The organism is bacterium, from assembly GCA_029210545.1.
Taxonomy (GTDB): Bacteria; BMS3Abin14; BMS3Abin14; order BMS3Abin14; family BMS3Abin14; genus JARGFV01.
Genome location: JARGFV010000001.1, coordinates 1 through 57671 on the forward strand (window position 1 = coordinate 1; position 57671 = coordinate 57671).

The following is a 57671-nucleotide window of genomic DNA, read 5'->3' on the forward strand; positions in this document are numbered from 1 at the left end:
CTTACAAATCAATGACTTACGGAGCGAGTCATTGATTTGGGCGCCCCGCGCGGGGCGCGTTGATGGACTTTTTGCGAAGTCATCAATGTTTCTGTTTCAAGTTCTTATTCTTCCTTCATCCTTCTTCATTCACTTTTCGGTTTTTGAAATCGTCCTGTTTTCAAAAAGCTTATCACCTGATCTGCCGTCTCTTCATCGAACAGGATAAGGGTGTGGGTGCTCCTGATGACGACCATGTCCGATGCTCCGGACAGTTTCGTCTCTTCAACCGAAACGGTGCCATCGTCGTCGCCGGGGATGAGGGGGTTGTAGCCGCCCTCTGTACCCAGCCCTCCCGCGATGATGCCGAAGGGGCACGGCGGTAAGGGCAGTTTTTCGAAAAACTGGATGTTCTGGGCAGGCAATTCCTGGCCGGCGGGACCGAAGACCCACCGATAGATGTCCAGGTCATGGAGGCGCTGGGCCGCGAAGGATCCCCGGCTGGGCGGGGCGATCATGACCATCTTCCCCAGGTGTGGCAGCCCCCCCTCGAGGGCCTTGCGCGCCACCAGGTTTCCCATGCTGTGGGCAACGAAATGCACCGTGTCCTGACCTGCCAGAGCGTCCACCTTTTGCCGGACCTCCCGGGCCGCATCCTCGATGGAGACGCGGGTACTCGGATACCCGAGGTTGTAGACAGTGTAACCGGCGCCCTTGAGACGGGACTCCAGGAACTTCATGGACAAGGGGATGTTGGCGATGCCATGCAGCAGAAAAACCGTTTCCCCTGCCCATACTCTCCTGGAACTCGTGAGGACAAGCAAAATGATGAGGAGAACGATAAGTCTGCGGAAGCTGATAGCGCTCATTTGCATGGCAGGGAAAACGGTTTTTCTGCTGCAGTGGAAAGGTTAAAGTGGAAAGGGGAAAGGGGAAAGGGGGATCACCGTAAGACCTTCATTCCACCTTCCACCTTCCACATTCTACCTTCTATCTCTTTTTAAGCTTCAAATACTCCGCCACCTCGACGGCCTTGCCTTCCAGGGAAACCGGGGCGTTCCTGAGCTCATCCAGGGTGTTGACGCCGTACTCCGGCGGGAACGCGTCTTCGAAGTACATCCGCTGGAATTCGGAGAACTTGAGCTGGTGGGAGGTGGAATCCACGACAAAGGTGTCTCCTTCCCTGACCAGCCCCTGGTTTACCGCCTTCTTGAGACCGGCGATGGACTCTCCACCCTGGGTACAGACGACATGTCCGTGGCGGTTGGCGGTGAGCATCCCCTCCATGATCTCCCGCTCTGTGACCCTGACGGTGTAAAAGCGGTTATCGAAGTGCTCTTCCACCAGCTGCCTGACCTTGGGGAAGGAGACCGGGTCGCCGATCATGGCAGCCTGGGCGACACTCGGGGTGACTGACACCGGAGCGTATTTACCGGTCACGTTCCAGCGGTAGACCGGGTCGGCATGGTGGCTTTGGACGCCGATGATAGTGGGAAGCTGGTCCACGATACCGAGCCTGTGCAGGTCCAGAAACCCCTCCATCACGGCGGTGATGTTGCCGGCGTTGCCGATGGGGACCACGATAACGAGATCCGAAACTTTCCAGTCGAGCTGCTGGGCTACCTCGTATGAGTAGCTCTTCTGACCGTTGATGCGTACCGGGTTCTTGCTGTTTAACAGGAATACGTCGTACTTTTCCGTCAGCTCTTCCACGATACGCATGCAGTCGTCGAACACGCCTGGAAGCTCAATGACCGTAGCGCCGGAACCGAGGGGCTGTGACAGCTGCTGCGGGGTAACCTTGCCCTTGGGCAGGAGCACCACCGACTTCACCTTTCCCTTGGGCAGGTAGGAAAGGTAAAGGGCCGCGGCGGCCGAGGTGTCCCCTGTGCTGGCGCAGATCCCCAGAACCTGGTCGAGATCCCTCTTCTTGATAACGTGATTCAGGTAGCTGATGGCGCTGGCCATGCCCCGGTCCTTGAAGCTTGCCGAAGGGTTCAGCCCGTCATTCTTGACGTAGAAGGGAGAGCCCAGCCACCTGGTGAGATCATCGTTGGCCTTGACCATTGCCGTGTGGCCCTCCCCCAGGTAGATGACATCCTCGGGGGGGACGAAGGGCATGATGAGTTCGTGGAAGAGGAAGATCCCCGACAGGGCCGGTTCGTTGGAACGGCGCCGGCCGTCGAAGATCTCCCGCCACCGGGAACCGGGAGTCTTGCGAAGAGTGTCGAAGGTCCGGTCTACCAGCTTGAGCAGGGCTCCGCAGGCAGGGCAGGTGTAGTGAAACTCCTCGATGGGGTACTGCCCGGCGCAGCTGATGCAGGTATAGGCGAGGTCGCCGCGGTAGTTCGGTTTGGATATACAGCTCGATGGAGTTGTTTTTTTAGATGGCATATTCTTTTTCCCCGTGATGTCTGTTTGACCGATGGTCGATAATTTATAATTGTATCAAGGAAAGAAAGTAGTTTCTATATTCCGTGCTAGTTTCTACGTCGTACCAAAAAAACCGTTTGACTTGCCGACGAAGCGACGGAGCGACTTGACGAAAAAACATCAAGATATCTATTCACAGGGTGCAATTACAAGTTGACAGGGTGTTGTTGGTTTGATCTTCTCCCTCAGTCCCTCAGTCCCTCAGTCCCTCAGTCGCTCAGTCTGCTGAATGACTTCGGCTGATAAAGGTAGCTGACCATGAAACTGCTGCTTTTCTACATGCCATCCTTCTACTACTCGACCCACGCCAAGTCCCTCCCTTCCGCTCCCGATGTGCAGGAGGAAAGGGAGATCACCGGGTGCGTCGTGGCCCTCGTCCAGGCCGAGGAGGACGACCCCGGAAAGGGAAAGAAGGTCCTGGACAAGCTGCTCAAGAACGCCAAGTGGCTGTGCGGGAAGTTCCAGACGAAGAAGGTGGTCCTTCATTTCTTCTCCCACCTTTCGGAAAGCCGGGCCGACCCTGAATACGCACGGGACATCCTGGTGCGGGCCGCCGAACGGCTCGAGAGCGCCGGCTACGAGGCGCACCTGACCCCCTTCGGGTACTTCTGCGAGATGAAGCTGCACATCGGGGGGGAATCCCTGGCGAAGGTGTACAAGGAGTTCTGAAAGAGGCAGTGCGGAGCACGGGGAAGGCAGTCCCAGTCACAGACTCAGAACACTTTCCAATTTCCAATATTCCTTCTCACTTTTCCGCCGCAACGGTTCACTGTGAACCGCGAACCGTATACTGTTCACTTCCCTCCCCCTTGACCCCTACCACGCCCGTTGCTACTCTTTCCGGGTAACCGCACAATCCATCTCCCCATTGGAGGATCGAAATGACAGAGAAAAAGAAGAGCGAAAAGGAAACGCGGAAGGGCATCAACGAGGACGTGGAAAATTTTTTCAGGGATGTCTGGGGCAAGGTGGTTGAGTATGCCTCCCTCGGGGCTGAAGAAGCTTCCAAGGTGTCGATGACCGCAAAGACCCGCGTCGACATCGAAACGCTGAAGTTCAAGAGGGGCAAGGTCGTCAAGATGCTCGGAGAGCGATACTGGGACCTGGTGGAAAAGGATCCGGCCCTTACCGTCGCCGGGACAGGAGAGCTCCTCCGCCAGATCAAGTCCATCGACCGGGAGATCGCCCAGCTGGAAAACGAACTGACCCAGAAGGCTGAAAAAAGCGCGGCCAAAAAGGCAGCCTCCAAAAAAACAGCCGCCAAAAAACCGGCGCCCAAAAAGCCGTCTGCCAAAAAGGCTCCGGCCAGGAAGCCCGCGGCCAGAAAAACCCCGGCGAAAAAATCCGCAGCCAAAACTGCTGGCGGCAAAGAAGTGGCGAAATAGGAAGGTTCCTCAAGCCGGGGATGATCTGCTATCCCCGAAAATGGCCACTGACAGAGGCATGTTCGCAGGTTGACACCGCAAGGCATCGGGAGTATAAAAAACGTTCTCTAAAAATGTGGGGCTGTAGCTCAGCTGGGAGAGCGCTTGACTGGCAGTCAAGAGGTCGTCGGTTCGATCCCGATCAGCTCCACCACTTTAAAATGAAAACGACGCCTCTGGGCGTCGTTTATCATTTTAAAGTGTCACGGCGAAGCTGGTCCGACAGGCGTTAGCGAAGACGGACGAAATCCATAAGTCTGGTCTTTTTTATTTTTTGCCGCAGCGTAGTTACGCTCCAGGCGTTAATGAAGACGGGCACAATCTTCGGGTCCCGATTTCCTCTTTTCCCTCCCTCGCTTTCCCGGCCGCACATGTAATATACTCACGCCCAGGCCGGTTACTCTGTATTTCAGGGAAAGGCACGATGAAGTCAGGAAAAAATGACCCGTATCTCACACCCCCATATTGAAACTTTGATAAGCAGGCTGATCCCGCTCGTCATTTTCCTGGTGTGCGGAGGCCTCTATTTAAACACCCTTTATCCGGGTATCGGAGGCAGGATAAATTTCGGCGATTCGGTCAAATTCCAGTTCCTCACTCTTGTGGACGGGCTGCCACATTCGCCGGGGTTTCCACTGTATCTCATGCTTTCAAGAGCGGCGGGAAATACCTTCACCTTTTCCCCGCATCCGGAAAGGGTCGCTCTCCTGTCCGTACTTTTCGGGCTTCTGACCATTCTCCTGGTCTACTGTATAATTCGGAACCTCACATCCAGCATTGTCGCTTCCCTGACAGTACCCCTGATCCTGGCTTTTTCCTTCACCTTCTGGACCCAGGCTACCGAGGCGGAAATTTATACGCTCAACACCTTTTTTATTGCCGTCGTATGCTGGCTGTTCATCAGATATGAAAGAACCAGGCGGGCCTGTTACCTTTACGGTGGCTTGCTGTTGTACGCTGTCAGCTTTGGGAATCATCTTTCCATGATCGGTCTTCTCCCTGCCCTGCTGTATCTGATATGTTCAACCGATAAGCGCGTCTTTTTCAGTCGGAATTTTCTTTTTGTCGCCGTATTTTCCATTCTCCTGGGAATGTCCCAGTACCTGTACATCTGGAACATTGCCAACAGCCCCATGGCCTATTCCGAGTTCATAGGGCAAAATCCCTCTTTCAGCCGGTTTCTTCTTTATATTTCGGGGGCGCAATTTTATCAAAAAACGCTACCTTACGTCGGAACAGCGCTGTTGCTAAAGGGGCCTGCCCGCTTCATTGTCCAGATATTTCTTGAATTTGGCTATTTGGTACTCCCAGGTATTTTTTCATTGGGCCTCAGCCTCCGGAGGCGTGCCGGTCATGAAAGGAAACCGGTGGAACGTTTCCTTCTGTTGGCCTTCGCGGGGATGACTTTAGTTACGATCTTTTACGATATTTACGATTACCAGGTATACTTTTTGCCGTCCTTTCTCATATTTACTTTATTTTTGGGTAACCTCATTAACGATATCCCCAGCCGTAGTGTGAAAAATTTATACCTGTCATTTCTGGTGATACTTTCCACAACCCTGGCGGTCCATAACTATACTGATGTCAAGGTAAAGGATAATCCTCTTCAGGCAGAGCTCACCTGGATCTTTGATCATTTACCCGATCAGGCCCGTATCTTACTGTCACAACGTGGCTCCTTCTTCTATCATGGTTATTTGGGCGCACAGTATTTCAAGTTCTCCAGATGGAGCAATGGAGAGGATTGCACGATCCTCAGGAATGTTAGCCGGCATGACAAGGAACCTTTCTATTCGACGGCCAGGGATCTGGACCTGTGGGCCGGTTTCCTGAAAAACGGCACCCACACAGGGTCACTGGTTAAAAACAGCTGGATATCACTGTCCGAACTTCTTCAAAGCCTTACTGACCGTCAGCTTGCCGTCATCACCTCTACGGAGTTTGCTGAGACGATCCCGACTGAAAGTCAATCCCTCTTCAGGGGGTTGAATACCGGACTCCTTCAGGGGAAAGGGAGGTATCTGGGTCTATATGCTGACGGTTTGATGATCCTGGAGCGAAAGGATATCGAAACACCGTTCCAGATCCATTTCGCAAGTGGTTCGGAACTGGAGGGATTCCGGTTTAGCAGGGACTTTTCCGTTAACAGCTTCTCAACAACCATCGGGGAAGGGATAACGGTCGAAATAGGGGGCAGAAAACTGGTGACTCAAAAGGGAGGTCTTAATGTGTTCCTTTTAGACGAAAAGATGGAAGTATTTAATACTTATCGATTAAGTCCATATCTTCCTGGTATGGGCTTTCCGCAGACCGAGCCACCAATATACAAGGTCGAAATTCTGCACTCGGTTGACAATGAAAACTGATAATCACCGGTTATCATTTTCGAAATAAGGACGGGATTCAACTTTTACCTTGGCGGCTGGCGAAAGATCTGTTAACCGCAAACCACCTGCCGCGGACCAGATCAAAAATGACATGGCCCTTTGGAATCAGCCTGCCACCTTCCATGGCAGCGTAAAGGTTACCGAAGTCCCCTCTCCCGCGGTACTCTTGATCTCGACGGTTCCCTGGTGGCTGCGGACGATCCGGTTGACGGAAGCCAGGCCCACCCCGGTACCGGGGATATCTTCGACGGATGGGCCCCGCGTAAAGGGACGGAAGATATTGGGGAGGTAGTCGGATGGGATCCCCATTCCGTTGTCCGCCACGATAAACCGGTGAACCATCCGGCCGGAGCTTTCAGTAGGCTCGTAATCCACGGTAACGCGGGGTTCGGCCTGGTTTCCCATGAACTTGAGGGCGTTGGAAAACAGGTTGGTAAAGATAAGCATAAGATGCCCGGGGTACCCGATGAAGTGGGGGACACCCTGGGGAAGGTCGACCCGGACCGGGGAGGTCCCCTCCACAAAGCCGGCCTCCACGAGAGCCTGCCCGATGACCTGTTCCGGGTTCACCTCGACGGCCTCATCCTTCTCCTGCCCGAGGGAGACCCTGAAAACGTCCAGCAGGTCGTCGAACCTCCGGGATGTCTCCTTCGTTTTCCGGAAAATAATCTCGGCGAAATTGATCTTCTCCTCGACACTCAGCTTCTCTGCCTTCTTCATGAGCAGTGACGCGTATCCGCCAATGGTGGCCAGAGGGCTGCGCAGGTCGTGGGAGATGACCGACAGGAGCTCCTCGAGGTCCTGGTTCTGCTGCTGGAGGCGGACGTTGCTGTCCCTGAGCGCTCCGATGAGCCTGGTGTTTTCAAGGGCTATCCCCAGCTGGGATCCCAGGGTGACGAGGAACTCCATGTCCTCCTGGTTAAGAGAGTGAGGCGCTTGAGTGGTGACTGAAAGGACTCCGATAGCCCTGTCGCGGGACAGAAGGGGGATGAGCCCCAGGGACCTGGACCCGACCTCGTAATGGACGGCCTGTGGATCAGCGGATACGTCCTCGATGAGGATCGCCCCTTTCTCACGGACCACTCTCCCCTCCAGGCAATCTTCCCAGGACGTCTCAATGTGATAGCGGTCCATCTCCTGGTAGGGAATATTGTAGCCCTCGAGAAGGGCAAGCTGTCCGGTGACGGAGTCGAGGAGGATCAGAAAGGCGTTTTTTACGGGCAGGAGGTCGGCTACGGCCTGCATGGCTTCCCGGGCCAGCTGGCGCGTGTCCCCGTAAACGCTGATGCGGGCGGCGATGCTGGCAAGGGCTCCGAGCCGGTCGTTGCGGGAGCGCAGGGTGTCAAGGGCTGACTGGTAGGGGGACAGGTCGGCGATCGTCCCCAGGACGATATCTGAACCGCCTCCAGGGTCGTGGAAGGTGGTTGTGGTCACCTGGCCGAGGAGTTCCTCTCCTTTGCCGGATCGAACATGGACGGTTCCCTGCCAGCTGCCCGGGTCGATCGTGCCGATGCCGGGTGCCGCATCGGACCAGAGTGTGGACGCGGGCTGCCCCATGCACTCTTCCAGCGAATATCCGATGAGGGATTCCATTGCCGGGTTAATGAAGGTGAGCTTTCCCTCCGTGTCGGCAAGATAGCATGGGACCGGGCTGCCTTTAAGCAGGGACAGGTTGATGTGGTAGCAGTATTCATCTGCTCTGTTCAATGTCATGACCTTACTCTGCGCCTTTCGGTTCGGAGGCCGGGTTCGGGTGCGACGGCCTTTAGCGATTATCGTTCCCGGTTCCTTGTCTGTAAAGACCCAAACCCGGGAACCTGTCGGAGACTCCCTGAAAGGTTCCCGGGTGTCGTATGCCGGAAAGTAATGAAAAATGGCCTATGGCCATCAACAATTCCGGTTTGCGGATCTGGAGTGGCAACAACCAGGTGCGCATTAACCGGAAGACCCACGAATACTTTCTCCCTCCTCCCTCCTCCCTTTTACCTGCTTTTTCACACCAGGGACACTGGACTTGTAAAGGGACCGATGGTACTTTTGTTAGACCGTATACCTTGCTGATTACCGGAGGGTCCCATGTCATTTTCAACGTATTTCAGAATGCTTCCCCTTTTATCCATATCCCTGCTGCTGGCTGCCGGGTGCGCCACTCCCATTCCCCCGAGCTACAGCATGTCCGGGCAGCAACCTGACCTTCCGGGTCCCATCGCCGCCCTCGCCGCCGGAGACGGCCAGGTGGCGGCCGCCAACCCCGACGGCGTCTTCCTCAAGGCGGAGGGCAAAGGGTGGGAGCGCCTGGAGATCCCCGGCCTGAAGGATCCAGGCAAGGTGACGTGTCTCGCTTTTCAGGAAAACAGTCTCTTCGTGGGGACCGACGGGGAGGGGCTGCACATCCTTTCAGACGGTCAGTGGGAGGTGGTCAGCCGCAAATACTCCGGACTCCCCGGTGACGGTGTGCTCTCCCTGGCCGTTGACGGCAAGGACGACGACTTTCCCGGGACCTCCCTGTGGGTGGGCACCCGGGACGGGTTTGCGGTCCTGAGGGAGGGCACGTGGATCATGTACAGTCCGGAGGAAAAATGGCTGGATTCGCTGTCCGGGGAAAACATGGCAGAGGATGAGGCGGAGGTCTATCTGGGCCTGGGTTACGACCTTGTCCGTGGGTCCAGGATGGCGGACCTTTTCACCCCCCCCGTCACCGCTGTCGCCGTGGGGCCCGACCGGGTGGTCTTCGCCAACAACAAATCCCGCCTGGCCGTGGTGGGCGGCGGTTCGGTGGCTGTTGTGCACTTCTACGATGACCGGGCAGTCCGGTCCATCGTTGTCGACGAGAATGTTATCTGGGCCGGCACCGACAGAGGGCTGTTATGGGGAGGGGTCTCCGGGAAAGCCGCCGGCAGGCCCTGGCCCACCAACTATCCACAGGCCCAGTGGGGCGGGAGCCTTTCGGGGACAAGGGACACGCGGCCCTTCGAATACCGCTGGTTCCAGGTGGGGTACAGCACCGCAAACGTCAGCGACCTGGTCCGGGACGGAACTGCCCTTTGGGTGGCCCACACCGGCGGGAGCGGGCCTGGTCTTGACACCGTTCCGGCGGGCGGTACCAGGAGAGGGGCCGACCTCACCGATCCCATTATCGATCTGAGGCGCTACCTCAATATCGGGGAGTACATCGTGCGCAGGGAAAAGCCTGTTTTCGAGAGTTACGGGATGGACGACGGACTTAAGGGAGACACTCTGGCCGTTGCGCCGGTCCCTGAAAGGCGGGAAGTCTGGGTGGGAACAGAGCGGGGCCTTTACCGTTTTCAACGCCCCGGTCAGCGGCCGTAATAAACCGAATGCGGATTTCGGGCTGACCATCACCCTTGACGGGATAACGCACTTGCTGGTTTAATACGAAATTGAACTGAATTGGAAAAACTCCTTCAAAGAAGGTATTTATGAAAGGCCCGGAAGTGCTCGAAAAAGTTCTCGCGGGGAACCGGCGGTTCGTGACGGGGAAAAACAGAGCCCTGGGCGACCCGGTGAACCTCGGGGAAATGGTCCAGACTCAAAGCCCCATAGCGGCGGTCCTCAGCTGTTCGGATGCCCGTGTCCCCCCCCATCACGTGCTCGACAAGAAGATCGGAGAGATCTTCGTGGTGAGGGTTGCCGGCAAGGTGCCGGGTCCAAGCGTCATCGGCAGCCTTGAATATGCTGTTGCCCAGCTGAAGGTGCCTCTCCTTCTCGTGCTCGGGCACGAGGGGTGCGGTGCCGTCAAGGCGGCCATGGAGGGCGGCGCCGAGGGCGTCCTGGGCGAACTCGTAAAGGAGATCGAACTGGCGGTAAGGTCTGTCCTCGAGGAATCGGAAAATCACGAGGATGCCTTTTCCGAGGCAGTCAAGGCCAACACCCGGCAAACCATGAGAAAACTGATGGAACGGTCACCGGTTATCTCCGATGCGGTCCGCAACGGGGATCTCATCCTGGCGGGGGCGATCTATTCCCTCGAGACGGGGGAAGTCACTGTCCTGCCTGAGAAAGGTCGGGTGCTGTGAGCCGTCTGAAGAGAGGGTCCCTGCAGTTCCTGCAGAACCTTGCGGCGTCCGTCTTTATCGGTATCGCCGTATATGGTGCCATCATCTACTGGGGCGGGGAGACGAACCAGAAGGTGCCAATGTGGGAATCGCTCTCTTTAGGAGCGCTGGCCGTGATCTGCGTCTGGGTCCTCGTTTACATCGGCGGGGTTCAGGACCGGATGGCTGCCCGTAAAGACAAAGAGTAAAAGCGGATCGTGAGTGATCTGAAGAAGCTTTTTCGCAAGGAGCACCCCTTCATCACAGAACCGGGCAGCTGGATCCTGGCTGGCCACAGCATGTCGGGAGATCCGCTGGATCGCGTGCCCGTACAGGGGCGTATCCAGATCACCCACGAGGAGGGGAAGATCGTCAATCTTGGCGAGATGGGTTTCGTGTCCCGGTCGAACCCCGTGAAGTTCCAGACGTCCTATGAGCTGACCCCTGCTGAGGACGAGCTGGCCCTGGATTTTTTCCAGGCCAACGACGCGGTCGGGGACCTGAAGGGCCGTTTGGTGGCATTCGACGACAGGCTTGTCAGCAGTTACACTTCCGGGGATGGAAGCCTGACCGGATTCGAGGTTTTTTTCAGGACCGGTGACAATCGGTACGCGGTCACCGGGACCCTGTTGAGTGGAGGTAAGATCATCAGCCTGTGGAAACTGGACATGGTCCGGCCCGCGGCTGAGGAGGCTCGGAAGGATAGCGAGCAGACCGGCGGGGAATGAGATGGAGGCCCTGGAGGTTCTCTCCCTGCCGGCGGGAAGAATAAACACGGAGGATCTGAGCATGATCGGTAAACGGATAGCAGTCTGGGTGCTGGCAGGAGCGGTCCTGGTCACCCTGGGGATGCCGGGGATAGTCAAAGCCGACCCCGTGGCGGAGGCCCAGCAGCTCCAGGAGGGCGGCGATATCACCGGCGCCTACGAACTCCTCAAAAAGGCCAGCGCCGACCTGAGTGACCAACTTAAAAAGAACAAGGCTGAGTTGAAAACACAGGTTTCAGCCCTGTCGGGTGTCAAGAGCCAGGAAAAGATGGACGAGATCAGGAAAAAGAACGATGTTCTTCTGGCCGAGCGCAAAGAGCTCAAAGCTCAGCAGGACAAGGTGGACGGGGCCATGAGCCAGATGACCTCCATCCTCGATTACGCGCCCTACCGGGAAAAGGATACCGCGGAAGCTTACGCCCAGTTCATCGAGAAGTTTCCGGAGAGTCCCAACGTTGAAGAGGCTGCAACAAGGATGTATGAACTCCAGTTCACACCCTACGAGGAGGCAGCCACCACGGAAGGTTACGAGGAGTTCATCTCAAGGTATCCTGATAACCCCAACGTTCCCAAGGCCCAGGAGCTTCTGGGGGCGGCCGTCTTCAACCAGTTCAAGGACCAGGGTACGGCCGAGGCCATGCAGGCGTTCATCAACGAATACCCCGGCAGTCCCCACGTGGCGGAGGCAGAGGTCCTGATGGTCCAGCTGCAGTATTCTCCCTACAAGGAGCTGGATACCGCTGAAGGGTACGCCGAGTTCATTGCGGCCTATCCGGAAAACCCCAGCGTTGCCGAGGCTCAGGCGAGGATGGAGGAACTCCAGTTCCTTCCCTACAAGGAGCAGGACAGCATCGACGGTTACACTGAATTCCTGGCTCTTTATCCGGACAACCCCGCCGCGGAGGAGGCTGCAACGAAGCTTGGCGACCTGCAGTACGCTCCCTACAAGGAGCAGAACACGGCTTCAGGTTACGCGGAATTCCTGGCCCGGTATCCGGAAAGCTCCTTTTCAGGGGAAGCGGCCGAGAGGATGAACTATCTCCAGTTCGTGGTCTACCAGGAGATGAACACTATCGACGGGTACGAAGAGTTCATCACCAGCTATCCTGAGAACAGCCACGTCGAGGAAGCCAGTTACCTTATCGAGGATCTCGAGTACGCTCCCTACCAGGAGGCCGGCACCATCGAGTCTCTCGAGGAGTTCATCGAGATGTTCCCCACGAACCGCCACGTCCAGGATGCCCGGACCGCCATAGAAGAAAAAGAAGCAGCCTCCCTTTCAGCTGAAGGTGCGGAGGACCAGCCCGCCGGGGAAGGTGAAGGGTCAGCTCCCGCCCAAGAGGCTCCGGCCGGGGGGGGAGAACCCCCGGCTGAAGAGGCGCCACCTGAAAGTTGATGACTTTTCGCGAGGTCATCAATCTTGAATTGCCGAGTTGAGTCTTTCCAGGAACTCGGCGATTATCCTCGCTGTCAAACCCCAGACCGGTTGATCATCCACCGGGTAGACAGGCGGAGGCAGGTTGAAGGGGTTGTGTCCGGGCATGACCTCCCTCTGCAGGTGGCCGATCGTCGTGATGTGGGTTCCCTGGACCTCCTTTGGGTCGGGAACAAGGGTGCAGGGCCAGGGAATGATCCCGACATAGGGTTTGACCACAAGCCCCGAAACGACGGTGGGCCTCAGGCTCAGTTCACCGATGATCCTGACCTCTCCGGGATCGAAGCCAAGTTCCTCCTCACTCTCCCGGAGTGCTGTCCGAAGCAGGTCCCCCCCATCTCCCGGGTTTGTCATTCCTCCCGGAAAACCCATCTGCCCGCTGTGCGGACCCCCGTCGCTTGATCTGTGGATCAGCAGCACTCCCGTGTCGCCGCGTCTTTCGAAAAGGGGAACCAGCACCGCTGAATTGGCCGCCAGACCGATGGGAAGGGGCTTGTCGAGGAAAGGGTCCGTACGGAGGGCCTTTTTGATAGCGTCAAGCATCCGAACATTGTACCGGGAGGCTGCCTGACCGTCACGGGAAAAGGCGACAGAAGCTTCTTAATGCCTGCCTGCATGGTGTCTACTTCAAGATTATATTATTTTTTCCGGCGGGAAGGGAGTTGACGGAAAGCGTGGAACAGTTTAGCTATCAGCTGTCAGCTGGCGGCTTTCCGTTCAACCTCATGCACAGGAAAAAATAATGAAAGTACTCATCACAGACACCATCGACCAGGAAGGGATCGACATCCTCACGGCCGAGGAGGGGATGGAAGTTGTCGAAGACTATTCCCTTAAGGGGAGCGGTCTGGCGGGGGCCATCGGTCCGTACCATGCCCTCATCACCAGGAGTGGGACCAATGTAACCGCCGACGTCATCGACAAGGCCGACAACCTCAAGGTCATCGGCCGGGCCGGCGTGGGTGTCGACAACGTGGATATCGAGGCGGCATCCAGGAGGGGGATCATTGTCATGAACGCCCCCACGGGCAACACCCTGGCGGCCACCGAACACACCCTCGCCATGATGCTTGCCGCTGTCCGAAAGCTGCCCTTTGCCCACAACTCCCTTGAAGGGGGCCAGTGGGACCGGAAGAAGTTCGTAGGGATCCAGCTCTACAAGAGAACACTGGGGATCGTGGGACTGGGACGTATCGGCAGCGAAGTGGCCAAGAGGGCGACTTCCTTCGGTATGAGGATCGTCGCTTACGACCCATACATCAAGCGGGAAAAAGCCGAAAAGATCGGTGTCGAGCTCGTGGACAATATTGAAGACCTCCTGGCTGTGTCCGACATCGTCACTTTCCACGTACCGCTCACCGACGAGACCACGAGCATGATCGGGACAAGGGAAGTGGCGCTCATGAAGGACCGTGTCGTCCTCGTCAACTGCGCCCGCGGCGGCATCATCGCCGAATCGGTCCTGGCGGACGCGTTAAAGAGCGGGAAGGTTTACATGGCCGCCGTGGACGTCTTTGCCGAAGAGCCCCTGCCGGCCGACTCACCGCTCCACGGCCTTCCAAACCTCATTGTCACACCGCACCTCGGCGCCAACACCGAGGAGGCCCAGAAGAACGTTTCCGTCATCATCGCCCAGCAGGTCGTCAATGTGCTGAAAGGGCGCTCCTATGAGAACGCCGTCAACCTGCCCTACGTCCGCGGAAAACTGGCCCCCGAACTTCAGGCCTATTTCGACCTGGCCGAGAAGATGGGGCGACTTTTGTCCCAGTTTACCATCGGGCGGATCGAGGAGGTCCAGGTCACCCTTGTGGGGCCCCTTTTCGCGGAGGACGTTACGGAAAAGGTCTTCGACTGCCCCTTCAGATACCAGCCTTATACATTCGCCATGCTCAAGGGCCTTATCGAGCTCAGGCAGCAGGAGGGGGCCACCTACATCAGCGCCCCGTACTATGCCCGTGAGCGGGGGATGTCCATCGTGGAGGCCAAGGCGGACAGGGTCAAGAACTACAGCGATCTCATCACCGTCAGGGTCATCACAGACCGGGGTGCCAACACGATGGAGGGAACCGTGTTCGCGGATCTCAAGGGACGGATCATCACCATCGACCAGTTCCGGGTGGACCTGGTAGCGGAAGGCACCTTCCTCTTCTTCTCCAACCAGGACAGGCCTGGCGTGATCGGCAAGGTGGGGACGATCCTGGGCGACAACCGGATCAACGTGGCGGGGTTCAACCTGGGCAGGGAGAGTTACCAGGGAAGCGCCCTGGGGTTCGTGTCGCTCGACAGCAGGATCCCGGAGGGGGTGTTGGAGGAGATCAGAGGGTTACCCGAAATATTAGAGGCTAGAGAAATTATCCTTTAAGGGGTTTTGGCATAAAGGTCCGATTAATCGATTGTACAACTGATAGACTAAACGACATTAAGAATGGGAGACGATACGACTGAGCGACTGAACGAGAAAAGCAAGGGAACTAGTGACAAAGCCCTTCTCGCTCCGTCGCTTCGGCGTACAGTCGTCAAGTCGAACGGTTTATGCTCAAAGCTGAAAGCTGCTATATTTCCCCAAAGGAGGTCAACCATGAAGATAAGACTCTTTGCCTTGTTTTTAATACTAGGACTTGGACTGGGTCCAGGCCTGATCTTCCCTTCCCCCGCTCACGCTATCGTGGAGATCGGGGCCGGGTTCGGGCTCGTCTCCTTCGACGATGACCTTGACTGGGTGGACACGGATATGGGGACCACCCTGGAGGGGACCTTCGGGTCCGGCGGCATCCGGCTCATGGTCGCCATCCAGAATAGCTCCCACGACCATGGGGACTACGAGGCTGTCATGGGCGGGCCCGCGTGGGTCATGGACCTGGGAGGGTTCTCCAGCCGGATCTACGCCCTCATCTCGGCACACGAGTTCGAGAATGTCGATGGCGCTGGGGTGACCCTGGGCGGCGGAATCGGCTGGCCCATCTTCCCGGCCGCGAGCCTGGGATTCGACGCCCACATAAGCCGGTGGGAGGGGGACGGCTACGATGTTGGGACAGGAACGCTTCAAATGCTTTTCAGAATAGGGTTCTGAAAAGCGATCCAAAAATTCAACATTCAACTTTGATGACTTCGCAAAAAGTCATCAACGCCCCCCGCGCGGGGCGCCCAAATCAATGACTCACTCCGTAAGTCATTGATTTGTAAGGAAAGGGAAAACGACGCTTTTCCCTTTCCCCAGGACATTAATGAGCCAGGAAAAGTCCCGGATTGGACTTTTTGCGACTCTATCAACCTTGATGGACCCGCAATTAGTCACGCTGCGGTTTTTTCTGGTAGTTGGTTACCAATGTACGATTGACGTATCATTTTTCTGAAATCGTCCATAGTTGACGACAACAGCTCTTTGACAGCATCAATAAGTCCCAAAACAAGCTGAGAATGGGGTAAATAAGGCCCGTTGTCTTGGATTTTCCTGTTTCTGAACGTAGCGGCGCGCAGGATGTTGACACCTGTGGCCTTCAGGAAAACCGAGCAGGTCTCCTTGTCGAAGGCGGCGCTGTGGCGCTCCTTCTTGTGTTTGGTTCTCAACGGCGCATGGCCTTGAGGACAGGAGGTGACCTTCCCTCTCTTGGCCAGGGTGAAATCGGTGAGGCTTACACTCTTGTCCTTGCCGGGCTCCGGCCCCTTGACGGGCGAGACGACCTCGACGCTCATCTCGCTCGCTGCCTTCTCGACGTTCTCGTCGCCCCCATAGAGGGTGTCGGCCAGAACCTCCTCGGGACCCAGGTCCCGGTTCTTCGTATCCTCGATGAAGGGGATCAGGGCCTTGGCGTCACTCTTGTTGGCGGGTTCGACCGATATGTGGGTTATCAGGGAAGGCTGGCTCTTCTCCTCGCTGTTCTCGTAGGTCTCGGCGACCTGTACCTGGTAGCCCTTGCCCTTGTGCCCACTGTAGCCGGCGTCAGGGTCGGAAGGGCTTTGCAGGGAGTCGGAGGGAACGTCACGGTTGGGTTTGACCGAGGCCTTCCTCTTACCGGTCTCCCCGTCATCCTCGACAATGCACTGTTCCTTGAGAAGCCTCACCAGAAGCTGGTAGCTGGTCATGGAGGATATGCCGGGAAGTTTGCGGAACCGATCCACCAGGTAAAACAGGTCATTGGCCAGAGTCTCAAGGGTCCTGGATGACTCGGACGGCTTGACCATGGAAAAAGCCGACTCGCCCTTTTTGGACATGTAACGGTCGGTCAGTTCCTTGTCCAGAACATCAAACAGACCCTTGTGGTGACGCTTCAGGTTGCGCAGGAACTTCTTGATAGTGGCGACAAACAGGCCGACGCGGCCCAGATGACGCATGTTCGACTGTATGTGTACCGAGTCGATGCGCTGCTTGCTGGTGTCGACATTGAACACCACGGCAAGCTTGGCGGTCACGGACTCGAACAGGGGAAGGTAGAGGTTGTGTTCGGTAAGGATCTTCCGTATGCTCCACAGTGTTTTGGGACTGACATAGGCCTCCTCATCCGACTCACCGGTGATATTCAAGGCGTAATGCCACTTTTTGTTGAAAGTAAACTGGTCAACCGCATCGTCATCGGTCAGATCGTGCATCTGCTGGAGGATCATCAGGCCCAGCATGGCGTATAGCTCCTTGGTGGGACGACCTTGAAGCTCGCTGTAGTGTAGGAGGAGCTTTTGAACCGGCAGTTCAGGAAGGACCTCCTCCCTGAACAGATGAGCCCAGGAGCTCTCCAGAAGCTTGCGGCGCCTGGGGCCTAAATGCTCGAAAGGATCGAACATGTCGAGGGTTTTGTAGTCTTTGGTATGGAACATGGCAACTCCTCGCAACTCATTGATTTCGTTGGCATATTCCACCATAAACCACGCCCCGTTAAAAGGAAAAACAACCTTTTATCCATGGTTTTCAAATAGTTGGAAGAATGATACTTTTTGCGATGCCGTCAATATTCAGCCTGTGCGGCTTTTGACGTAGTCGGCGATGAGGTCCTCAATATCCCCTGGAAGATCGACGAAGGCAATACCAGCACCCGTGAGCAGTGCCCGCTCAGCCGTGTTCGAGTTCCACCTGACCACTCCCCTGACCACCATACTGTCATCTACCGGAGGCACGGAGAAGGTGAGCTCGACATTCTTTCCTACTTCCGGGACCGGCTCAATGGCAACATACACACCCAGGACGGAGATGTTGAGGATCCTGCAGACATGGCCCTTCGATCCGATGTTCACGATACAGCCTATGTCCGTGGGTACCCTTGGCTGTTTTCGAGCGGTTATTCCGAGCACCTTGATTTTTCTCATTCTGATTTCCCCCAACCCCGGGATCGCGATCGAATTCGGGGTTTATGAAAAAACCTTGTTGACGATGCACGTTACGTTAACCGAGGGAACTTCCCGCAACAACCCAGCAAGGTGTGGGAATGATAACCAATAAGGAGATCATGAACCTTCTTCCGGAAATGCTGCTGGAGATCGTCGATACCGGATCCGAGCAGCTCATCGTCTGGGCCAACGACAAGGCACTGGGCCGATATGGTTCAGGAATCATCGACAGCCGCATAACTAACCTTGTCCCTCCCATGAAGTGGGCGGAAATTTACACCACGCTTTTCAGGAGCGGGAAGGTCGAGGATGTCAGGTTCCGAAACGATGAGGGTGTATTTGAATTCTCGGGTTTCTACATCAGGATGGACAAGGCCGGGATGCAGGGACGCATCCAGCTGATCATGCGGGACATCACGGAGGAGGTGATGCTCGCCACCACGGATTCGCTGACGGGCATCTACAACCGGAGGCACATCAACGAAAATTCGTGAACTGTGAGCCTGCCCTTTTACTTTCCACTCGACCTTCCTTTTCCCTTTTCCCCTTTTCCCCCCTTCCACGCCCATTGCAGGTGGGCCTTTTCCCGGCTCAACCCTTGCATACATCATTTTTCAGGAAAGGTGCGAAACCTGAAAGGAGGAGGCAATGAAATGGGTCCTGGTGATCGAGGCGTCTGAGATGGACAGGGAATACCTGGAGAGGGTGATCGGCAGGCTGGGGTATCAGATCTACTCCGCGATCAGCGGTGAGGAAGCCATCCACTTCATGAACCAGAGCCTGCCCCACGCCCTCGTCGTGGGAGAACGGATCCCGGATTGCGATCCCCTGGATCTGGGCCGGACGATCAGGAAGGACCGTATCCTTTCGGGCCCTCCCATGCTCCTCATGAGTTCCAGAAAGGACCACCTGTTTAATGAAAAAGCCCGGCAGGCGGGGTTCGCCGAGATCGTGCACCGGCCCATGTCCATCCGGAAGTTCTTTACCAGCCTTGAACTGTGCCTCTCCAACAACCGCAGGATCTATATCCGCGCTCCCATGGCCATTCCCGTCCTGTTGAGGAGCGCCGCCTCAAAGCTGTCCCTGACGACCCACAATTTTGGGGAAGGAGGCATGTATATCCAGACAGTGAACCCGCTGCCTTCCGGGACCGAGGTAGATCTTGATTTCAACCTTCCCGGACTTCGCAACAGTTTCAGTTTCCGGAGCCAGGTAATGCACACCCAGTCAAGGGGCACAGACGAACTGCCCGCCGGGATGGGGCTCAGGTTCCTGGATATCAAACCGGCTATCGAGACGATCTTCAGAATCTTCATGGAGAACTTCCTGGCCAAACGGATGGCAGCGTGATGTTACAGGGTCGCAAAAATGTCCAGGCGGGACTACTGTTAACCGCCAAAGTCCGTGCGGGCCTTCGGCTCAAGGGAAGGCGAAAAGCGTCGTTTCCGCCTTCCTCACCGAGACTGCTGATAATCACCGACATGTTTGCCGGTCACTGATCTATGCGCCCCGCGCGGGGCGCATAGATGGACTTTCTGCATGTCCATCAACTTTGCAGACCCGCCCGGTGTTGCGGACCGTGCCCGCACACGAAAGTGGGCAACTGTACACTTTTGTGTGCAGCGAACCAGGGGATCGGCCTGAGCAAAGTGAAAAGTGATGGAAGGACCGTTCCTGGTTCCCGGGTATAAGGCTCCAGGTCCAGGAACCAGTCACGACCTTCTCCTTTCTCCTTTCTCCTTTCTCCTTTCTGCCTTCTCTCACACCCTGGCCAACCCGACAGTCCTTTCAAACCGTAGGCTGGCTAAATAAGGTTATCGTGATTAACTGTTATCAAGTTCTTATTGCGGGGCCGCTCCATTTAGCACGGCCCCCCCCGGGCGAGAGGCTGTCATCATGAAAAAGTCCCTCCTTTTCTTCCTTGCTGTCTTCGCCCTGATCCAGATATCGGCCCGAGCTGCTGAACCTGTCCGGATCGGCCTGACCCTCGGGCTCACGGGAAAGTACACCGAGATGTCGGCCATGCAGATGAAAGGGTACCGGTTATGGAAAAAGCAGGTGAACGACCGGGGCGGGATTGCCGGCCGACCTGTAGAACTTATCATCCGGGACGACGGGAGCGACGGCCCGGCCGCGGCCGGCCTGTATGAGGAGATGATGGGGAGCCGCAAAGTAGACCTCGTCTTCGGGCCCTACGCCAGCGCCATCACCGCTGCCATCCTCCCCGCAGCCGAACGGCACGGCTACCCCGTCCTGGTAGGCGGCGCGTTCTCGGACCAGCCTTGGTCCCAGGGGCGCCGCAATGTTTTCGGGGTTTACACACCGGCGAGCCGGTACACCGTGGGGTTTCTGGAAATGCTGGTGGCCAGCGGCGTCGACCGCCTGGCTATCCTGGCCACTGATGATGTTTTCTCACAGAGCGCTGCCGATGGTGCCGCCAAATGGGCCGGGCGCTACGGACTTGAGGTCGTTTACCGGGAAACGTTCCCCAAGGACAAGCAGGAACTCGACGACGAGATCGGCCGGGCCCGGGAATCCGGCGCCAGCCTCCTGATCATGTGCGGTCATCTCCAGGAGGCCGTCTCGGGCAGGGAAGCCCTGTCCCGCGCCGGGTGGCAACCCGCCGCCTATTACGCCACCGTAGGACCGGTGCTGCAAGAATACGCGGACCGGCTCGGTCCGCTGGCCGAGGGGACATTCTCGTCCTCGCAGTGGGAACCCGACCCGGACCTGGATTTCCCGGGATCACGCCAGTTCCTGGAGGAGTTCACGGCCACCTACTCAACGGCGCCGTCCTACCACGCCGCCACCGCTTTCGCAACAGGGACCATCCTCGAACAGGCCGTCCACAGGGCAGGGGGTATCGACCGGGAAAAACTCACCGAAGCGCTGTTCACCCTGGATACCATGAGCATCATCGGCCGGTATGGCGTCGATCGCACGGGGATGCAGATCCGTCAGTTCCCCGTGATCACCCAGTGGCAGGAAGGACGCAAAGAGATCACCTGGCCCGAGGAGATCAAGACCGCAGACCCCGTATTCGGACGGACGGATCATGATTAACATGCGCCGTTTCACCAGCAGCCTGAACTTCCGGATCACCCTGCCGGTGGTCCTGCTGGTGTTCTTCATGTGGCTGGGACTCAACATGTCGGTGTTCAGAGCCGTGGATGAGTTCCAGACAAGCAGGATCGCGGAGGACATGGAGTGGGCATCCCGGTTCACCTACAACATTATCAACAAGGACTTTTACGACCTGACCCTCTCGGAGGGCCGTGGTAAAGAAAGGCACCTGAGGATCGTCCAGGGGAGGTCCTTTGGCGCCCTGGAGGAGTTCGCCAGGCAGAAGGGATTTGTCGCGGCCGTCTACTCCCATGAAAAGGAACGCCTCCTGCTTGACGGCAGCCTGCCCCTGAAGTTCATCCAGGCTATTCAGCGCAAGCACCAGGAAAATCACCTAGGGCTGGTTTCCAACGACGGTCGGGAATATTACCTTTATCATTTCGAGTTCGAACCGTGGGGCTGGCGCATCTTCCTGCTCAAGGAGGTGGCCTCCTACGCGGCCTTCGTAAGCAAGGAGCGCAGTATCCAGGTGGGCACGGGCGTGGTCGTCCTGCTGGCCGCTTTCCTTCTGTACTTTTCGCTACGGTGGAACATCCACCGGCCCATCCGGCAGATCATCGACTCCCTGGCATGGCAGACGCCCCCCCGGTACACGGGCGTGGGCGAGTTCGAGTACCTGAGTGCCCGCATCGGGTCCATGGTGTCGTCCCTGGAAGAGAGGGAGCAGTTCCTGGCAAGCGTGTTCGACAGCATCCAGGACGGGATCAGCATCCTGGATGCCGACCTGAACGTCGTGCGCGTCAACAGGACCATGGAGAAATGGTATTCACATATCCCTTCCCTGGTGGGGAAAAAGTGCTACGAGGTCTACCACGGCAGGGAGGCCGTGTGCGACAACTGCCCTTCAATAAGGACCATGGAAACGGGGAGCATGGCGGTGGAGCTGGTCCCCAGGATCGGCGCCGACGGGGAGATAACCGGGTGGCTGGAGCTGCACACCTTCCCACTCCTCGACCGGCAAACCGGGGTCCAGGAAGGAGTCATCGAGTATGTCCGGGACGTCACAAAGCAAAGAGCCACAGCAGGAGCCCTGGAGGAGACCAGGGAGCGGTTCCAGGTCGCCTTTCATGCCGGCCCGGACCCCATGGTCATCGTCAGGCTGTCGGACCGGACCGTGGTGGACGTGAACACGGGGTTTGTGGAGAGCACCGGATACGCCGCTGACCAGGTGGTTGGCAAACGTTCCGAGGAAACCCCCTACTGGAAGGACGACGAGAGCAGGGACCGCCTTTACGACGCGATACGGGACCATGGACTGGCGGACAACATGGAGATGGAGTTCAGGCTCGTCTCAGGCGAGCTCAGGCCCGGCCTGCTTTCGGCCAGGATCATGGCCCTGGCCGGCGAACCCCACCTGCTGGTCCTGGTCAAGGACATTTCCCAGCTCAAAAACGCTGAAGCGCGGCTGAAAAATTCCCTGAGCGAAAAAGAGGTCCTGCTCAAGGAGATCCATCACCGGGTCAAGAACAACCTCCAGGTCATCTCCGGGCTCCTCAACCTCCAGGCCCACCACATCAGCGATCCGGTGGGCCGATCGATCTACAAGGAAAGCCAGAACCGGGTCATCACCATGGCGCTGATCCATGAGGATCTTTACCGGTCGGCCGACCTGTCCAGCGTGAACCTCGAAGGCTATATCAAGAATCTGGCGGAGAACCTGTTCAGATCCTACCAGGTCGGCCATGGCCGGGTGAAGCTGGAGCTCGACGTGGAGCACACCGAGATGGTGGTGGATACGGCTATCCCGTGCGGGCTTATCATGAACGAGCTCATCTCCAACGCCCTCAAACACGCGTTCCCGGGTGACCGCGCCGGCACATTGACCGTCCGGTTCCGTTCAACAAGTGAAAGGCAATATTACCTCGAGGTATCCGACGATGGCGTCGGTCTGCCGCCGGGAATGGACTTTGCCGACACCACGACCCTGGGGATGCAGCTGGTGAAGGTGATCGTGGAGCAGCTCGCCGGCACAATGGAGATCGACGGGGATCATGGGACGACGTTCAGGATATCCTTTGCCGAATACCTGGAGGCGGGCACCGTCCTGTATTGAGGGATTTTAGTTCACGGTTCGCGGTTCACAGCCAAGGCTTTCGATCTCATCCGACCCGTCAACTAGGAATCTGTCGGAGAACCTCCCTGTTTTTAACAGGGAGGGCACAGACTCCTAGCTGGAGTTTGTCGGAACATATTTTTTTGAGTCTTTTTTTATATAATACCTTGTGTTAACAATGACTTGCAATCTTCACCCGCAACTTTGACAGGGTCGCAAAAAGTCCAATCCGGGACTTTTCGCTCCACGGAAAGGGAAAAGCGTCATTTTCCCTTTCCTCACGGATCGCTGACATGATTTCCGGTCATCGATCCGGGCGCCCTTCCCAAGCGCGGCTAGTCATTGATTTGGGCGCCCCGCGCGGGGCGCGTTGATGACTTTTTGCGGGTCCATCAACTTTATCACCTGTTGATCTGAAGGCAAAAAGCATTAGAAAAGTCGTTCCGACAAACTTTTACGCAGCGTGTCAGGGTTTTCCGACACGCTGCTAGCGTGACGAAGACGGACCTGTCACGCCATAGCTCGTAGAGCGACAGCGGAAGCCATTAGCGACGCCCCAAAGCTAAGACGGAAGACGCAGGCAATCTGGAGCCTTTCGAGGATCACAAGAGTGCACCAGATACGAGGCTCGACTGAGGAGCCAACTGGAGGCGTATATGGAACATACTTCGAGGTTGCCGACGATGGAGTACGAAGCCCATTAGGGTCCCGAGCGAAGTCGAGGGATAGATGGCGTGCTATTGGGAGCCGTTATTACCCCCCCCTCACCTCCGCCTTTTATATCCGGCGATGATCCCAAACCCCAGCCACGTGACGACCAGGCTCGACCCCCCATAACTCAAAAGCGGCATCGGCAAACCCACCACCGGCAAAAGCCCCGCGGCCATGGCCACGTTGATGGCCGCCTGCATGGCGAAAGCAAAGGTGATGCCCACCACCACCAGGAGGGAAAACCTCGTCCTGGTGAACTCCACAAAACTCAACAGGTAAAGGGAAAGGAAAAGGACCAGCCCGAGCACCAGGAGGACCCCGAGGAACCCGAACTCCTCGGCAAGGACCGAGATGATGAAATCGGTGTGCTGTTCGGGGATGAACCGGAGCTGGGACTGGGTCCCCTGCTGGAACCCCTTTCCGAGAAGCCCGCCTGATCCGATGGCGATCTTCGACTGGACAACGTGATAGCCGGTGCCGAGGGGGTCCCTCTCGGGACTCAGAAAGTTGAGGATCCGGTTCCTCTGGTACTCCTTCAGTGCGAAAAAGAGGGAAGGCACTGCTGCCGCTGCCACAAGGGAAAGGGTGAGAATGGTCGACCAGCGAACTCCCACGAACAGGATCATGGCGGCGGAAATAAGGACCAGGAACATGGCGGTACCCAGGTCAGGCTGGGCGGCGACAGGGACAGCGTAGCCGGCAACCATCAGCAGCGGGATGGCGATCCCCTCCAGGCCGTAGGGCGGCTGAGCCTTCTGCCTGTTGAAGTAGCGGGCCAGCGCAAGGATAAGGATGATCTTGGCCATTTCTGAGGGCTGGAACGTCAGCCCTCCGGCATGGACCCACCTCTGCACCCCTCCCGACCACTTCCCCGCCACCGCGAGTCCGACGAGGACGGCAAACATCATACCGTAGAGCACATATGCTCCGCGCTGTAGATGCCGGCGGTCGGCGAAGTAGCCGAGAAAAAAAGCAGCCAAACCGATGGCAAGCCAGTATGCCTGACGGCCGCCGTAATGTTGGAAGGGCCCGCCCCGGGTGGCCGAACGGATGACCATGATGCCGATTCCCGACAGGGCAACGGCACACCCTACCAGGATCGCATCCACCCGCATGGGGTTCCACAAACCTCTCACCGCGCTCCCCCTGCTTCCACCGCTCCGGAAATGTTTTCAGGATAATACTCGGCGTACCGCTTGAACATCCGCGCCACGATGGGCGCGGCAGCCGAAGAACCGTGCCCTCCATGTTCGACCACCACTGCCGCAGCCACCCGGGGCCTGTCCACCGGGGCGAAGGCCGCGAACCACGCGTGGTCTTTCAGTTCATAGGGGATATTTCCCTCACCCCCGGCCACCGATTCCTGGAGTCTCACGACCTGGGAGGTGCCGGTCTTCCCCGCTACCGGGATGCCTGAGATGCGGGCGATCCGTCCCGTTCCCCTGTCGTCGGAAACCACCCCCTCGAGAGCTTTCACGATCCGATCCCACACCTCCTGTCCGATCTCCGACTCTCTCCTGACTGCAGGGTCCCTGCGGTACAGTTCCTGCCCCTTAACATCCTCACACCGGCTCACAATGAACGGGTCCATCTGGACACCCCGCCTGGCCACCGTGGCGTAAAGGGCCGCCAGCTGAAGAGGCGTCACCAGCACGTAACCCTGGCCGATGGCCGCGGACAGGGTCTCCCCTGGAAACCACACCTCGCCCCTGGAGTTCAACTTCCAGTCCGGGGAGGGAACGAGGCCCACAGCCTCGCCCGGGATGTCGATCCCCGTTTTCCGCCCCAGTCCGAGGGCCGAAGCCCAGCGTGCCATGGCATCGATCCCCATCCTCTCCCCGACCTGGTAGAAATAGACATCGCACGACTCCACCACGGCACGCTGCAGGTCCACCTTTCCATGCCCCTGCGGTTTCCAGTCCCTGTAGACCCTTTTTCCGTAGCTGTACCCGCCGGAACAGAGGAGGCGTTCATCAGGGTCTATAGCGCCTTCCATGAGAGCGGCAATGGCAGTGACGACCTTGAAGGTGGAACCGGGCGGGTACATCCCCTGCACAGCCCTGCTCTGCAGGGGGTGGCCGGGGTCGAGGATGATCTCGTTCCACCGCTCATCAGTAAGACGAAGGGAAAATTCATTGGGGTCGAAGGCCGGCGTGCTCACCATGGCCAGGACTTCTCCCGTGGTCGCATCGAGGAAAACGCCGGCCCCTCTCATCCCGGAAAGTTCCTGCTCCAGAGCCTTCTGGAGGCGAAGGTCGATAGTCAGGGTCAGGTTCGCGCCAGGGACAGGCTCTGTGGCTCCCAGGATATTGAGTTCCCTTCCACGGGCGTCTACCTCGACCTGCCGCCCGCCATCGCGCCCCGTGAGAAAACGGTCATAGGCAAGCTCCAGGGCGTACTTTCCTACCGTGTCCCCCTTGCGAATCCCCTCATAACGGCCCGAGTCCAGCTGAGCCCTCGAGATCTCGCCAACATAACCGAGGAGATGTGCCGCCACCTGACCGTAAGGATAATACCTTCGCGGAACCACGACCAGGCGGGATCCCGGGAACCTCTCCTGGTCGGCTTCGAAAAGGGCGACCTCAACATCCTCCAGGTGCTCGAATATCCGGACGGCCCGGTAGGGCGCTCCCGAGGAACTGCCCTTGAAAAGAGCGACCGCCTCCTTCGGGTCCCTTCCCAGCAAACGGGCAAGGGAGAGGATCTGACCTTCCCTGTCCTTGTCCATGTCCTCGGGAATGAGAGCGATCGAGTATTCAGGGCTGCTGTCGGCGAGGATCACACCGTTGCGGTCGGTGATGATCCCCCTGGTGGCCTTCATCTCGACGAGGCGGATCCGGTTGTTGTCAGCCAGTTTCTGGTAGCGGGAGTGCTGAAGGACCTGCAGATGCCAGAAGTAGAGGAGGATCAGGAGAAAGACCAGGGTGATGACGCCCATGGTGACGGCCAACCTGCGCTCGATACCCTGCAGCGTCTCACCGGGTCGCTTTGAGAACGAACCCATGACTAGTCTCCCAGCCTGATCTCCTCCTCTGGCCGGATCCCGAAGGAGGTTTCAAACCGATCGAGGAGAATATGGATGAACAAGGCTGCGGCAGTGTTGCCCGTAAGGGCCCAGAGGAACTCGGCAGACAGCAGGGGAGGGTAAGGCTGCGCGAACAGGACCAGGGTGGAGATCTTGACGAGGAGAAAGGCAAGAACCGCTCCCGCGATGGAGATCGATCTGTGTGCGGTGCTGCGAACGAAAAATTTTTCCCTCAACAACCCTCCCGTAAACCCGGCCACGACCATGGCCATTCCGTTGAACCCCAGGACCCCTCCACTCAGGGCGTCCTGGAGATAACCGAGGATCAGACCCGACACCATCCCGGAACTCTTGCCCCGGGTCAAGGCGATGTGAACCACGATCACGAGGGGAAGGTCGACACCCTGGGTCACCCACTGCGGGAAGATCATCGGGATCCCGGCAGACTGGAGCAGGAGGGCCAGGGCAAAGAGTAAGGGCAGGTACAGGAACCTCATTCCCCGATCTCCACCGGTTGGGGTCGAATGATGAGGACATCCTCGAGACGTGTCAGAGGCGCTTTGGGCAGCATCTTGGCATACTGGTAGAGCCCGTAATTCTTCTTCAGGACCTGGGTGATCTTCCCGATCTCGATTCCCCTGGGGTAAACCCCCGCCAGACCGCTGGTGATGACGGTATCCTCCTCCCGCACATCCTCGGTACGGTCGAGATACTTAAGCTGGCAGGTACCCGAGTTCTCTCCTTCCAGGACAGCCCGGGCTCTTGAACGGCTCGCCAGTACGGGGACCCTGGAAGAACGGTCGATGATAAGCCTGACAATGGAGCTGTGAGGGGCGACAGCCATGACCCTTCCCACCAGTCCGTCCGGCACGACGACGGGCATGCCCCTTTCGACCCCCTCTTCGGATCCCCGGTTGACGACGATGGTCCTGGTCCATGGATCGGGAGACTCACCGATGACCCGGGCCGCCATCCCTGTCAAACCGGCCTCCGACCGGTAGATCGCAAACTCTTCCAGGCGCCCGGCACGGTAAAGTTCCTCCCTCACCTCCTGGATCTCGCTCCGGAGCCGGTTGATCTCCTCCCTGAGAAGCTCGTTCTCGGTCCTGGTGTCTACGAGGAACAGGTAATCGTTCCAGAATCCGTTGACACCGCCCACAACCGCGCCAAGGGCCGCCTGAAAGGGGGAGATGACGGTGATAACGCTCCGCCGGAAATAGCTCATACCGGTGGGATCACGAACCTGCCTTGAGATGGCGATCAGGGAAAGGATGACCAGGACCGCCAGAAGCAGCCCTTCCCTGTGGCGCGTCAGGAAATCGCGCATGGGGCTGCCCGGGGCCGGCATGGGATTACTCTCTGAGGGAGATCTGCTTGAGAAGTTTCAGCTCGCTAAGAGCCATTCCCGCCCCCTTGACCACACAAGTCAGGGCATCTTCGGAGATGATGATTGGAAGGTTCGTCTCCTCGCGGAGACGCACATCCAGTCCCTTGAGGAGGGAGCCGCCGCCGGCGAGGACGATCCCCTTGTCCACGATGTCAGCGGCCAGTTCCGGCGGGGTGCGCTCCAGTGCGTTCCGGATCGCCTCGACGATCTGGGTCACAGGCTCTTCCAGGGCCTCGAAGATCTCCTTGTTGTTGATCTCGAGGGTCTTCGGGACGCCGCCGATGAGGTCCCGCCCCTTGACTTCCATGGTCTGGACCTCATCGGGAGGAAAGGCCGAACCGATGGTGATCTTGATCTGCTCTGCCATCCGCTCTCCGATGAGGAGGTTGTACTTCTTCTTGATGTAACCAACGATGGATTCGTCCATCTTGTCTCCACCGACCTTGACCGATATGGAAAGGACAATGTCGTGGAGAGAGATGACCGCCACCTCGGTGGTGCCGCCCCCGATGTCGACGATCATGTTGCCGGAAGCCTCCGCGATGGGAAGGCCGGCACCGATGGCCGCAGCCATGGGCTCTTCAATGAGATAGACCTCCCTGGCCCCGGCCTCCTGGGCCGACTCCCTGATAGCCCTTTTCTCAACCTGGGTGATCCCGGAAGGGACCCCGATGATGATCCTGGGTCTGATGAGCCGGCTCCGGTTGTGAACCTTCTGGATAAAATAACGGAGCATGGCCTCGGCGACCTCGAAGTCGGCGATAACACCGTCCTTCATGGGCCTGATGGCGATGATACTGCCCGGGGTACGGCCGAGCATCTGCTTGGCCTCTCGGCCGACAGCCAGAACGTGGGAGTTGCCCCTGTTATCCTTCTGCACCGCCACCACCGACGGTTCATCGGTTACGATCCCCTTCCCCTTCACAAAAATAAGCGTATTGGCCGTACCGAGATCGATGGCAAGGTCGTTGGACATCAGGCCGAGGATGTTGTTCAGGAACATGCAGCCACCTCAAGATCACTCCCCGTACAGGCCGGGGGGAAGAAAAATCGTAAAAAATTACGGTGGAAACCGGGATTATGGGTCAGCGGTGGATGCGACAGGATCACCCGGCCCTTGAATCTGCGAATACTAGCAGAACAGTCCTGCCATTTCAATGTCCACAACGCCCCAAGAGCCCATTTTTTATCTTTTTCCGCGAAACTCACACCGCAATCGCGCCAGGAGTTTCATGGATAATAAATCCTTCGTCCTGATTTCCGGAATGATGGAAGAGATTTGCTTCCTCGCCGGTTGTCGTTTCTCCCTTTCTCTCCCTCACCCGCTCTCCCACTCGGGTCTTTTCTCCGTGTCCCCCTTTCCCGCCCGCGCCCAGCTTTTTCCTCCCTCCTCCCTCCTGCCTCCTCCCTGCCCTTCCCCCACTTGCAATCGGTATTCTTTTCCTTATAATGTCCGATTGCCCGGCCATGTATCAACCCGGGTCCGCACGACAGCCACTTCGGACGAAGTTGCCGGGGGATTCCGGGTACACCAACGGAGGGAATACCGATGCTCGAGTTCATGAGAAAAAACGCCGGATCGTGGGTCATCAAGATCCTGCTCTTCGGTATCGTGATCGTCTTTGCATTCTGGGGGGTTGGTTCATACTCGAACCGGGACGCCAACACGGTCCTGACAATCGGCGACGTCCGGGTTCCCTACAACGAGTATCGAGACATGTACAACACCCTGGTCGAAACCTACCGGGGAATCTACGAGAACCTGGATTCGGCCACCCTGGATTTCCTTGATATCAGGGGACAGGCCGTGGAGAAGCTCAAGGAGCGATACCTGCTTCTGGAAGCGGCCCGCCGCCTTGACGTGGACGTTGCGGGTGAGGAGGTAGCGGCCCGGATAGCCAACACACCGGCTTTTCAGGAGAATGGGGGGTTCTCCCCGCGGAGGTACCAGCTTTTTCTGGACATTAACCGGATGACCCCCGAGGCCTATGAATCGTCCCTTGCCAGGGAGATCGCTATTGGCAAGGTCACAACTCTTATCCGCTCCACGGCAGTTATCACTCCCCAGGAGGTGAATGACAACCTCCATCTCCTGACGCGCAAGGCCAGAACCAGGATCCTCCGGTTCGACCCAAACGATTTTGTTCGCGACCTCCCCGAACCTGTCGAAGAGGAACTGATGGACTTTTTCGAGGTGAACATCGAATCGTACCGGATCCCGGAAATGTTCCGGCAGAACATAGCCATCATCGACCCCGCACAGGCCGAACCTGACGCTGCAGTGACCGTGGAGGAGATCGAGGACTGGTATGAGGACCAGGAAGCGGAGTACACCGAACCGGCCGCCTACAGGATCAGCCACATCCTCTTCGCCCTACCCCGCGATGCCTCAGCCGAGAGCATCAGTGCCGTCAGGGTCCGGGCTGAGGAAGTTGTCGGGAGGATCAGGGATGGCAAGATCGATTTTGCCAGCGCGGTCCGGCAATACTCGGATGACGTGGCATCCTCCGGAAAGGGAGGCAACCTGGGGCTTTTCAAGGAAGGCGAGATGGACCGCTCCATCAGGGACGCCGTCAGCGGCCTTGAGACTGATGAAGTCACCGATCCGATCCCGACTTCCAGCGGATTCGAGGTGATCCGGCTCGACAGTTTCCGCGAGAGCAGGCTCATCCCCTTCGATGAGGTCCGCAACGCCATCGAGAAACAGATTCGGAAGGAAAAGGCTTTCGAGATCTCATACGACCTGGCTGACGATCTCCTGGATGAGGTGCTCGGTTCGGACGAGTCCCTCGATAAACTGGCCAAAGCCAGGGGACTCATGACCATCACCACGCCCCTTTTCAGCCGGGATTCCGCTCTGGAGACAATGGAATTGCCCGCTGAGCTGCTGAAAGCTGCCTTTGACACCGAGGTGGATGAGGTCGGAGACATCTACGAGCGGGGAGGCAAACTGTACCTGTTCCAGACCATTGAGAGGAACCCATCCTACCTGCCTGAACTGGACAAGGTCAGGGATAATGTACTGGGAAGCTTTCTTGTCAGCAAAGCCATGGACCTGGCCCTTGCCAGGGCTCAGGAGTTCCGTGAGGCTCTCGAGGGCGGCCGTTCTCTTGCCTCCATGGCAAGGGATATGAAAAGGCAGCCCATCGAACCGGAACCGTTCACCATCCTGGACGCCTCCATCGCCGGGGTCGACGATGCCGAACCTGTCATCCACACCGCCTTCGCCATCGGTCAGCCCGGAGGATCAGCTGTCGCCTCCGGACGTCAGGCCCACTACCTAGTGATCCTTGACGGGTTCGTGGACGCCGATGAAGCGGAGCTTGCCGAAAAACGGGCCACTGTTGAGGAGTCCCTCAGGTCCCAGCGGGAACTGGACCTTCTCAACGGCTACATCCAGGCCCTCAAGGATGAGATGGCGGACCAGATCGTGGTAAACGAACAACTGCTTTAATAAAAGTATCCAGTAGTCAGTAAACAGAGGTCAGTAGAAAAAGCAAAGACCCGGTTGCCGTTGGCGACCGGGTCTTATTACCTTTACTGATCAATGCCTACCGGATACTGATTACTGCCTACTGATTACTTTTCTCAGCACCCACATCCCCTTCTCATCTGTGTAGCTTTGCACTCTTCCATCCACAACCTCGACCTGGAGCTGCTTTCCGATGCCGGGTGAGGCCTCGAGAAACCTTTCCTCCAGAGCCTTCACACCTTTATCTTCCAGTCCGACCCTCCGTGCCCACTCCTCGAAGGGATGGGTACGGCTGAACAGATCAAAAGAGACGACCTCCAGACCAGCCTGGGCGATCAACCCTGCCCACCCATTGACCGTATCCGACCTGACGTGACTCGGATCACGCTGTCGCTCCACCTCGTTGAGGAACCTGTCACATTCCGGGTCATCTGGAACGATACTGTCGATGATCACGGCACAGCCATCCCTGGCCAGGACACGCCTGACCTCGCGCAGGAAATTTTTCAGGGAGGGGAAATGATGTGGCGCGACGCGGCAGGTCAGAAGCTGGATACAACCGTTACCTAGGAGCCTGTCGGAGAACCCCATGCAGGCTCCTAGATATAGTTTTTCGGAAGTAGCATTTAGACCGAAAAAAACAAATATATGGCACATTTGGTAATTCACCGGAGTTATTTACCGGTTTAATGCTCTTGTTTTCAAGAAAAGACCCAAAAAAGGGCTTTCCGAAAAACCTACAGCAGCGTGTCAAGAGGTTTTCCGACACGCTGCCAGGGGCAGGTTCTCGGCCGACGACTGGACCAGCATCAGGTCCGTGATCCCGATCCCGGCAAGGTGTGTCCTCGTCACCTGGAGCATCTCCATGGTCAGGTCCAGCCCAATGCAGCGGCCCGACAGGGGAGCCGCCGCTCTTAACGCATGTCCGGCTCCCGTCGCGACATCCACGGTCAATGCCGGGCAATGCTCATACGCCACCTTCCGGATAAGGGCAAGGTCCGGTCCCGTTCCATGATCGGAACTCGAAAGATATCTGTCGGCACTTGCCGAGAAGGTATTCCGCGGATCACTGCTCCGGGCGGAGGTCACAGCCCCAGCTCCAGTACGGTGATCGATTCGACATGGGATGTCTGTGGGAACATATCCAGAAGTTCCATGGTCCGGATACCGTAACCCGCCGCTGTCAGGCGCGCAAGGTCGCGAGCTAGGGTCGCAGGTTCGCACGAAACATATACGATTAGCGGGGGGGAGATCCTTGCGAGCTTTTCTACCAGCGGAGCGGGGAGCCCCGTACGGGGAGGATCCGCCACGACCACGTCCCACCGATCGAAGGAGCCTGACAGGTACTCTGCCGCATCCGCAGTTACGAACCGGCACCCATCAGGAGCGGCATCCATGGCATCCCTGACCGCACCGGGGGAAGATTCCACACCGAGGACCCTGAACCCCGCGGCGGCCGCCGGTATGCTCAAGTTGCCGTTGCCGCAGTAAAGATCCAGGAGGAGGCGTCCATCGCCGGGTCCGAGGTGATGCTCGACCCTCTCCACCAGGATCTCGTTCACAGCCGGATTGACCTGGAGAAACGTCCCCGGAGAGGCCTTCACTGGTTTCCCGCGCACCTTGAAATGCAGACCGCCCCCCCTGTCCGCAACGACCTTTCCCCTGTTCGCGATACTGACCCCCTGGCCTGCGAGAGGGATACCGGCAGAAAGGAGGGCGGATTCAACGTTATCGAGGACCGCAGATCCCATCGACCGGCGGCGGCCCGGTTCGAAGACCCACATGGCGGTCATGCTTTCTGCCGCCGGGTCCGCCGCTAGCTCCAGGTCCCTCAAGCGCCCATCCACACCTCTCCCGTCCAGGGCCTCGCGAAGGACCTCAACGGTCCGGTTCAGGAGATCGGGCAGCAGCAGGCACTTCTCCCACGAGACCACGGCCCTTGAACTTCTCCGGTAAAAACCGAACCGCTTCCCATCGTACTTGAGCCTGATCCGATGCCGGTAGCCGAACTCGGCGGGAGAGCTGTGGACTTTAACCGGAACCACCTCCGGCAAACCGGCGATCCTCCCCACCGTCTCCGAATAAACGGTCCTCTTCCACTGAAGCTGGGCAGGGTAGGGCAGATGCATCCACTGGCAACCGCCGCATTTCCCGAACCACGGGCACGGCGCTTCCCGTCTTTCACCTGACCGGCTGATGACAGAGCTGTCCCGGGCGAAAAGGACCCCGCGCGCCTTTCGAACCTCCTTCGGGATGACGACATCGCCTGGAGCTGTTAAAGGAACAAAAACAGGGTAGCCATCCAGGTGGCCCAGTCCATCACCACCGGATACGAGTTTTTCTATGAGAACCTTACATTTTGAGGACACCGGCTTATTCATGACAGCTTTCCGACAGATACACAGTAAAAAGTTGTCTTTTATGGCACCTTGGCTTACGCTATCACGGTCGTTACTGGTGGCAAATGACGGAGATTTATTGATAATGAGTGATCGACGAGACAAAGAGCTTCAGGCATTATGTGTCCTTGAGCCCGGCGAAGGAACCGAATCGATCCTTGCATACCTTCAAAGCCGAAACGTACAGTGCCGGCTGTCCGACAAGATCCCTGCTTCCGGGACCGGTAGTTGTGATCAGGAATGGGATCTCATCCTCATCGATGCCGACATTGAGCACGGGGACATCATGGGGTTCTTCGAATATTGCCGAACGATCCATAATGCCTCACCGCTGGTCGCCCTTCACCGCGGGGGGCGTGGAAGCAGGGACGCAGCCCTCATCCGCATGGGCGCCTACGACGCTTTTCCCAGGAACATTGACCGGTGGAACACGGAAGTCTACCTGGACCGTGCCATTTCACAGGCCCACCAGGCAAAGGCCCTCCTTTCCATGTCCCGGACCGACCACGTAACAGGCCTGTATAATCAGAGGTTCATGTACGAAAACCTGGGGCGGGAAATTCGCAGATCCTCAAGGACAGGCAAGGATCTCACGGTCGCCCTTCTGGACCTTGACAACTTCAAGGCTTACAACGACACCTATGGTCACCTCATGGGGGATAAGGCTCTTGGCGAGATCGCGAATATTCTGTTGAACTCCATACGAAAGGGAGTTGACAGCGCATACCGTTACGGAGGTGACGAGTTCACCCTCATCCTGCCGGAGACCGACTTGCCCCAGGCGGTCAAGACCCTGGACAGGGTGCTGACAAAACTGGCCCGGCAAACCCCCGGAGAGTTGACTTTCAGTGTGGGGCTGGCCCTCATGAGTTCCTGCGAGAACGTCGAACAGGTTCTCCGCACCGCCGACGAGGCGATGTACGAGGCCAAGGAAGCCGGGGGCAACGGGGTCGTGACGAAGGTATGTGGGGAAAAGCAGAACTAAGTACTATGTACTTGGTGCTGGGTGCTGGGTGCCAAGAAATATCCATGCACCAGAATTCAGGAAATCCCTTAGCTCTAAGTACTTAGTACCTCGTACTGCCCTTAATTCATACTCCCCGAAAACTCTACCTCTGCCCTGGCGACCTCTATCTGACCGTAGATCTTTTCGAACCTCGCCACATTTTCGGCAAGAGCGGTGGCAAGCTGCTTTGCGTGAGCCGGAGAGGTGACGATCCTGGAGACCACCTTCCGCCGATCTCCGGGCAGGAGCATGATAAAATCGACGATGAATTCAGTCGTCGAGTGCATGATGGTGGCGGCGTTCGCATAGCGGCCGGTTTCTTCGGCCGGGTCAATGTGGATGATGGCTTTGCGATCTTCGGGCATAGGGAATACCTCCAGGGGGAAGTTTACAGTTTACAGTTTACAGTTCATGGTTCAGGAAGTCATGTACCCCCTGCAAAGCCGGGGGATTTCCCTAAGTATTAATTACTATCCGCTCCTGAAGAACGTGTTGGCGAGAATCCCGGCTAACGGCGCCATGAACCAGGTGCAGGCGATGCGGACGGCCGTGAAGCGCCAACCGAGGATCCCGACCTCCATGGGAAGGCGGGCGACAGAAAGGAGGGACCAGGCCGTGATGTAGGCCACCATGGTGCCCACTCCTGCCCCGGCCCGGAAAAAACCGGCCACCATGGGAAGGGACACGAAGGGTCCTCCCGGAGTCAGGCTTCCCGCAGCCGTGCCGATAACGATCCCCCTCCATCCGGATTCCGCTCCCACCCAGGAAGCCACAACCTCCCGGGGCAACAGAACCTGCACCATTCCGGCCACAATGAACGCGAGGATGAGAAGAGGCAGGATCTGGACAAGGATGGTAAACCCCGCCTTGAGGCCCGCGATGTGCTGGCCCTCACCGCGATAATAACCGATAGCCAGCAGGATTGCCGCCAGGACGGCGAATATAACGGTCGCTGCAAGCATGCCTTTGTCCCTTTTCCTCAATCTTTCCTTCCTCCCTGGAAGGAGATTGAGGGAATATGGAATGTGGAAGGTAGAAGGTAGAAGGTGGAAGAAGAGAAAAAGAACGACACCCATGCTTTTCTTCCCTATTCCCTATTCCTCATTCCCTGTTCCGATTTCTCCCTTCCCTATTCCCTATTCCCCCTTCCCCATTCTTTTTTTAACCCCACGGTCTTGTACATGAAATTCCTGAACCTGGTCATCGCCTCCCCCTCCTCGCGGCTGTCTGCAGGCAGGGCGCCGAGATGGCGGGCGGCCCCTCTCACCCCTCCCCCCTCGGCAAGGGCCAGCCTGTAAATTTCCAGGACAGTCCCGCGAGTCAGGTCCCGGGACATGAATGGGATGTGGACGAGCTCCCAGAAATCGCCCGCTCCCTTGCGGATCTGCCCGTAGATCGCCGCGGCGTCTCCCTGGACATTCTTGCCGTCAAGGGTGGAGAGGGAAAGAAACCTCTGGATCTCGTCCACCCCCACGATCCCGTCATCGCTTTCGAAGAGAGCTCCCTGCAGGATGGTCACAAGCTGGCGGATATTTCCGGGGAAGTCGAGATGGGAGATAAACTCCTCGGCCTCCGGCGTGATGACGGGCGGCGCGCCCCCGGCTGAATAACTCGCATGGAGACGACCCAGGAAGTGTTTGGCCAGATCGGGGATGTCCTCCCGCCTGTCCCTGAGGGAGGGAACCCGGAGGGTCATCTCGCTGAGCCGATGGTAAAGATCCTCCCGGAAGGCACCCCTTGCGATCTCCCTTGCCAGGTCCCGGTTGGTGGCGGCGACAAAAACGACCCTGCTGAGCCGGACCTTGGTTCCTCCCAGCCGTGAAAACTCTCCCGAATCCAGGAAGCGCAGCAGCTGGACCTGGGTCTTGAGATCAGCGTCGCCGATCTCATCGAGGAAGACCACCCCTCCGTCCGCCTCCTCGAGGATTCCCGTCCGGTCGACATGGGCACCTGTATAGGCCCCCTTCTGGTGCCCGAACAGTTCAGTAAAGGTGAGATCTCCACTGAAAGCGGCGATATTGGTTTTGCGCAGGGGCAGTTCCAAAGCACCCCCGCCCAACTTTCTGAACTTTTCGTTGACCAGGCTGTACAGGTTGTTGAACACGAACTCCTTGCCGGCCCCCGTCTCCCCCGTTATGAGAAGGGTCGGCAGCCCCAGCTCCAGTTCCTTCTCTTTACCGCGGCTCCAGTTAAGGAGCCTGTTGGTCAAAGGTTCGGCCAGCCTGCTGATCCGCTTGACCAGGAGCTGCGAGTGGGCGCTCTTGCCGATGATATTCCCGAGCAGGTAGGAACTGACACCGGGGTCCTTGTAGGAGACCTCCTTGCGCAGCCTCGCCACCTTTCCCTCGAGTTCACTGATCTTCAGATGGTCGGCGATGCGGTTGGCGATGAGGCGGGATATGAGAAGGAGGATGCGCTGGTGTTCGACAGTGAAATAGGCCCGACGGTGGCTGTCCAGGTTGACCACTCCGAGGACCGATTCACCTAACCTGATGGGGACCGCGAGTTCCGAAGCCACGTCAGCGGCAAGGTTCCGGTAGAACCCTCCCCTGGCCGTTTCGGCATCCGTATCCGGACAAAGGTACGGTTTTCCCGTGAAAGCCACATACCCCGTCAGAGAGCGTTCCTCGGCAGGGAGTTCCTCACCACCCACCCTCAGATCGGGGATCTTCGCCTTTCTCCAGTCACGGGATTTGCCCCCCACCAGCCGCCCTTCGGCGTCATCGACGACAAGCCACTTCTCCTGGTTCCGTTCGGTCACCAAAGCGATGGAGCCCGATTCGGCGCCTACCAACTCCACAGCGCGGGAGGCGACCTTGCCCAGGAAGACCGGCATGGGAGCGTCCTCGGCGAGAAGCTCCTCGATCTCCGAAAGGACACGTATTTCGAGGTGTCCCACCGCGAAGTCAGTGATACCTGCCGCCAGGGAACTCGAATGGCTCATGAGGAGTTTGAGTTCCGGCTCGGTGAACCTGTGGGGGCGCTTCGTAAAATAGTTGATGACGCAAGTCACCTCGCCCCCCTCCCCGGAGACGGGGATCATGAGGAGGGTGCGCAGGGAAAGCCTCTTGAACACCTCCCACCGCTCGAACTCCTCTGCCAGGATATCCTCGAAAAAAAGGACCTGGGGGGCACCCGGGCGCCGGAGGACGCGGTCGCCATCGGGCATGACCAGGCGGGAAAGGAGGCTTTTGCCCTCGAGGAGGCTGATTCTCTCGAGGGTCTCGTAGATCTGGAGATCCGACGGGTCCCGGGAGGCGGCAGCCAGGATCTCCATGTACCCCCCTCTCTCCCGCTTGAGGACTTCGGGCACCGGAGACTGCGCCGATATCAGGACCGATGTCATATCGATGGCAAGGTCGATCTCGAAGGCACCTTTGAGAAGTATCCTGGCGGCATCCCTTTTCCTGGACCGGTCCAGCTGCCGGCTGAGCATGATCCGCCTGTTGAACCGGTGGGCCCTGGCGAGAATGGGCATGATCCTATTGAGGAGCTGCCGCAGTTCCTGCTTCATGTCCGACAAGAGGGCATGACTCTCGGCGGCGTCCACGGTCAGGGCACCGATGCAGTTGCCTGCATCCACGAGGGGGAAAACCGTCGCCACAGACAGGCCGCGCCGTTCGTACCACTCCCGGTGGAGTTCGTCACTGCCCTCCCCGAGGGGGGCATCCGTCACGATCTTCGATTCCAGGAACGACCGGACGAGGGGGTTCTCCCGTCTCTGGATAGGGATACGGGCTCCCTTCCTCTCCAGTTCTCCCTCCGGCGTGTAAAGGCACAGGAGAGCGCCCTCCCGCATATCCTCCAGGTAGACACGGATCGAGGGTACCCCGGTTCTCAGGGTCACCTCCTTGACCAGGTAGTGAAGGATGTCGAGAAGGTTCTCCTTGTCGAAGGAAAGGATCTGGTCAACGAAGGACATCAGCATCTCCCCCGTTTTCAGCGACCTGCCCGGCAAGACCACCCGGAAGCTGCTGATCAAGTTCCCGGACAACGGCCTTGAACTGTTCAAGATCCGCCCCTGGCACACTTGTGGCTCTCGGTACGCTGATCCTCCGGGGGTCCACATATTTGTTGTTCCGGTACATGGCGAAGTGAAGGTGAGGGCCGGTTGCGCGCCCGGAGCTCCCGACGTACCCGATGACCTGCCCCTGCCGCACCTGGGTGCCCACTTTCATACCTGACGCGAAGCTGTTCATATGGGCATAGGCTGAGGAGTACACCGAGTTGTGCCGGATCTTGATGATCCGGCCGTTGGCTTCATCCCGCTTTATCATGACCACCTTCCCGTCACCGATAGACATGATCGGTGTCCCGGTGGGTGCCGCGTAATCCACACCCAGGTGGGGCACTACCTTGCCGGTCACAGGATGAAGCCGACGGGCGGAGAACCCGGAACTGATCCTTTGGAACCGGAGGGGTACCTTGAGGAACTGTTTTCTGAGGCTGCCCCCTTCCTCATCGAAATAATCTTCCAGCCCGCTCCCCGGACTGTAAAGGAACGCCCTGTGAGTGGTTTTGTTGTTGACGAACCTGGCGGCCTCGATCCTTCCGTACCTGACGAATTCACCGTCCCGGTAGTATTTGTCGACCACAACCGCAAAGGAATCTCCGTTCCTCAAGTCCCTGAAAAAATCCACCTGCCACGCGAATATATCTGCGAGGTCCATAGCCAGGGCCGGCTTCTCACCGATGGATTCCACCGCGGCGAACAGGGAATCCTCGATAACCCCGGAGATGGGCTCCCGGACGATTTCATACGGTATGGGTTCGATCGAGATCACCGGGTCTCCCTCACCGAACGCCACCCTTATGAACCTCATGTCATCCGGTTCGTACTGATATTCGACAAGCTGCTCCTCTTCGTAATGGAGCCGGTAGGTTCGACCGGCCACGAGACTCGACGGCCTGATGCCATCGACCCTGGTCCCGGCGATCTGGAGGATCTCAGGATCCGGAACACCGTCGGCCTTGAGGATGTCGTAAAGAGTGTCTCCTCTGCGGACCACCTTGTTCGTCACCGATATGACGGGTTCCGGTTCGGCGGCGGAGGGAGCCTCCCCGGCTACAACGTCGGTGATAAGGGGGCCGGAAGGCTGCATGATACGGGCCTGGGGAGAAAAGGCCGGCCTGCTCACACACAGAACGCCAAGACCGAGAACAGCCAGCACGAGATAACGGGAACGGACCCGGGGCCGGTCCCTCAGGTGGGTATTGCGTTTGGGCAGCGGGTTATGGATCACTATTCCCAGACCTTTTCGGCCACGAACAGGGCGACGATGGTTTCCCGGTCCCCGTCGTCTTTATCCTGGAGGTACCCGTAGAAAACCTCTTCCAGCTCCCTTAACGCCATATCGTGGACCTTCACGATGGGATAAAAACCGGGCGTGGCCTCGGGGAGGGTCACGGAGAGCATGTTCCGGACTGCCAGGCCGCGGATGGCCCCGATGGCGTAGTCCCGGCCGTACCCCGCCAGTATCTCTCGTACCGACCGCAGGAGTTCATCGCGCCCTCCCTTAATTTGCGCCACCGTCTTCCCCTTTGATCCTTTCCAGGCTCTCAAGGCGCGCATCCACTTCCTTCAGGTAGGTTCCCAGCTTTTTGTTTCCAGGATCAAGGTCATAGGCTGCCTCCCACACATCCCTTGCCTTGACGAGTTTGCCGGCTGAAAAAAGCTTCACGCCCAGGAGCCTTGCAAACTCCACTACTTCGGGAGTGGTACCGTCATCCGGCCTTGAAAGGACGAGAACGTAACGGACATGACCGGCGGCCACATCGATGTCGCCCTTCTGCTCGGCCTCACGGGCAACCAAGAACCTCTGGGCGACGAGATCGAGCCTTCGCCGGCCAACCTGCTCGAGCATCTCCTCCCCCCGGGTCCCGAGGCTTGTAGAGGCGCCGCTCTCGGTAAGGAGCTTTTCGGCATCATCGAACCGGCCGGCCTTCATATGCTCCTCGGCCTGGGCCAGGACCTTCCTGACGTCGAGCTCCTGGCGGGCTTCCCCCATGGCAACCTGGAGCCTGTCGGCCTCGGCTTGAAGCGCCTTGTCATCAGGCGCCAGCGCCTGTGCCTCACCGATCCGTTTCAGGGCGCCGTCAAGGTCCCCAAGCGATTCCAGGTACTGGGCTTCACCCTTCAGGCCGTTGATCCCTGCCTCAATGACATTGTCCAGGTTTTTCATGAGGTTCTGGACCCAGTAATATCTGGGGTAGATCTGGAGGGCCTTTTCCAGGTTGGCCCGGGCCGAGAGGAGGTTCCCCTCTTTCCTTCTCTTGAAAGCTTTCCGGACAAAGTTGTCGGCACGATCCACCTTGGAGCGGGAGTAAGAGACCCTCTGGGCAATATTCTCCTGGCATGTCCGGTCAGACCGCACCAGTTCGTCGTAGGCATCGGCGGCAGGCTTGTGCTCACCAGTGCGGGAGAGGGTCAAGATGCGGCTGCACTCTGACCGGCGTCCCGCACCGGCGCCAACGAGGGCGCAACCCGTTGCCGAGAGAAGGAAGACGGCCGCCACCGCCGCGATCAGCAGCTTCTGGCTCATCCCACCTCCCGGCATATGTCCTCAACGATCCCCTCGCCGTCGAGCTGACTGAAAAGCTCCACAAGATGGGGGTCGAACTGTTTTCCCTTTCCCTCATCGATCCGGAACAACGCTTGGGCCTTGGTAAGAGCCTTCCGGTACGGCCTTGTCGTAGTCATGGCATCGAAGGCGTCGACCAGGAGGATGATGCGGGCAGGCAGGGGGATCTCATCTGCCTTTAAACCGTCAGGATAACCGGACCCGTCGAAATGTTCGTGGTGGTGCCGGACATACAGTCCGACCTTGTGCAGGGATGACAGGGGGTTGAGGATCCTGGCTCCGATCTCGGGATGGCCCTTCATCTGGAGGGTCTCTCCAGCGGTGAGGGGGCCGACCTTTCCCACGACACCCGCCTCGACCCCTATCTTGCCGACGTCGTGGAGGATGGCCGCCAGCTCCAGTTCCCCGAGCTGGACCTCGTCCATATCCAGGCGCTCACCCATGGCGACAGAGATCCGCCCCACCCTGTCACAATGACCTCTTGTATAAGCATCCTTGGCTTCCACAGCAGCGGCCAGAGCGCTTATGGTCTCCTTGAAATTGCGCTCGATCTGGCGTCTTGCGGTATGCAGCTGGCCGACCATCTCGTTAAAGTGCCTCGAAAGACGGCCGACCTCATCATGGCTGATGTCCTGCACCCGGACGGTCAGATCCCCCGATCCAAGTGCCCTCACTGCTTCCTCCAGCCTCTCCACTCTTTTGACGTGAACCCCTGTAAGGAAAAAGGTCCCCACAACACCAAACGCGGTCCCCAGGCTCAGCGGGAAAAGCAGCCCGATGGCGGTGCTCCTCATCGCTTGCCGGATGTGGCCGGCGCCCAGGGCGACCACCGCTGTTCCCACCCGCACATCTTCGACCATAATGGGCATCGATGACTGGATGATATCCGTCCCGGGGTGGGAGACCCCTTGATCCAGCACCTCTCCCGTCCGTGCGGGGTTGGAATGGTAAAGGATCTTGCCCTGATGATCGGTGAGGTAGGCGTAGGAGACATCCCTGTCGAGGGTGACTGACTCAACGATGGGCCCGAACCTCAGATCGTCCTGCGCGAGAAGAGGATCGCGCGCGTTGACTGCCAGGTTTGCGGCAAGGGAGCGGGCTCTCTTGTCCCCTTCGCGGGCCAGGAAAACCCACTGGTAACGGAGGAGAGCCAGGAAAACGAGACCGGTTACAAGGAAAAGCAGAACGGAAAAAGATAGTGCCACCTTCCATCTCAAGGAGAAAACGAGGCCCCTGGAAATCTGGCCGGGGGGACTGAACTGATCTGCCGAACCGGGCGGCATGAAACCTGTCCTGTCCATGAGGTTCTTTTTCTCGACCAACCCACCCTCCTCGATCTGTTCTTATCCCCTCGAAAAACGTTTCTTCGAACCATTTTACGAGACGGGGCTAATGTAGCCGTTCTTCTCCTCACTGTCCCTCTCCACGGCGTGGGAGAGGGTCGGAGTAATCACGCCATCGGCGTGACTACCTCTGGTCCTTCCCCATCAAGGGGGAGGAAAAACAGGGAAGATTGACTATTCTGACCCCCACCCAAGGATGCACGCTTTGCGCATAACCCGATTGATGAACTCTATTCGAGGCCATCAATCTTCCCTCTGATCACGGTCTCCAGGGTGGTGTTGCCCACCGTGAAGCGGTCTCCGGTTCCAAGCTTTACGGTCATGACCCTTTTTCCCTGGTAAAAGGTCCCGTTGGTGCTCCCAAGGTCCTCGATAACAAAACGGTCCCCGAAAACCCGGACATGGCAATGCCGACGGGAGACTTCGGGATCGTTCAGGTTGATGTCGTTACCGGTCCGCCCCACCGTAACCCGGGGCGCCGTGAGAAGGAACTCTTCTCCCGTCTGGACATCCCTGAAAAGCGCTTCGTCCTCCCCCCGGATGAACGGGTCGGTTCCTGACACCTCTTCCAGAAGCGCTGACACTTCTGAGCCGCTCTGGTCGACCTCGGAGAAATCGTAAGCAATGGTCTGGCCGAAATCGGCACCAGACGACCTGGTCAGGGGAACCGAGGCACCCGGGCTGCTTCCCCTGGGAGGGATAAGGATGACCTGGCCGCAGTTGGGGCAGTTCGCCCTTGCCCCCGAGGGGGGGATTTTCTCGTCGGCGATCCTGTAGCTCGTGTTACAGGTGGGGCATGTGAGTTTCAAACGCGCCTCCCGCGACAGTTAATGGTTTACAGTTTACTGTTCACCGTTGTTTTCTTTTAACAAACACGCTCTGACTGTAAACCGTATACCGTGAACTGTTAACTTGACTTACCTGTAAATCTCGGTAGTCGATTTCGTAAAAGTCCGGCCGTCGAACTTGTACACTCCTGCCTCGGTCCCGAACCACTTGTTGTCGGCAAGATCCAGGGCCACCACGTTGACCGTCACTTTGGGCATCCCCTGGGCATCCGAGAAACGGACCCACTTGCTGCCGTCGAACCGGGCCGTTCCCTGCCCAAGGGTCCCCACCCAGACGTTCCAGCGTCCATCCACAGCCACTGACAGGACATGGTCGGAGGGCAGGCCGTCAGCGGTAGTGAAAATCCGGGTCTTTTTCCCTTCCTGTCTCAGGAGACCGGCATCCGTCCCGATCCAGAACACGCCGTTGGCGTCCATCGTCATGGAGGTCACGTTGTTGCTGGGCAGCCCCTGCTGCATTGTCCGCACGGTGAACTTGCTTCGGTCATAAAGAGCCAGTCCCTTGTCCGTACCGAACCAGATGTTGTCGAGAGGGTCGACGTACACCGAATTGATCACATTGCTTGGAAGACCGTCACTGTAATCGTATGTCACCCAGTTGTTCTTCCCGTCGAACTGGGAAACTCCGCGGTCGGTTCCCAACCAGATGAAACCGAGGCGATCAACCGCAAGCGCCTTGACCGTGTTACTTATGAGGCCCTTGGCGGAGGTGTAGTTCTTACGGCTTTTGCTTTCGATATCCACCCTGAAAAGCCCCTCCGTTCCGCCGACCCACAGGTAGTCACCCTGGATGACACTTGGGTGGATGAAAACGCCGTTGGAATTGTCCCGCCAGATCCCGCTGGAGAGCCGGTACGCTGCCGTTTTTACCTTCTCCCGATTTCCCGCCTTGTCCACAGCGAAATATTTCACCGTGATATCGTCGTTGAGAGAGAGGGGCTTTGTGTAGGCGGGTGCCTGGTCTGACGGCTGCGAACCGTCCAGGGTATAGCGAATCCTTGCGCCCTCCTCGGATTTCAACTCCAGGATAATGGGTGGGTTGTATTCCCCGGGAGCAGGAAATGGCAACGTAAACGGCGCTATCGTGTCGATGAAATATTCAGCGACCTGAGCCGGCTCCTTGTTCCCGGCGCTATCCACCGAATAATAGGAGAGCTTCTCCGTGCGGTCTACCACAAAAGGTCCCGCATAGGCTGTAAAATCGTTCACCCCGGCCCGGCGGACAAATATGGTGCCCTGCTTCTCCGAAACGAGGGTGACGCTCACCGGACGGTTGAAGTAACCGGGGTCCGGCTCGATGCGTGTGGAGGGCGGCGTCGTGTCGAAGCTGTACCGCTCGACCTGGATCTCCTCACGGTTGCCTGAATCGTCGGTCCCGTAGAACTTGAGGACCGTATCCTTTGTGATACGGACGGGACCCCGGTATCTCGGGGAAGCTTCTGTGGGTGAGATCCCGTCTGTAGTGTACCGGATCACAGCACCCTCTTCACCGACAAGACTGACTGTGACCTCGCCCGAGAAAGTGCCTCCAGGCGGCTGTGCGGCGGTATCCGGCGGTGTGCTGTCCAGAACGTATTCCTGGCTCCGGGGCTGGCTCCGGTTACCGACCCTGTCCACTGCGAGATAGGTCAGAACTGTATTTTTCTCGATGGTTATCGGACCCTGGTAAGGGGACGACCTGTCGGAAGGAGTGGTGCCGTCAAGGGTGTAGAAGATCTCCGCCGGTTCAGACGCCTCTATCTTGACCCTGATCCTGCCCGAATAGTCACCCCCCGGGGGACGGGGCTGGACGGTTGGGGGCTGCGTGTCGATGACATATTGGGCCGTCACAACGGGACTTCGGTTCCCGGCGGCATCCACGGCCATAAAAGAAACCACAGTATCCGCTGCCAGCCTGAGGGGGGACCGGTAAACAGGGGAGGACAGCGTGGCCTCCCGGCCATCCATCTCGTAATGGATCTGTCCCCTTTCGCTGGAGGTCAGTGTGACCACGGTCGGTTTTCCGAACGCTCCTGCCGGCGGCTTGGCAATCACAGTGGGAGGCTGGCTGTCAATGACGTAGTTCTCCTCGCGCACATCTTCCCGGTTGCCTGCCTCGTCGATGGCGAAGAACCGCAGGACACCGCTGCGGACGAACTGCAGCGGGCCGGAGTACCGCGGCGAACCTGTGGACGGCCTGCTGCCGTTGATGGTGAAGTGGATGGTAGTGCCCTCTTCGCCGGACAGGGACACCGTGACGGGAGAATTGAAAAGCCCACCTGACGGTTCCGCGAGGGTCACGGGCTTTGTGGAATCGAGGGTGATGAGGTACGTTTCCTTGCGGGCCTCTTCCCGGTTGCCCGCTTCGTCCGTAGCGAAGAAACGCAGGGTCGTGTCCCTTCTCATGGCTACGGGGGAAGTGTAAGTCGATGATCCGGGGCCGGGTTCGGTGCCGTCTGTCGTGTAGGAGATGACGGCTCCCTCCTCGGACTTGAGCCGAACGGACACGGGGTGGAAGAACTTCCCTCCTGACGGCAGGGCCGTGGTCACAGGCGGTTCTGTGTCAAGGCGGACGGCGTAACTGGCAGACTGGACAGTTGACCTGTTACCGAACCTGTCCTCGGCGAAATAGCCCACCCTTGTGTCCCGCTTGATCCGAACAGGGGAAAGGTATGGCATGGGCTGCCCATCATCCAGTGCGATGAAGACCGATGCTCCCGGTTCACTGGACAAGACGACGGATATGACCTCGTGGTACTTTCCCGGAACGGGCTGGATCTGGACCTGGGGAGGAGTCCGATCGATGGGCCAGAGCCAGGCCAGAACTGCCAGGAGAGCAAACAGAATGGCCAGAGACAGGTAACTTTTGCCTTTCATCAAGCCTCCCTTTCAGGTGGTCCGTCATAATAGTAACGGCCGTACTTGACGTAACCCGACACGTTTCCCAGTCGGGGATCATCCTGTGTCTTGAGGAGCGCCAGTTCTCCGCGGATCAGGGGCTGAAGATATTCGAAGAGGGCCTCTCCCCCTCCGCCGGCGAGAAGGACCACATCCAGGTCCCAGTCATCGACCCAGATCCTCTCCATGTCGCTCACAACGGCCGTCGCCAGCCTGCCGAACACCTCGTTCTTGACCTTGGTCAGGTCGTATTCGGCCCCCCTGATCTTGATACTTCCCTCCCGGACAGCGTCGTATAGCCGGTAGATCTCAACGTTCACACCGCTCATCTCGTTGAGAGCCTCGGAGATGAACTGGAACCCCTTGGAGATGCCGGTATCGGTTGTCCGGCTGCCCCTCTCGGAGTGCCTGAGCCCCTTGCATACGGTAAAATCGGTTGTTTTGAACCCGATATCGACGACCCCTATCTTCTGCCGGGCCATGTCCGGTCTCAGGAGGGTACCGTCCTCACGGAAAAGGTAGTCGACGAGGCTGCCATAAGGCTGGGGGATCACCTTCACGCGGTTGACGGACAGTGCCATCTCCCGGCTTTCAGAGCCGTTGTGAACCTTCAGTTCATGTTCACCGGAAAGGGCAGCCGTCAGCTTGTCCTTGTACTCCATGTAGTAGCCCACGGGAAGGCCGGTCACGACGTTAACCGGGACCCTGCTCGGGGCGATCTTGGCCAGCCCGGCCAGAGCGAGGGTCTTGAACTGCTGGGTGACCATCTGTGCCTGATCGAGGGTGAACTGCCGGACCCGGGACTCCGACTCGGCAAGATCCCCCACGAAAAAAGAGCGGTCCCCCAGGCTCATGTGCAGGCCGGAAACACCTTCCCCCGAAAAAAAGTTCTCGTCCATGGACCTCGGCTGAGGCTCACCTATTATCGACTTGAACAAGACGGTAGTCTCACCGTCCGTGGCCTTGGTGAAACCGAAACCGACGTCAATTCCTACCATCAGCATAAGTGCCCTCCCCGGATCCGGCGCTGCGAACCGTGTCCATGACATCGTCACTGATCCTGTACTGCTGCTGGAATTCCCTCTCCAGTTCCTCGATCCTCATCATGTCGATGCCGCTGCTGTCGATGAACTCGTCCCTGGCTGACGCGTCCCTGGACTTGATCGCCCGGGGAAGGACCGAACCGAAATAGATCCGCTCCGTCTTCAGGTCCTCGAGGGTCTGGCGGAAGAAGATCTCCGGAACATCCGGCCTCACCAGTCCCCTCGAGACAAGCATCTTGCGGACATCCGCGATAAAGGAAGTTTCCTCCTCGAATCCCTTGAGAGAACGTCCGAACTTCTTCAGCCACCTGTCCATTGCGGTCTTGACGATCCTGTATTCACGTTCCTCGCGAACAAGGTCCTCCATGAAGATGGTGACATCCTGGAGGGAACGGTCGCCTGTTTCAATGCTGGAGACCCCCTCGAATAGAAATTCGACCTTTTTCCGCCCGTACTGCGGGAGGTAGAGGTTCTTCATGACCGGAACGATGAAAAGATCATGAAAAAGGTTTTCCTGGACCTCGTCGAAGATTTTTTTATTCAGGAGAAGGCTGCGCAGCTTGTCTTCCGGCAGTTTCTCCTCTTCGTGGAACGCGAGCCGGTTCACGGTATGATAGACGTTGTCGAAACGGTCGAAGAAAGTGACGATGTTACCGAACTCCTCCAGGCTGTCGGTGCTGCCCGTCTCCATGCTGAGTTCGTCGCACTCCTTTCCCACCTCGATGAGGATGCGGTCAAAAGCCGACTCCCGCTGTTCAAGAGCAAGGAGCTTGGACTTGAGGAGCTTGAGGAGATCCTCTTTTTCAATGCGCTCACCAACCTGCCTGGCCTGGATAAGGATCGCTTCCAGAACCGCGCGGACCTCCACGAGGTAAGCCGGTTCGTCAACAGCGAGGATCTCGCGGTCGCCGATGAGCTTTTCATCCAGGGAGTTGAGCAGGTTGACGGGGATCCCCTTTCGAAGCGCCACCGTCCTGATCCGCGAGATGCGGGCGCGGTCGTCAAAGAGAACCTCGTCCCTGCCCCTGATCTGGACGAGGACCGAACGGTACTCCTCAACCACCTGCCTGTTTCCCGGGGACCTGTACATGACGTCGATCTTCATCCGTTCCTGGGAATAGGGATCGATAGCCAGGCTGGCGGCCAGGTCTTCCAGGGCGGCAGTCTCCTCATCGCCTATGGTCTGTGACGCCGCGTACAGATCCTCGATCTTGCGGTAAAAAAGCAGGTGGGAACGGTTGACGAACTTCATGAGGAAGAAAACCGATGCCAGCTTTGACCAGTGTGTCCTGAGTTCGTCAACGATCCGGGAGTCATCCTCATCCTTGTTAAGGGGAAACCGCTTCAACGAACGCCCGAGAATGCGGAGGATCTCTTCCTGCTGTTTTTTCAGGGGGGCCGGGGAAAGGAACTGGACGAAGAAGTAATAATTGAAGACCGCATGACCGCGCAGGAATATATGCCGGTAATCGACCCGGGCCGTGGTGTCGTCGGAAAAGATGATCTTTCCGGGATCATCGTGCCGCACGCCGAAAACCACCAGACGGTTGATCACATCCTGCTTGACCAGATCTTCAATGGGCTCATCCACACCGAACATGTAGGGGCAAAAGGTCCCTCCATTGCCCGTATGGACAAGGGTCTCCGGACCGAGAAGGAACTCGTTGCCGCCAAGGAAAAACCTGTGGTGGGCCACGCCTTCTCTCTCCACCAGTTCGTGGAAATAGCGGCCGTCCAACCCTTCGCCGGACAAGGTCGCGAAGAACTCCTTGTCGCCGCCCACTTCGCCGTGGATCCTGAGATCTTTTATCATGGGTTCAGATCCATGTTGTTTACGGGATTCAAGACCATTCGCACCCGAGCCAGACCTCATTTCATTGAGCACCAGTGGCCGGAACAGTCAAATTCCGACCTCCTTCGACAGGCCCGGGGGTCGTTTCCAGCCTCCACCTGATCGGCTGCATTCAAGTGGCTATTAGAGAACCTCGTAAAAGCCTCTTCGAGCCATTTTACGAGCCCATAAAACTTTTCTGATGTTATATCATTTTCGGGTGGAAGTCTTGAGGTTAAATCCCGCCCGGATGGTTGCCGCACTTGACATGGCACCGGTTCATGATAGTAATATCTCCACCCGTTTGCCGCAGGGGAAAATGCACATAACGTGGAAAGGCTGCCCTTATGCTCGACCGGCCCCAAAAAAAGATCCTCGTCATCGAGGATGACCCTGATATCAGGAGCCTGACAGGATTCATTCTCCGGGACGACTACGAGGTGATCTCCAGCGAGGACGGGCGCAAGGGGATGGAAAAGGCCAGGGAGGAAAGGCCTGACCTTGTTCTCCTGGACATCTACATGGCCGGGTTATCCGGGTTCGAGGTTTGCCGTATGCTCAAGGAGGAACCGGAAACGGCCTCGATCCCGGTCATCATGCTGACCGCCGGGGCACAGAAAGATGAGGTGTCGGAAGGGTACGCCTCGGGAGCCGACGATTACATCATCAAACCTTTTGAACCGGGAGAGCTGATTGAAAGGATCGAAAAACTACTTTTGAGATCCAGGATCTAAAATCCAGGATCCGGAAGACCACTCCCCACAAAATCAAAGACATACCTATCCAGACTGATCCCATGGGATGCCCTGGATCTTGGATCTTAGATCCTGGGCCTTGGATGGGAACTTTCCGCTATCAGGAAAACAAGATCACGAACCACCTTTGCCGCCACCGCCCCCGACGGACCCCCCATCCCCGCCAGCGGACAGTATTCCACCACGTCAGCGCCAACGATCCTGGCACCCCTCAGGGGCATCAGGGCATCGCGCAGCTGAGGATAGCTCAGACCGCCGGGCTCAGGTGTCCCGGTTTCGGCCATGACAGAAGGATCCAGGACGTCAAGGTCCACGCTGAGGTAAACAGGCCGCTGACCGACGATTCCGGCAAGGTCACCGGCATCGGCGAGAAGCATTCCGTGCTTCCTGGAAAAAAACCATTCTTCCCTGGTTCCGGACCGGATACCGTACTGACAAAGGCCCCCCGGTCCCACCAGGTCGAACACTCTCCTCATGACAGTGGCATGGGAGTGCTTCCGCCCTTCGTAATCGTTCCTGAGGTCCATGTGCGCATCCATCTGGATAACCACGAGGTCAGGACAGGTTGCGAGACACCCCTCCACCGCCGGAAGGGTAACGAGGTGTTCACCCCCCATAAGGAGAGGGGATTGCCCGGCGGCCACAGCCGCACCTACAGTTTTTCTGACACATTCCGAAACCGCGGTCCAGGCGGATGCGGGAGCGACAATGTCCCCGGCATCCGCCAGGCTTAACTCCTCCAGGTCGGCATCGAACACGGGGCAGTAGCTCTCCAGGACAGCAGACCACATCCTGATGGCCCCCGGGGCAAACCTGGCTCCCGGACGGAAGGAGGCCGTCTGGTCGAAAGGCACACCCATGAGAACGATATGAGAGCTGTCCACAGCCCCGTCGGCGGACAGGTAACCGGAAAGGCCCGTACGCAATGTCATTTCCCGGAAATCTCCTTCCCGAGAGCATCCAGGACGAACCTCGGGAGGGCGAAACTCGCCAGATGGATATCCCCGTTGTAGTACCTGGTCAGGATCTCTTTCCTGCCGCGGTAGACCGGGAGTGAATCCTCACCTTTCGCTCCCATGAGAAAACTCCAGGTCCCTCCAGGATAGGTGGTCACCGATGCCAGATAGAAGCCGGATACCGGATAGACCCCCCTGATCCGTTCATGAACGTCGACCATGAACGGCAGGTGATAAAAAGGCGATTCGGACTGGGAGACAAAAACGCCTCCCGGGCCGACAGCCTGCTCACAGCTTCGGAAAAACCCCTCCGTGAACAGGGCTTCGGCAGGACCCACCGGGTCCGTGGAATCTATCAGGATAACATCGTAGCTTCCCGGCGGCGCCTCGGCCACGAAACGGACACCGTCATCGTAGACGATCCTCGTCCGGGGATCGCCAAGACCCGCGCTGATATCGGGCAGGTATTCGAGGGCCGCTTCGACCACCATCCGGTCGATCTCGACCAGGGTGACCTCTTCCACTTCCGGGTGTTTCAACACCTCGCGAACCGTTCCGCCATCGCCGCCGCCAATGATGAGGACCCGCCTGGGATCCCGGTGGGTGTTGAGGGGGATGTGAGCCAGCATCTCGTGGTAGACGAACTCGTCACGTTCGGTGAGCATGACCAGACCGTCCAGAAGCATCATCCTTCCGAACTCGTGTGTATCCAGGATGTCCAGGGTCTGGTACTCGCTTGCCCCGTGGTAGAGAGTCTTTTTGACCTCCATGGTGATCCCGGAATGGGGGGTATGCTTTTCCGTATACCAGATACTCACTTGAGCCTCTCCGAACTCCAGAGCACGACCGCCGCAAAGACCGCACCGGTATTTTCCACGTGATGGGATGCAGCGGCACTCTCGATATGCTTGACCTCAAGCCCTCTCATTTTCAGGCCTTCTGACGCCATGTCGCGACAAATCTGTTCGATCTCTTCAGACGGACCTGTAGCGCTGTACTCCATGATAAGACCGGGCATAGCCGGATCCGACGGAAAGGCGGCAGCCACGGCGGCAGAGATCGTCTGCCCCCTGATACTGCTGCCCATGGAGGCGTAGGCGACCGGGACCAGGGCACCAAGGGGCAGGGAAACCGGTTCGATGCGCTCGGCTCCCGGCGGCACGATACTGCTCATCTTGACCAGGTTGGTGTTGCCGATCCCGGAGGCGAGCAGGGCTCCGTCGAAAGCGTTGAGGGGCATGGTCCCTTCCGACGAGCCGCTGGCGAAGAAATAAACATCAGGGGTCCTGGTGATCATGCGGACTCCTCCCGGGTTGTTTGTGATGAACAGGAAAGCAGGTTAAAGGATGGCCCCCAGGCTGCCGGGAGGTTTGTGACAGGCATTCTCACCCAGAACGCGCAGTTCGCCTCGCGGGATCTCCCTGCACTCTGAATCTCCCGCCTTGAACACCTCCGCAAGGTGGTCGTGAGCGACCCAAGGGTCCACCTTTTCTCCGCAGGTGAAAAGGTCCACCGCCGCGTAACTGTATTCCGGCCAGGTGTGGATAGCCAGGTGGGACTCGGCTATGACCACGACACCGCTGATCCCGTGTGGGGCAAACCTTCTGAACACCGCGTCCACGATAGTGGATCCCGCCTTCACGGCAGCCTCTTTCATGGACCGCTCGACGAGATGAAGGTCATTCAGGACTTCGGCGTCGCAGTTGTAGAACTCGACGAGAAGGTGCTTTCCCAATGCTTTCATGATCTGTCTCCTCCAGCAGCGTGTCGGGGCACTTCGACACGCTGCGGAATTAATGAAAAACGGGAGGCGACACAACCCAGAGGATGGTCGCCGTCCTTTTACCCAGGTTCTCGATCGTATGCGGCCTGTCAGACTTGAAATAGAAACTTTCTCCCTTGCGCACCCGATGGACGGTTTTGCTTCCTTCCATCCTGAGCTGGACCGTTCCGGAAAGGAGCATGCCGAACTCTTCCCCCTCGTGCCCGCTGTCGATGGAGGCCTTGCCTGGTTCAATGGTCACCAGGACAGGGTCCATCAGGTTCTTCTGGGCTCCGGGGATCAGGAGTTCGATGGTCTCTTCATCGTGATCTCCCTCCAGGACGACCCTGTCCTTTTCCCCGAACACGATCTTCTGCTCTCCCAGCTCCATCACCTTGAAAAACTCCGACAACGGTATCCCGAGAACTTCAAGGATCTGGCTGAGGGCCTCGATGGAGATCGATGTGAGATCCCTTTCGAGCTGGGAGATAAAACCTTTCGTCAGGTCGGCCCTCTGGGCAAGTTCGTCCTGGGTCAGGTCGTTGGCGATGCGAAGCCGCTTGATCCTCTGGCCTATCTTCAAGGCCTCTCCTTCCGGTGTTTAATATACTGTGCTAAAAAGTTTAATAAAGTGTGTTTATAAGAAGATATATCGAGGAAGTCAAGCCACAAAATAATGCCCCGGGAGGGGCATTATTTTGTGGCTGGAAGCCGGTAGCTGCGGCACATGAAAAGCAGGCAGAACCGACAACAAAGAGCTAAGAAAACAATCAAAAAGAAAAGACTCCCCGTAAGACGGAGCAGCTGTTAGCTTCCTATGGCGGAGTCTCCACAATCCACTTCCCGTCGGAATAGCGTGTCACTCCCGTCCTCGTAGCGATCCAGACCTCACCATCCGGATCGGGGGCGATGAGAACGATCCCGGTCCCTGGAATGCCATCCTCTTTCGTATACGTTTTCCACTTTTCCCGGTCGTAGACGGAAACACCTTTGGGAGTGCCCACCCAGGTGTTCCAGTCTGAATCCACGGCAACCGTCCTGATCTCGTCGTCGACCATACCGCTTTCCTTTGTAAAGATATGCCACTCCCTCGCGGGAGTATATTTGGCAAGCCCTTTCCGGGTCCCGAACCACCGGTTCCCGGCGTAATCCACAGCGATGCACAAGACCGTATCGCCGGGCAGACCATCCTTTGCCGTCAGCTTTTCCCTAACGGCTCCGTCCTTGATGCGGACGACCCCCTTTTCCGTGCCCGCCCAGATAGAACCGTCCCGGTCAACACCCAGGCCGAGCACTTCCCTGGCCGGCAACCCCTCGTCCCTCGTGAAAGTGACGAACCCTTCCCCTTCCCTGAAGCGGTTAAGCCCCTCGTCGGTGGCGGCCCACAGGTCACCGGCCTCATCGATGACCATATCGTTGACAACGGTCCCCAGAAGTCCCTCCGTATCACCCACGAAGCTCCTGTCCCCCGACCCGACCCGATACAGGGCCAGACCGGACTCTGTCCCCATCCAGAACGTCTTGCCGTCGGTCACGCTCGGGAGGAGGAAGACACCCCTGGCGTACTTGCGCCAGACTCCGTTGACCAGGGTATACCTGTGGGTCTGTATCCTCTCCATGTTTCCTGTACGATCAATGGAAAAGAACTTGAGGGTAGTGGGCCTGATGAATGTAAAACCGGAAAAGTAGGTGGGGCTTTCGGTATCCGGGTCGTAGCCGTCGAGGGTATAATGGATCCGGGCGCCTTCCTCGGTCCTCAGGGTCACCCTGATGGGCGGGGGGTACTCACCACCCAACGGATCGGCTACAGTCACCGGCGCTTCATCATCGAAAAGGTAGGTCTCCTCGTGGACATCTTCACTGTTACCGGACTGGTCGGAGGAAAAGAACTTCAGGACCGTATCGTTCCTCAGGACGAGAGGGTCCTTGTAGACGGGAGACTGCTCGCCAGGCTCGGTACCGTTGAGGGTGTAGAAGACGATGGCCTCCTCGTCGGAAACCGTTATCCTGACCGTCAGGGGAGGCGTGTAAAAGCCTGTGCCCGGATAAGCTTCTGAAAGGGGCGGTTCCTGATCCAGCCTGTAGAACTCATCGTAAACCCTGCTCCGGTTTCCCCCACGGTCTATCGCCAGGAATTTGAGCCGTGTGCTTTCGGTAAGCCAGAACGGCCCCTCGTAAAGCTGCGACATCTCTGTAGGATCCGACCCGTCAAGCGAGTAATAGATATCGGCTTCCTCGTCTGCGAAAAGCCTGAGGAGGTCGCCCGACCTGTAATTGGCGGGCAACGGGCTGACGCTGGCTTTGGGGGGAGTCGTATCCACGAGCCGGTCCGCGAGCCTGAACATGTACGACTCTTCCCGGATCGGCTCGCGGGAACCGTCCCTGTCAACGGCAAAGAACTTCAGCCTGGTGTCCACGGCAATGCTCAGGGATGTACGGTAGATATCGCTGTCGGTGGAAGGGTCTGAACCGTCCATGGTGAAGTAAATGGTGGCATCCTTCCGGGTAGAAAGAGACACCCTGACCTTCTGGTTATAGATCCCTCCCGGTGGGTGCGCTACGGTTCGCAACGCATCGGCGGACGGAGATTTCATCCGGATCCTGTAGAACGCCTCCTGGACGCTGCCCCGGCTCCCGTCCCTGTACACCACGAAGTAACGGATAACGGTATTGTCTGCGACCCTGATGGGATCTTTGAATACGGGAGAGCCCATGCTGGGTTCCGAACCATCGAGGGTAAAGTAAACCTGGCGGGAAGGGTCGGTCTCGAAACGGACCTCGATGGAATCAGGATATTCACCGGGGGCCGGCGTCAGGGGGACCTCCTGGGCCACCGCCGGGAGAGGCGCCAGCCAGAGAAATACCGCTGCAGCCACAACGGTGGTTATCTGCAAAACGGTTCGTTTTGAAAGGTTCAAACGGGCCTCCCGGGGCGAAAAATTGATGGTCCAGATGAGGTCGACGTTGCGCCATATTAGGGAATCCACCGGCAAATGGCAACGGGAACCCGAAACCAGGGCCTGGTTTCGGGTATGACTCCTCCGGAGAAAAACCGTAATGCGAGGTTATCCTGTAAATAGCTCTGCGATTCGACACTTAAACCGCCGAATCGCAGAGAACCTGCTATAATCTTTGCCATGACAAGCCAGACCACGAAAGCTCTCGCCTATTTCCCGGCGGAAGGGGCTGTCCGCATCATCGATGTGCCGGTGCCTTCCCTGGAAGCGGATGAAGTCCTGGTGAGGATCACCCGGACCGCTTTTTTCCGGAGAGATCGTCTGCTCCTCGAGAGCAGGGATGCCGTGCTCCCGGATGGCGATAAATTCATTATCCCCGGTCACATCGCTTCAGGAAGGGTGGTTGAGATCGGCTCCCTGGTCCGTGAACTTGAGCCGGGAGATCTCGTAGTCCCCACCATCCGGCGGGACTGTGACAGGTGTATCGACGCCAGGAGCGACCTGTGCCCGCACCCTGAACGGTACAGCGACTCGGGTCTCAAGGGAGCACACGGGTTTGCCCGGGAGCTTCTGGTGGTCAAGAGCCGATACCTGGTCAAGATCCCGGAATACCTGGAGGATCTTGCCCTTCTCCTCACCCCCTTGAGCATAGCGGAAAAGGCTCATCACGAGGCGGTCCAGGTGAACCGACGGTACAACTTTTACTGCTACCACGAGTTAGAGGGCACCGCTCCCAGGGCCCTTGTCACCGGCATGGGGCCAGTGGGGATCATGGCCGCATTTCTTTTGTCCCTTTACAATTACCGGTTGACCTTTTTCTGCAGAAGGGAATCGGATGATCTGCGGTCGAAAATATTCGACCCCCTCGAACTCGAATACATCAACACCTGCCGCGTTCCTATCGAACGACTGGAAAAGGCAGGCTACACCTTCGGGCAGATCTTCGAGACCACGGGCGACCCGGCCTACATTGTCCGGGTGATGCCGTTCATGGCCCCCAACGCCGTCATGGTCCTCATGGGCACCCCCGAAAAACTTTCCCGGGAAAACCTCCTCGAAATGGAAGCGAGCTACCTGTTTTCCCGGATGGTCATGGGCAACCAGATCATGGTCGGCAGCATCAAGGCCGGCCGGGACGCCTTCGACTCGGCGGTGAAACATCTCATGGAGCTTGCCGACCTGCACCACGACTCCCTGGCCGCCCTCATGACCCATTCCATCCCCCTGGAAGAGTACCGGCAGCTCCTGGAACTGACCTCGAGGGAGGCCATCCTTCCGGTTTTGGAGCTGACTTAAAACCTCTCCTCAAAAAACGGAGCGGTTTTAAGTAAAATTCCAAATTTGATAGGGTCGCGAAAAGTCCAATCCGGGACTTTTCGCTCCACGGAAAGGGGAAAGCGTGGTTTTCCCTTTCCTTATAAATCAATGACTTACAGTGTGAGTCATTGATTTGGGCGCCCCGCGCGGGGCGCGTTGATGGACTTTTTGCGAGTCCATCAAATTTCGGTTCATCACAATAATGCGTACCTGTGTGTTGTCACTCCAGGACTCTTAAAGGCGATCACCACGGAGCACACAAAGAAAGCCTGAACCTGGGGGAAGACTCAGGCGCGCACCGCAAAACCCCTGAACCCTGGCGCGAAGCGCCCTTCGATCACGCCGTTGGCGTGATAAAGCCGGGCGGAGCGGCCTTTAGCTGACCGCGCTCCCCAGAATCTCGATTGAATTGATTTTCGAGATTCT

50 protein-coding genes and 1 tRNA gene are annotated in these 57671 nt (G+C 57.9%); 19 read left to right on the forward strand and 32 right to left on the reverse strand.

The features are described 5' to 3' along the window. Positions 1–125: 125 nt before the first annotated feature. Positions 126–848 (reverse strand): alpha/beta fold hydrolase, encoded by a 723-nt coding sequence (locus tag P1S46_00005; GenBank protein MDF1534868.1) that lies wholly within the window; start codon positions 846–848, stop codon positions 126–128. 121 nt (positions 849–969) lie between these two features. Then, positions 970–2373, reverse strand: coding sequence for a threonine synthase (gene thrC / locus P1S46_00010; GenBank protein ID MDF1534869.1), 1404 nt, complete (start codon positions 2371–2373; stop codon positions 970–972). A gap of 297 nt (positions 2374–2670) precedes the next feature. Here thrC and P1S46_00015 point away from each other — a divergent pair, with 297 nt between their 5' ends. The 4 genes from P1S46_00015 (at position 2671) to P1S46_00030 (ending at position 6205) form a co-directional block, all read left to right on the forward strand. Further along, positions 2671–3081: a threonyl-tRNA synthetase editing domain-containing protein gene (locus tag P1S46_00015; protein ID MDF1534870.1), complete on the forward strand. Its 411-nt coding sequence runs from the start codon at positions 2671–2673 to the stop codon at positions 3079–3081. Positions 3082–3293: 212 nt separating this feature from the next. After that, on the forward strand, positions 3294–3797 hold the full coding sequence (locus tag P1S46_00020; GenBank protein ID MDF1534871.1) for a hypothetical protein: 504 nt from the start codon (positions 3294–3296) through the stop codon (positions 3795–3797). 117 nt (positions 3798–3914) lie between these two features. Further along, positions 3915–3990 (forward strand) — tRNA-Ala (locus P1S46_00025). A 286-nt stretch (positions 3991–4276) separates the two neighbouring features. Then, positions 4277–6205 (forward strand): DUF2723 domain-containing protein, encoded by a 1929-nt coding sequence (locus P1S46_00030; GenBank protein ID MDF1534872.1) that lies wholly within the window; start codon positions 4277–4279, stop codon positions 6203–6205. Between the two features lie 126 nt (positions 6206–6331). On the opposite strand, the gene P1S46_00035 is transcribed toward P1S46_00030, so the two are convergent. Continuing rightward, entirely contained in the window at positions 6332–7939 is a 1608-nt protein-coding gene (locus tag P1S46_00035; protein ID MDF1534873.1) for an ATP-binding protein, read from the reverse strand. 363 nt (positions 7940–8302) lie between these two features. On the opposite strand from P1S46_00035, the gene P1S46_00040 reads away from it, so the two are divergent. From P1S46_00040 to P1S46_00060, 5 genes are all read left to right on the forward strand, one after another. Next, a complete protein-coding gene (locus P1S46_00040) occupies positions 8303–9556 on the forward strand; it encodes a hypothetical protein (protein ID MDF1534874.1) in 1254 nt (417 codons plus the stop codon). 110 nt (positions 9557–9666) lie between these two features. After that, entirely contained in the window at positions 9667–10263 is a 597-nt protein-coding gene (locus P1S46_00045) for a carbonic anhydrase (protein ID MDF1534875.1), read from the forward strand. After that, positions 10260–10490: a hypothetical protein gene (locus P1S46_00050; GenBank protein MDF1534876.1), complete on the forward strand. Its 231-nt coding sequence runs from the start codon at positions 10260–10262 to the stop codon at positions 10488–10490. The genes P1S46_00045 and P1S46_00050 overlap by 4 nt, the downstream gene beginning before the upstream one ends. A gap of 9 nt (positions 10491–10499) precedes the next feature. After that, a complete protein-coding gene (locus P1S46_00055) occupies positions 10500–11009 on the forward strand; it encodes a hypothetical protein (GenBank protein MDF1534877.1) in 510 nt (169 codons plus the stop codon). A 1-nt stretch (position 11010) separates the two neighbouring features. Then, complete coding sequence (locus P1S46_00060) at positions 11011–12444, forward strand: hypothetical protein (GenBank protein ID MDF1534878.1); 1434 nt, start codon at positions 11011–11013, stop codon at positions 12442–12444. An 18-nt stretch (positions 12445–12462) separates the two neighbouring features. Here the strand turns inward: P1S46_00060 and P1S46_00065 are convergent, their stop codons facing one another. After that, a complete protein-coding gene (locus tag P1S46_00065) occupies positions 12463–13026 on the reverse strand; it encodes a CoA pyrophosphatase (GenBank protein ID MDF1534879.1) in 564 nt (187 codons plus the stop codon). Between the two features lie 199 nt (positions 13027–13225). Between P1S46_00065 and serA the strand changes: the two genes are divergently transcribed. Both serA and P1S46_00075 read left to right on the forward strand, forming a co-directional pair. Then, positions 13226–14845: a phosphoglycerate dehydrogenase gene (gene serA, locus P1S46_00070; GenBank protein ID MDF1534880.1), complete on the forward strand. Its 1620-nt coding sequence runs from the start codon at positions 13226–13228 to the stop codon at positions 14843–14845. A gap of 216 nt (positions 14846–15061) precedes the next feature. Next, positions 15062–15553 (forward strand): hypothetical protein, encoded by a 492-nt coding sequence (locus P1S46_00075; protein MDF1534881.1) that lies wholly within the window; start codon positions 15062–15064, stop codon positions 15551–15553. A gap of 221 nt (positions 15554–15774) precedes the next feature. Here the strand turns inward: P1S46_00075 and P1S46_00080 are convergent, their stop codons facing one another. Beyond that, positions 15775–17292 (reverse strand): transposase, encoded by a 1518-nt coding sequence (locus tag P1S46_00080; protein MDF1534882.1) that lies wholly within the window; start codon positions 17290–17292, stop codon positions 15775–15777. 135 nt (positions 17293–17427) lie between these two features. Further along, positions 17428–17778 (reverse strand): PilZ domain-containing protein, encoded by a 351-nt coding sequence (locus P1S46_00085; protein MDF1534883.1) that lies wholly within the window; start codon positions 17776–17778, stop codon positions 17428–17430. Positions 17779–17897: 119 nt separating this feature from the next. On the opposite strand from P1S46_00085, the gene P1S46_00090 reads away from it, so the two are divergent. The 4 genes from P1S46_00090 to P1S46_00105 all read left to right on the forward strand — a co-directional run bounded on the left by P1S46_00090 (position 17898) and on the right by P1S46_00105 (position 22975). Next, positions 17898–18293, forward strand: coding sequence for a hypothetical protein (locus P1S46_00090; protein ID MDF1534884.1), 396 nt, complete (start codon positions 17898–17900; stop codon positions 18291–18293). A 154-nt stretch (positions 18294–18447) separates the two neighbouring features. Beyond that, positions 18448–19149 (forward strand): PilZ domain-containing protein, encoded by a 702-nt coding sequence (locus tag P1S46_00095; protein MDF1534885.1) that lies wholly within the window; start codon positions 18448–18450, stop codon positions 19147–19149. Positions 19150–19695: 546 nt separating this feature from the next. Further along, complete coding sequence (locus P1S46_00100) at positions 19696–20862, forward strand: amino acid ABC transporter substrate-binding protein (GenBank protein ID MDF1534886.1); 1167 nt, start codon at positions 19696–19698, stop codon at positions 20860–20862. After that, the gene (locus tag P1S46_00105) at positions 20855–22975 is read left to right on the forward strand and encodes a histidine kinase dimerization/phosphoacceptor domain -containing protein (GenBank protein MDF1534887.1); all 2121 of its coding nucleotides are present in this window, start codon (positions 20855–20857) and stop codon (positions 22973–22975) included. The genes P1S46_00100 and P1S46_00105 overlap by 8 nt, the downstream gene beginning before the upstream one ends. 764 nt (positions 22976–23739) lie before the next feature. Here P1S46_00105 and rodA read toward each other — a convergent pair. The 6 genes from rodA to P1S46_00135 all read right to left on the reverse strand — a co-directional run bounded on the left by rodA (position 23740) and on the right by P1S46_00135 (position 29567). Then, positions 23740–24822 (reverse strand): rod shape-determining protein RodA, encoded by a 1083-nt coding sequence (gene rodA / locus P1S46_00110; GenBank protein MDF1534888.1) that lies wholly within the window; start codon positions 24820–24822, stop codon positions 23740–23742. Continuing rightward, entirely contained in the window at positions 24819–26690 is a 1872-nt protein-coding gene (mrdA, locus tag P1S46_00115) for a penicillin-binding protein 2 (GenBank protein MDF1534889.1), read from the reverse strand. Before mrdA ends, rodA begins: the two co-directional genes overlap by 4 nt. A gap of 2 nt (positions 26691–26692) precedes the next feature. Then, on the reverse strand, positions 26693–27208 hold the full coding sequence (mreD, locus tag P1S46_00120) for a rod shape-determining protein MreD (GenBank protein ID MDF1534890.1): 516 nt from the start codon (positions 27206–27208) through the stop codon (positions 26693–26695). After that, the gene (mreC, locus tag P1S46_00125; GenBank protein MDF1534891.1) at positions 27205–28059 is read right to left on the reverse strand and encodes a rod shape-determining protein MreC; all 855 of its coding nucleotides are present in this window, start codon (positions 28057–28059) and stop codon (positions 27205–27207) included. The genes mreD and mreC overlap by 4 nt, the downstream gene beginning before the upstream one ends. 4 nt (positions 28060–28063) lie before the next feature. Beyond that, positions 28064–29101 (reverse strand): rod shape-determining protein, encoded by a 1038-nt coding sequence (locus P1S46_00130; GenBank protein ID MDF1534892.1) that lies wholly within the window; start codon positions 29099–29101, stop codon positions 28064–28066. A 202-nt stretch (positions 29102–29303) separates the two neighbouring features. After that, entirely contained in the window at positions 29304–29567 is a 264-nt protein-coding gene (locus tag P1S46_00135) for a hypothetical protein (GenBank protein ID MDF1534893.1), read from the reverse strand. Between the two features lie 80 nt (positions 29568–29647). On the opposite strand from P1S46_00135, the gene P1S46_00140 reads away from it, so the two are divergent. Further along, on the forward strand, positions 29648–31552 hold the full coding sequence (locus P1S46_00140) for a SurA N-terminal domain-containing protein (GenBank protein MDF1534894.1): 1905 nt from the start codon (positions 29648–29650) through the stop codon (positions 31550–31552). A gap of 111 nt (positions 31553–31663) precedes the next feature. On the opposite strand, the gene P1S46_00145 is transcribed toward P1S46_00140, so the two are convergent. The 3 genes from P1S46_00145 to P1S46_00155 all read right to left on the reverse strand — a co-directional run bounded on the left by P1S46_00145 (position 31664) and on the right by P1S46_00155 (position 33951). After that, positions 31664–32161 carry a class I SAM-dependent methyltransferase gene (locus P1S46_00145; protein ID MDF1534895.1) on the reverse strand — a complete coding sequence of 166 codons (498 nt, stop codon included), beginning with the start codon at positions 32159–32161 and terminating at the stop codon, positions 31664–31666. A 159-nt stretch (positions 32162–32320) separates the two neighbouring features. Continuing rightward, entirely contained in the window at positions 32321–32659 is a 339-nt protein-coding gene (locus tag P1S46_00150; protein MDF1534896.1) for a methyltransferase domain-containing protein, read from the reverse strand. Then, positions 32656–33951 (reverse strand): class I SAM-dependent RNA methyltransferase, encoded by a 1296-nt coding sequence (locus P1S46_00155; GenBank protein ID MDF1534897.1) that lies wholly within the window; start codon positions 33949–33951, stop codon positions 32656–32658. Before P1S46_00155 ends, P1S46_00150 begins: the two co-directional genes overlap by 4 nt. A gap of 103 nt (positions 33952–34054) precedes the next feature. Here P1S46_00155 and P1S46_00160 point away from each other — a divergent pair, with 103 nt between their 5' ends. Continuing rightward, a complete protein-coding gene (locus P1S46_00160) occupies positions 34055–34954 on the forward strand; it encodes a GGDEF domain-containing protein (protein ID MDF1534898.1) in 900 nt (299 codons plus the stop codon). A gap of 101 nt (positions 34955–35055) precedes the next feature. On the opposite strand, the gene P1S46_00165 is transcribed toward P1S46_00160, so the two are convergent. The 11 genes from P1S46_00165 to P1S46_00215 all read right to left on the reverse strand — a co-directional run bounded on the left by P1S46_00165 (position 35056) and on the right by P1S46_00215 (position 49480). Continuing rightward, the gene (locus P1S46_00165; GenBank protein ID MDF1534899.1) at positions 35056–35340 is read right to left on the reverse strand and encodes a DUF3467 domain-containing protein; all 285 of its coding nucleotides are present in this window, start codon (positions 35338–35340) and stop codon (positions 35056–35058) included. 105 nt (positions 35341–35445) lie between these two features. Next, on the reverse strand, positions 35446–35937 hold the full coding sequence (locus P1S46_00170) for a permease (protein MDF1534900.1): 492 nt from the start codon (positions 35935–35937) through the stop codon (positions 35446–35448). 167 nt (positions 35938–36104) lie between these two features. Next, positions 36105–38897: a sigma 54-interacting transcriptional regulator gene (locus P1S46_00175; GenBank protein MDF1534901.1), complete on the reverse strand. Its 2793-nt coding sequence runs from the start codon at positions 38895–38897 to the stop codon at positions 36105–36107. Continuing rightward, on the reverse strand, positions 38884–40218 hold the full coding sequence (locus tag P1S46_00180; protein ID MDF1534902.1) for a peptidoglycan DD-metalloendopeptidase family protein: 1335 nt from the start codon (positions 40216–40218) through the stop codon (positions 38884–38886). The genes P1S46_00175 and P1S46_00180 overlap by 14 nt, the downstream gene beginning before the upstream one ends. Beyond that, positions 40218–40505, reverse strand: a complete 288-nt coding sequence (locus tag P1S46_00185; GenBank protein MDF1534903.1) for a hypothetical protein — start codon at positions 40503–40505, stop codon at positions 40218–40220. Before P1S46_00185 ends, P1S46_00180 begins: the two co-directional genes overlap by 1 nt. Then, positions 40492–41517: a hypothetical protein gene (locus P1S46_00190; protein ID MDF1534904.1), complete on the reverse strand. Its 1026-nt coding sequence runs from the start codon at positions 41515–41517 to the stop codon at positions 40492–40494. The genes P1S46_00185 and P1S46_00190 overlap by 14 nt, the downstream gene beginning before the upstream one ends. Beyond that, on the reverse strand, positions 41514–42878 hold the full coding sequence (locus P1S46_00195) for an HD domain-containing protein (protein ID MDF1534905.1): 1365 nt from the start codon (positions 42876–42878) through the stop codon (positions 41514–41516). Before P1S46_00195 ends, P1S46_00190 begins: the two co-directional genes overlap by 4 nt. A 251-nt stretch (positions 42879–43129) precedes the next feature. Further along, on the reverse strand, positions 43130–43708 hold the full coding sequence (locus tag P1S46_00200; protein MDF1534906.1) for an FHA domain-containing protein: 579 nt from the start codon (positions 43706–43708) through the stop codon (positions 43130–43132). Between the two features lie 108 nt (positions 43709–43816). Beyond that, positions 43817–46603: a chitobiase/beta-hexosaminidase C-terminal domain-containing protein gene (locus P1S46_00205; GenBank protein ID MDF1534907.1), complete on the reverse strand. Its 2787-nt coding sequence runs from the start codon at positions 46601–46603 to the stop codon at positions 43817–43819. Beyond that, complete coding sequence (locus tag P1S46_00210) at positions 46603–47628, reverse strand: ParM/StbA family protein (protein MDF1534908.1); 1026 nt, start codon at positions 47626–47628, stop codon at positions 46603–46605. Before P1S46_00210 ends, P1S46_00205 begins: the two co-directional genes overlap by 1 nt. Further along, a complete protein-coding gene (locus P1S46_00215; GenBank protein ID MDF1534909.1) occupies positions 47609–49480 on the reverse strand; it encodes a TIGR04442 family protein in 1872 nt (623 codons plus the stop codon). The genes P1S46_00210 and P1S46_00215 overlap by 20 nt, the downstream gene beginning before the upstream one ends. 365 nt (positions 49481–49845) lie before the next feature. On the opposite strand from P1S46_00215, the gene P1S46_00220 reads away from it, so the two are divergent. Beyond that, positions 49846–50232, forward strand: a complete 387-nt coding sequence (locus P1S46_00220) for a response regulator (protein ID MDF1534910.1) — start codon at positions 49846–49848, stop codon at positions 50230–50232. A gap of 86 nt (positions 50233–50318) precedes the next feature. Here the strand turns inward: P1S46_00220 and speB are convergent, their stop codons facing one another. The 6 genes from speB to P1S46_00250 all read right to left on the reverse strand — a co-directional run bounded on the left by speB (position 50319) and on the right by P1S46_00250 (position 55889). Continuing rightward, a complete protein-coding gene (gene speB, locus P1S46_00225; GenBank protein MDF1534911.1) occupies positions 50319–51185 on the reverse strand; it encodes an agmatinase in 867 nt (288 codons plus the stop codon). Further along, entirely contained in the window at positions 51182–52027 is an 846-nt protein-coding gene (speE, locus tag P1S46_00230; GenBank protein MDF1534912.1) for a polyamine aminopropyltransferase, read from the reverse strand. Before speE ends, speB begins: the two co-directional genes overlap by 4 nt. Beyond that, positions 52024–52506, reverse strand: a complete 483-nt coding sequence (locus tag P1S46_00235) for an arginine decarboxylase, pyruvoyl-dependent (GenBank protein MDF1534913.1) — start codon at positions 52504–52506, stop codon at positions 52024–52026. Before P1S46_00235 ends, speE begins: the two co-directional genes overlap by 4 nt. A gap of 42 nt (positions 52507–52548) precedes the next feature. Then, positions 52549–52953 (reverse strand): adenosylmethionine decarboxylase, encoded by a 405-nt coding sequence (speD, locus tag P1S46_00240; protein MDF1534914.1) that lies wholly within the window; start codon positions 52951–52953, stop codon positions 52549–52551. Positions 52954–53002: 49 nt separating this feature from the next. After that, a complete protein-coding gene (locus P1S46_00245) occupies positions 53003–53554 on the reverse strand; it encodes a cupin domain-containing protein (protein ID MDF1534915.1) in 552 nt (183 codons plus the stop codon). 232 nt (positions 53555–53786) lie between these two features. Next, entirely contained in the window at positions 53787–55889 is a 2103-nt protein-coding gene (locus P1S46_00250; GenBank protein ID MDF1534916.1) for a chitobiase/beta-hexosaminidase C-terminal domain-containing protein, read from the reverse strand. Positions 55890–56108: 219 nt separating this feature from the next. Here P1S46_00250 and P1S46_00255 point away from each other — a divergent pair, with 219 nt between their 5' ends. Further along, a complete protein-coding gene (locus P1S46_00255; protein MDF1534917.1) occupies positions 56109–57224 on the forward strand; it encodes an alcohol dehydrogenase catalytic domain-containing protein in 1116 nt (371 codons plus the stop codon). Positions 57225–57671: the final 447 nt, after the last annotated feature.

Coding starts and splice junctions, on each gene's coding strand:
- thrC (MDF1534869.1), bottom strand. CDS start 2,373: ATGCCATCTAAAAAAACAACTCCATCGAGCTGTATATCCAAACCGAAC.
- P1S46_00130 (MDF1534892.1), bottom strand. CDS start 29,101: ATGTTCCTGAACAACATCCTCGGCCTGATGTCCAACGACCTTGCCATC.
- P1S46_00190 (MDF1534904.1), bottom strand. CDS start 41,517: ATGAGCCAGAAGCTGCTGATCGCGGCGGTGGCGGCCGTCTTCCTTCTC.
- P1S46_00160 (MDF1534898.1), top strand. CDS start 34,055: ATGAGTGATCGACGAGACAAAGAGCTTCAGGCATTATGTGTCCTTGAG.
- P1S46_00065 (MDF1534879.1), bottom strand. CDS start 13,026: ATGCTTGACGCTATCAAAAAGGCCCTCCGTACGGACCCTTTCCTCGAC.
- P1S46_00145 (MDF1534895.1), bottom strand. CDS start 32,161: ATGGGGTTCTCCGACAGGCTCCTAGGTAACGGTTGTATCCAGCTTCTG.
- P1S46_00040 (MDF1534874.1), top strand. CDS start 8,303: ATGTCATTTTCAACGTATTTCAGAATGCTTCCCCTTTTATCCATATCC.
- P1S46_00175 (MDF1534901.1), bottom strand. CDS start 38,897: ATGTCCTTCGTTGACCAGATCCTTTCCTTCGACAAGGAGAACCTTCTC.
- P1S46_00210 (MDF1534908.1), bottom strand. CDS start 47,628: ATGCTGATGGTAGGAATTGACGTCGGTTTCGGTTTCACCAAGGCCACG.
- speD (MDF1534914.1), bottom strand. CDS start 52,953: ATGAAAGCATTGGGAAAGCACCTTCTCGTCGAGTTCTACAACTGCGAC.
- P1S46_00085 (MDF1534883.1), bottom strand. CDS start 17,778: ATGAGAAAAATCAAGGTGCTCGGAATAACCGCTCGAAAACAGCCAAGG.
- P1S46_00060 (MDF1534878.1), top strand. CDS start 11,011: ATGGAGGCCCTGGAGGTTCTCTCCCTGCCGGCGGGAAGAATAAACACG.
- P1S46_00235 (MDF1534913.1), bottom strand. CDS start 52,506: ATGATCACCAGGACCCCTGATGTTTATTTCTTCGCCAGCGGCTCGTCG.
- P1S46_00090 (MDF1534884.1), top strand. CDS start 17,898: ATGATAACCAATAAGGAGATCATGAACCTTCTTCCGGAAATGCTGCTG.
- P1S46_00155 (MDF1534897.1), bottom strand. CDS start 33,951: ATGAATAAGCCGGTGTCCTCAAAATGTAAGGTTCTCATAGAAAAACTC.
- P1S46_00220 (MDF1534910.1), top strand. CDS start 49,846: ATGCTCGACCGGCCCCAAAAAAAGATCCTCGTCATCGAGGATGACCCT.
- mreD (MDF1534890.1), bottom strand. CDS start 27,208: ATGAGGTTCCTGTACCTGCCCTTACTCTTTGCCCTGGCCCTCCTGCTC.
- mrdA (MDF1534889.1), bottom strand. CDS start 26,690: ATGGGTTCGTTCTCAAAGCGACCCGGTGAGACGCTGCAGGGTATCGAG.
- P1S46_00105 (MDF1534887.1), top strand. CDS start 20,855: ATGATTAACATGCGCCGTTTCACCAGCAGCCTGAACTTCCGGATCACC.
- P1S46_00215 (MDF1534909.1), bottom strand. CDS start 49,480: ATGATAAAAGATCTCAGGATCCACGGCGAAGTGGGCGGCGACAAGGAG.
- mreC (MDF1534891.1), bottom strand. CDS start 28,059: ATGCCGGCCCCGGGCAGCCCCATGCGCGATTTCCTGACGCGCCACAGG.
- P1S46_00045 (MDF1534875.1), top strand. CDS start 9,667: ATGAAAGGCCCGGAAGTGCTCGAAAAAGTTCTCGCGGGGAACCGGCGG.
- P1S46_00035 (MDF1534873.1), bottom strand. CDS start 7,939: ATGACATTGAACAGAGCAGATGAATACTGCTACCACATCAACCTGTCC.
- P1S46_00005 (MDF1534868.1), bottom strand. CDS start 848: ATGAGCGCTATCAGCTTCCGCAGACTTATCGTTCTCCTCATCATTTTG.
- P1S46_00255 (MDF1534917.1), top strand. CDS start 56,109: ATGACAAGCCAGACCACGAAAGCTCTCGCCTATTTCCCGGCGGAAGGG.
- P1S46_00100 (MDF1534886.1), top strand. CDS start 19,696: ATGAAAAAGTCCCTCCTTTTCTTCCTTGCTGTCTTCGCCCTGATCCAG.
- P1S46_00075 (MDF1534881.1), top strand. CDS start 15,062: ATGAAGATAAGACTCTTTGCCTTGTTTTTAATACTAGGACTTGGACTG.
- P1S46_00135 (MDF1534893.1), bottom strand. CDS start 29,567: ATGGCCGGGCAATCGGACATTATAAGGAAAAGAATACCGATTGCAAGT.
- P1S46_00015 (MDF1534870.1), top strand. CDS start 2,671: ATGAAACTGCTGCTTTTCTACATGCCATCCTTCTACTACTCGACCCAC.
- P1S46_00205 (MDF1534907.1), bottom strand. CDS start 46,603: ATGAAAGGCAAAAGTTACCTGTCTCTGGCCATTCTGTTTGCTCTCCTG.
- P1S46_00165 (MDF1534899.1), bottom strand. CDS start 35,340: ATGCCCGAAGATCGCAAAGCCATCATCCACATTGACCCGGCCGAAGAA.
- P1S46_00080 (MDF1534882.1), bottom strand. CDS start 17,292: ATGTTCCATACCAAAGACTACAAAACCCTCGACATGTTCGATCCTTTC.
- P1S46_00140 (MDF1534894.1), top strand. CDS start 29,648: ATGCTCGAGTTCATGAGAAAAAACGCCGGATCGTGGGTCATCAAGATC.
- P1S46_00170 (MDF1534900.1), bottom strand. CDS start 35,937: ATGCTTGCAGCGACCGTTATATTCGCCGTCCTGGCGGCAATCCTGCTG.
- P1S46_00095 (MDF1534885.1), top strand. CDS start 18,448: ATGAAATGGGTCCTGGTGATCGAGGCGTCTGAGATGGACAGGGAATAC.
- P1S46_00030 (MDF1534872.1), top strand. CDS start 4,277: ATGACCCGTATCTCACACCCCCATATTGAAACTTTGATAAGCAGGCTG.
- serA (MDF1534880.1), top strand. CDS start 13,226: ATGAAAGTACTCATCACAGACACCATCGACCAGGAAGGGATCGACATC.
- speB (MDF1534911.1), bottom strand. CDS start 51,185: ATGACATTGCGTACGGGCCTTTCCGGTTACCTGTCCGCCGACGGGGCT.
- P1S46_00020 (MDF1534871.1), top strand. CDS start 3,294: ATGACAGAGAAAAAGAAGAGCGAAAAGGAAACGCGGAAGGGCATCAAC.